At 72.1% G+C, this 57,671-nt stretch carries 47 protein-coding genes (1 of these 47 running past the window's edge); 22 read left to right on the plus strand and 25 right to left on the minus strand.

What is annotated here, in order from left to right; genetic code table 11:
* Positions 1-287: 287 nt before the first annotated feature.
* The 4 genes from ACH41F_RS22150 to ACH41F_RS22165 all read right to left on the minus strand — a co-directional run bounded on the left by ACH41F_RS22150 (position 288) and on the right by ACH41F_RS22165 (position 7,074).
* Entirely contained in the window at positions 288-1,817 is a 1,530-nt protein-coding gene (locus ACH41F_RS22150; protein WP_398837055.1) for a VWA domain-containing protein, read from the minus strand.
* Between the two features lie 147 nt (positions 1,818-1,964).
* On the minus strand, positions 1,965-2,819 hold the full coding sequence (locus ACH41F_RS22155) for an ABC transporter permease (RefSeq protein WP_398837057.1): 855 nt from the start codon (positions 2,817-2,819) through the stop codon (positions 1,965-1,967).
* Positions 2,816-5,461 (minus strand): CocE/NonD family hydrolase, encoded by a 2,646-nt coding sequence (locus ACH41F_RS22160; protein ID WP_398837059.1) that lies wholly within the window; start codon positions 5,459-5,461, stop codon positions 2,816-2,818. The genes ACH41F_RS22155 and ACH41F_RS22160 overlap by 4 nt, the downstream gene beginning before the upstream one ends.
* 221 nt (positions 5,462-5,682) lie before the next feature.
* Positions 5,683-7,074 (minus strand): APC family permease, encoded by a 1,392-nt coding sequence (locus ACH41F_RS22165; RefSeq protein ID WP_398837061.1) that lies wholly within the window; start codon positions 7,072-7,074, stop codon positions 5,683-5,685.
* Positions 7,075-7,361: 287 nt separating this feature from the next.
* On the opposite strand from ACH41F_RS22165, the gene ACH41F_RS22170 reads away from it, so the two are divergent.
* A complete protein-coding gene (locus tag ACH41F_RS22170; protein ID WP_391235682.1) occupies positions 7,362-8,195 on the plus strand; it encodes a hypothetical protein in 834 nt (277 codons plus the stop codon).
* A 55-nt stretch (positions 8,196-8,250) separates the two neighbouring features.
* On the opposite strand, the gene mmsA is transcribed toward ACH41F_RS22170, so the two are convergent.
* From mmsA to iolC, 5 genes are read right to left on the minus strand one after another with little or no spacing between them, the layout of a single operon-like run.
* A complete protein-coding gene (gene mmsA / locus ACH41F_RS22175) occupies positions 8,251-9,753 on the minus strand; it encodes a CoA-acylating methylmalonate-semialdehyde dehydrogenase (protein WP_391235685.1) in 1,503 nt (500 codons plus the stop codon).
* A gap of 14 nt (positions 9,754-9,767) precedes the next feature.
* Positions 9,768-11,645: a 3D-(3,5/4)-trihydroxycyclohexane-1,2-dione acylhydrolase (decyclizing) gene (iolD, locus tag ACH41F_RS22180; RefSeq protein ID WP_391235688.1), complete on the minus strand. Its 1,878-nt coding sequence runs from the start codon at positions 11,643-11,645 to the stop codon at positions 9,768-9,770.
* Complete coding sequence (gene iolB, locus ACH41F_RS22185; RefSeq protein ID WP_398837063.1) at positions 11,642-12,457, minus strand: 5-deoxy-glucuronate isomerase; 816 nt, start codon at positions 12,455-12,457, stop codon at positions 11,642-11,644. Before iolB ends, iolD begins: the two co-directional genes overlap by 4 nt.
* Before the next feature lie 7 nt (positions 12,458-12,464).
* A complete protein-coding gene (locus ACH41F_RS22190; RefSeq protein ID WP_391235694.1) occupies positions 12,465-13,346 on the minus strand; it encodes a deoxyribose-phosphate aldolase in 882 nt (293 codons plus the stop codon).
* A complete protein-coding gene (gene iolC, locus ACH41F_RS22195; protein WP_391235697.1) occupies positions 13,343-14,293 on the minus strand; it encodes a 5-dehydro-2-deoxygluconokinase in 951 nt (316 codons plus the stop codon). The genes ACH41F_RS22190 and iolC overlap by 4 nt, the downstream gene beginning before the upstream one ends.
* Positions 14,294-14,419: 126 nt before the next feature.
* Between iolC and ACH41F_RS22200 the strand changes: the two genes are divergently transcribed.
* The 3 genes from ACH41F_RS22200 to ACH41F_RS22210 all read left to right on the plus strand — a co-directional run bounded on the left by ACH41F_RS22200 (position 14,420) and on the right by ACH41F_RS22210 (position 16,597).
* Positions 14,420-15,337, plus strand: coding sequence for a TIM barrel protein (locus ACH41F_RS22200; RefSeq protein ID WP_391236413.1), 918 nt, complete (start codon positions 14,420-14,422; stop codon positions 15,335-15,337).
* A gap of 369 nt (positions 15,338-15,706) precedes the next feature.
* Positions 15,707-15,907 carry an AlpA family transcriptional regulator gene (locus ACH41F_RS22205; protein WP_020116516.1) on the plus strand — a complete coding sequence of 67 codons (201 nt, stop codon included), beginning with the start codon at positions 15,707-15,709 and terminating at the stop codon, positions 15,905-15,907.
* A gap of 123 nt (positions 15,908-16,030) precedes the next feature.
* The gene (locus ACH41F_RS22210; protein ID WP_391235701.1) at positions 16,031-16,597 is read left to right on the plus strand and encodes a GNAT family N-acetyltransferase; all 567 of its coding nucleotides are present in this window, start codon (positions 16,031-16,033) and stop codon (positions 16,595-16,597) included.
* On the opposite strand, the gene ACH41F_RS22215 is transcribed toward ACH41F_RS22210, so the two are convergent.
* The gene (locus ACH41F_RS22215; RefSeq protein WP_391235704.1) at positions 16,578-17,621 is read right to left on the minus strand and encodes a zinc-binding dehydrogenase; all 1,044 of its coding nucleotides are present in this window, start codon (positions 17,619-17,621) and stop codon (positions 16,578-16,580) included. The genes ACH41F_RS22210 and ACH41F_RS22215 overlap by 20 nt on opposite strands.
* Before the next feature lie 179 nt (positions 17,622-17,800).
* Here ACH41F_RS22215 and ACH41F_RS22220 point away from each other — a divergent pair, with 179 nt between their 5' ends.
* On the plus strand, positions 17,801-18,040 hold the full coding sequence (locus ACH41F_RS22220; protein ID WP_391235707.1) for a cation transporter: 240 nt from the start codon (positions 17,801-17,803) through the stop codon (positions 18,038-18,040).
* Positions 18,041-18,168: 128 nt separating this feature from the next.
* Positions 18,169-20,445, plus strand: coding sequence for a heavy metal translocating P-type ATPase (locus tag ACH41F_RS22225; RefSeq protein WP_391235710.1), 2,277 nt, complete (start codon positions 18,169-18,171; stop codon positions 20,443-20,445).
* A 652-nt stretch (positions 20,446-21,097) separates the two neighbouring features.
* On the opposite strand, the gene ACH41F_RS22230 is transcribed toward ACH41F_RS22225, so the two are convergent.
* The 3 genes from ACH41F_RS22230 to ACH41F_RS22240 all read right to left on the minus strand — a co-directional run bounded on the left by ACH41F_RS22230 (position 21,098) and on the right by ACH41F_RS22240 (position 25,304).
* The gene (locus ACH41F_RS22230) at positions 21,098-22,387 is read right to left on the minus strand and encodes a citrate synthase (protein WP_391235713.1); all 1,290 of its coding nucleotides are present in this window, start codon (positions 22,385-22,387) and stop codon (positions 21,098-21,100) included.
* Between the two features lie 233 nt (positions 22,388-22,620).
* Positions 22,621-24,885: an ATP-dependent RecD-like DNA helicase gene (locus ACH41F_RS22235; RefSeq protein ID WP_391235716.1), complete on the minus strand. Its 2,265-nt coding sequence runs from the start codon at positions 24,883-24,885 to the stop codon at positions 22,621-22,623.
* 53 nt (positions 24,886-24,938) lie between these two features.
* Positions 24,939-25,304 (minus strand): hypothetical protein, encoded by a 366-nt coding sequence (locus ACH41F_RS22240; protein ID WP_391235719.1) that lies wholly within the window; start codon positions 25,302-25,304, stop codon positions 24,939-24,941.
* A 201-nt stretch (positions 25,305-25,505) separates the two neighbouring features.
* Between ACH41F_RS22240 and ACH41F_RS22245 the strand changes: the two genes are divergently transcribed.
* From ACH41F_RS22245 to rbsD, 5 genes are all read left to right on the plus strand, one after another.
* Positions 25,506-26,543, plus strand: coding sequence for a LacI family DNA-binding transcriptional regulator (locus ACH41F_RS22245; RefSeq protein WP_398837066.1), 1,038 nt, complete (start codon positions 25,506-25,508; stop codon positions 26,541-26,543).
* Entirely contained in the window at positions 26,540-28,063 is a 1,524-nt protein-coding gene (locus ACH41F_RS22250) for a sugar ABC transporter ATP-binding protein (RefSeq protein ID WP_398837068.1), read from the plus strand. Before ACH41F_RS22245 ends, ACH41F_RS22250 begins: the two co-directional genes overlap by 4 nt.
* On the plus strand, positions 28,053-29,993 hold the full coding sequence (locus ACH41F_RS22255; protein WP_398837069.1) for a substrate-binding domain-containing protein: 1,941 nt from the start codon (positions 28,053-28,055) through the stop codon (positions 29,991-29,993). Before ACH41F_RS22250 ends, ACH41F_RS22255 begins: the two co-directional genes overlap by 11 nt.
* 67 nt (positions 29,994-30,060) lie before the next feature.
* Positions 30,061-30,963, plus strand: a complete 903-nt coding sequence (locus ACH41F_RS22260; protein ID WP_391235732.1) for a PfkB family carbohydrate kinase — start codon at positions 30,061-30,063, stop codon at positions 30,961-30,963.
* Positions 30,960-31,352: a D-ribose pyranase gene (rbsD, locus tag ACH41F_RS22265; protein ID WP_391235735.1), complete on the plus strand. Its 393-nt coding sequence runs from the start codon at positions 30,960-30,962 to the stop codon at positions 31,350-31,352. The genes ACH41F_RS22260 and rbsD overlap by 4 nt, the downstream gene beginning before the upstream one ends.
* A 174-nt stretch (positions 31,353-31,526) precedes the next feature.
* Here the strand turns inward: rbsD and ACH41F_RS22270 are convergent, their stop codons facing one another.
* Genes ACH41F_RS22270 through ACH41F_RS22280 form a run of 3 tightly spaced genes read right to left on the minus strand, consistent with a single transcriptional unit; the run spans position 31,527 to position 34,656 of the window.
* A complete protein-coding gene (locus ACH41F_RS22270; RefSeq protein WP_398837072.1) occupies positions 31,527-32,357 on the minus strand; it encodes a sugar phosphate isomerase/epimerase family protein in 831 nt (276 codons plus the stop codon).
* On the minus strand, positions 32,354-33,508 hold the full coding sequence (locus ACH41F_RS22275; protein ID WP_398837073.1) for a dihydrodipicolinate synthase family protein: 1,155 nt from the start codon (positions 33,506-33,508) through the stop codon (positions 32,354-32,356). Before ACH41F_RS22275 ends, ACH41F_RS22270 begins: the two co-directional genes overlap by 4 nt.
* Positions 33,505-34,656 carry a Gfo/Idh/MocA family oxidoreductase gene (locus ACH41F_RS22280; protein ID WP_391235741.1) on the minus strand — a complete coding sequence of 384 codons (1,152 nt, stop codon included), beginning with the start codon at positions 34,654-34,656 and terminating at the stop codon, positions 33,505-33,507. Before ACH41F_RS22280 ends, ACH41F_RS22275 begins: the two co-directional genes overlap by 4 nt.
* 293 nt (positions 34,657-34,949) lie before the next feature.
* Between ACH41F_RS22280 and ACH41F_RS22285 the strand changes: the two genes are divergently transcribed.
* From ACH41F_RS22285 to ACH41F_RS22305, 5 genes are all read left to right on the plus strand, one after another.
* A complete protein-coding gene (locus ACH41F_RS22285) occupies positions 34,950-35,996 on the plus strand; it encodes a substrate-binding domain-containing protein (RefSeq protein ID WP_391235744.1) in 1,047 nt (348 codons plus the stop codon).
* Between the two features lie 316 nt (positions 35,997-36,312).
* Positions 36,313-36,912, plus strand: a complete 600-nt coding sequence (locus ACH41F_RS22290; RefSeq protein ID WP_398837074.1) for a dihydrofolate reductase family protein — start codon at positions 36,313-36,315, stop codon at positions 36,910-36,912.
* Between the two features lie 309 nt (positions 36,913-37,221).
* Positions 37,222-37,575 carry a GNAT family N-acetyltransferase gene (locus tag ACH41F_RS22295; protein WP_398837076.1) on the plus strand — a complete coding sequence of 118 codons (354 nt, stop codon included), beginning with the start codon at positions 37,222-37,224 and terminating at the stop codon, positions 37,573-37,575.
* A 40-nt stretch (positions 37,576-37,615) separates the two neighbouring features.
* A complete protein-coding gene (locus ACH41F_RS22300) occupies positions 37,616-38,416 on the plus strand; it encodes a sugar phosphate isomerase/epimerase family protein (RefSeq protein ID WP_398837078.1) in 801 nt (266 codons plus the stop codon).
* A gap of 119 nt (positions 38,417-38,535) precedes the next feature.
* Complete coding sequence (locus ACH41F_RS22305; RefSeq protein ID WP_398837080.1) at positions 38,536-39,867, plus strand: MFS transporter; 1,332 nt, start codon at positions 38,536-38,538, stop codon at positions 39,865-39,867.
* Here ACH41F_RS22305 and ACH41F_RS22310 read toward each other — a convergent pair.
* On the minus strand, positions 39,851-40,420 hold the full coding sequence (locus ACH41F_RS22310) for an RBBP9/YdeN family alpha/beta hydrolase (RefSeq protein ID WP_398837081.1): 570 nt from the start codon (positions 40,418-40,420) through the stop codon (positions 39,851-39,853). The genes ACH41F_RS22305 and ACH41F_RS22310 overlap by 17 nt on opposite strands.
* A gap of 50 nt (positions 40,421-40,470) precedes the next feature.
* Here ACH41F_RS22310 and ACH41F_RS22315 point away from each other — a divergent pair, with 50 nt between their 5' ends.
* On the plus strand, positions 40,471-41,415 hold the full coding sequence (locus tag ACH41F_RS22315) for a LysR substrate-binding domain-containing protein (RefSeq protein WP_391235762.1): 945 nt from the start codon (positions 40,471-40,473) through the stop codon (positions 41,413-41,415).
* A gap of 254 nt (positions 41,416-41,669) precedes the next feature.
* On the opposite strand, the gene ACH41F_RS22320 is transcribed toward ACH41F_RS22315, so the two are convergent.
* Positions 41,670-42,296: a GNAT family N-acetyltransferase gene (locus ACH41F_RS22320; RefSeq protein WP_398837083.1), complete on the minus strand. Its 627-nt coding sequence runs from the start codon at positions 42,294-42,296 to the stop codon at positions 41,670-41,672.
* Between the two features lie 458 nt (positions 42,297-42,754).
* Between ACH41F_RS22320 and ACH41F_RS22325 the strand changes: the two genes are divergently transcribed.
* Together ACH41F_RS22325 and ACH41F_RS22330 are read left to right on the plus strand one after the other, a co-directional pair.
* A complete protein-coding gene (locus ACH41F_RS22325) occupies positions 42,755-44,554 on the plus strand; it encodes a glycoside hydrolase family 3 N-terminal domain-containing protein (protein ID WP_398837084.1) in 1,800 nt (599 codons plus the stop codon).
* 116 nt (positions 44,555-44,670) lie between these two features.
* Positions 44,671-45,306 carry a hypothetical protein gene (locus ACH41F_RS22330; protein WP_398837085.1) on the plus strand — a complete coding sequence of 212 codons (636 nt, stop codon included), beginning with the start codon at positions 44,671-44,673 and terminating at the stop codon, positions 45,304-45,306.
* 25 nt (positions 45,307-45,331) lie between these two features.
* Here the strand turns inward: ACH41F_RS22330 and ACH41F_RS22335 are convergent, their stop codons facing one another.
* From ACH41F_RS22335 to ACH41F_RS22345, 3 genes are all read right to left on the minus strand, one after another.
* Positions 45,332-46,762, minus strand: a complete 1,431-nt coding sequence (locus ACH41F_RS22335) for a S28 family serine protease (RefSeq protein WP_398837086.1) — start codon at positions 46,760-46,762, stop codon at positions 45,332-45,334.
* 121 nt (positions 46,763-46,883) lie between these two features.
* Entirely contained in the window at positions 46,884-47,270 is a 387-nt protein-coding gene (locus ACH41F_RS22340; protein WP_391235777.1) for a hypothetical protein, read from the minus strand.
* Positions 47,271-47,388: 118 nt separating this feature from the next.
* On the minus strand, positions 47,389-51,117 hold the full coding sequence (locus ACH41F_RS22345) for an ABC transporter ATP-binding protein (protein ID WP_398837087.1): 3,729 nt from the start codon (positions 51,115-51,117) through the stop codon (positions 47,389-47,391).
* 168 nt (positions 51,118-51,285) lie between these two features.
* Between ACH41F_RS22345 and ACH41F_RS22350 the strand changes: the two genes are divergently transcribed.
* Positions 51,286-51,855, plus strand: a complete 570-nt coding sequence (locus ACH41F_RS22350) for a hypothetical protein (protein WP_398837088.1) — start codon at positions 51,286-51,288, stop codon at positions 51,853-51,855.
* Positions 51,856-51,874: 19 nt separating this feature from the next.
* Here ACH41F_RS22350 and ACH41F_RS22355 read toward each other — a convergent pair whose 3' ends face one another.
* Together ACH41F_RS22355 and ACH41F_RS22360 are read right to left on the minus strand one after the other, a co-directional pair.
* Entirely contained in the window at positions 51,875-52,018 is a 144-nt protein-coding gene (locus ACH41F_RS22355) for a hypothetical protein (RefSeq protein WP_398837089.1), read from the minus strand.
* A gap of 39 nt (positions 52,019-52,057) precedes the next feature.
* Positions 52,058-52,900, minus strand: a complete 843-nt coding sequence (locus tag ACH41F_RS22360) for a serine hydrolase (RefSeq protein ID WP_391235788.1) — start codon at positions 52,898-52,900, stop codon at positions 52,058-52,060.
* Positions 52,901-53,231: 331 nt separating this feature from the next.
* Here ACH41F_RS22360 and ACH41F_RS22365 point away from each other — a divergent pair, with 331 nt between their 5' ends.
* Positions 53,232-54,041, plus strand: a complete 810-nt coding sequence (locus ACH41F_RS22365; protein ID WP_391235791.1) for an endonuclease — start codon at positions 53,232-53,234, stop codon at positions 54,039-54,041.
* 60 nt (positions 54,042-54,101) lie between these two features.
* Here the strand turns inward: ACH41F_RS22365 and ACH41F_RS22370 are convergent, their stop codons facing one another.
* Positions 54,102-55,790, minus strand: a complete 1,689-nt coding sequence (locus ACH41F_RS22370) for a thiamine pyrophosphate-binding protein (RefSeq protein WP_398837091.1) — start codon at positions 55,788-55,790, stop codon at positions 54,102-54,104.
* Positions 55,787-56,755, minus strand: coding sequence for an agmatinase (gene speB / locus ACH41F_RS22375; RefSeq protein ID WP_391235797.1), 969 nt, complete (start codon positions 56,753-56,755; stop codon positions 55,787-55,789). Before speB ends, ACH41F_RS22370 begins: the two co-directional genes overlap by 4 nt.
* A gap of 135 nt (positions 56,756-56,890) precedes the next feature.
* Here speB and ACH41F_RS22380 point away from each other — a divergent pair, with 135 nt between their 5' ends.
* Positions 56,891-57,671, plus strand: partial view of a PucR family transcriptional regulator ligand-binding domain-containing protein gene (locus ACH41F_RS22380; RefSeq protein ID WP_398837092.1) — the 5' portion only. It continues 683 nt past the right edge of the window; only the first 781 of its 1,464 coding nucleotides appear in the window; it begins with the start codon at positions 56,891-56,893; its stop codon lies off the right edge, out of view.

Raw genomic sequence — 57,671 nt, forward strand, 5'->3', positions numbered from 1 at the left:
TGGGGGCGCTGCACCCCGGGGGGGGGGGCCTCGGCCGGGTTGGTGCCCGGGGGGGGGGGGGGGGGGGGGGGCGGGGGGGGGGGGGGGGGGGGGGGGGGGGGGGCCCCCCCCCCCGCGCCCGCCTCGTCCCTGGTGATCTCGACCTTGGCGCGGCCGGCCAGGTCGCTGCGCCGTTTCGCCCTCTTCAGGTCCCTGCGTACGCCCATGGCGGCTCCCAGTCAGTGCTTACCCGGGAGTCAACTTACTCATGCGTAATAAAAGGTCAATGGGTGCGGCAGGACCCGGGGTCAGTCGCCGTGGCGGTCCGCCTGGTCGATCGCCTCGGCCAGGGCGGAGACGTCCTTGTCCTCAGTGGTCCGCGCCAAGTCGTGGGCGCGCTGGCTCAGTTCGCCGAGGGAGGGGGTGCCGGGCAGGGGGCGGGCCTCGGCGCCGTAGGAGCGCAGGGCGTCGGCGAAGTAGGCGGCGACAACGGTGACTTGGAGGCGGGGGGCGGCGTCCCAGAGGTCGTCCTCGAGGTCCTCGCTCTCCAGTTGGCCGGTCTCCTCGTGCGGGGTGCGGGACTCCGGGTCCAGCCAGCGGACGGCGGCGGTGGCGAGGTGTCCGTCGGCGTGGGGCTTGTGGCGGACGGCGTAGAGGGCGGTGACGGTGTGGCCGGGGCCGATCTCGCCGCCGTCGACGCCGTCGTCGCGGAAGTCCTCGTCGGCGACGCGGCGGTTGTCGTAGCCGATGAGGCGGAACTCCTCGACCGTCTCGGGGTCGAAGGCGACCTGGGCCTTGGCGTCGCGGGCGGTGAGGTCGACGTTCTGCGGGAGTTGCTCGACGAAGACCTTGCGGGCGTCGTCCTCGCTGGAGACGTAGGCGGTGTGGCCGTCGCCCTTGTCGGCGAGTTCCTCCATCAGTTGGTCGCCGTAGTCGCTGCCGACGCCGACGCCGAAGAGGGTGATGCCGTGCTCGCGGCGTTCGCTCGCGATGCGTTCGAGGATGGTCTCGGAGTCGGTGTCGCCGGTGTTGGCGAGGGCGTCGGAGATGAGGACGACCCGGTTGGTGGCGCCCTCGCGCAGGCCGTCCTCGGCGGTCTCGTAGCCGGTGTCGACGCCGGCGCCGAGGTTGGTGGAGTCGGTGGGTTCCAGGCCGTCGATGGCGTCGTGGACCTCGTCGCGGTTGCCGTCGAGGCGGGTCATCGGCAGGACCCGCTCGGCCTCGTCGCTGAAGGTGACGAGGGCGACCGAGTCGTCGTCGCGGAGCTGGTCCGTCATCGTGGCGAGGGAGTCCTTGGCGAGGTCCAGGCGGCCCGGCTCGGCCATGGAGCCGGAGATGTCGATGACGAAGGTCAGGGCGGCCGGCGGGCGGGCCTCGCCGTCCTCGGCGGTGCGGGTGGCCAGGCCCACGCGGACCAGGGACCAGTCGTCCTCGTCGGTGCGGGCGCCGTCGACGGTGACCGTGAAGCCGTTGCCCTCGGGACGCTCGTAGTCCTGGCGGAAGCTGTTGACGAATTCCTCCGGGCGGACCGTGGCGGGGTCCGGCAGCCGGCCCTCGGCGAGGGTGCGGCGGGCGTAGCCGTAGGAGGCGGTGTCCACGTCGAGGGCGAAGGTGGAGAGGTGGTCGGGCTCGGGGGCGATCTCGCGGGAGTCGCTGTCGGGGCTGCCCTGTTGCTCCCCCTCGGGGGCGGGTGCGTAGCCGCCGCCCTTGCGGCCGCCGTCGTACGAGGAGCCGTCCGCGCTGCCGCCGTTCGCACTGCACCCCGTCAGCAGCAGGCCGCCCGCCGCGGTGAGCGCGAGCAGGGCGGTGCGCACGCGCCGTGTTCGGTACTGCTCCATCTTCGGTGCCCCCTTGGTCCGTTGACGTCGACCTTTGTGACTGTGACGGGCCGGGGGGCCGGAACGTGCGCTACGAAGCGTTGCGGAAGCGTCTCGAAGAGGCCACGGAGCACGCCTGTCGAGACCGGTAGGTGATCCTCCGTTGACCTAGGAGACCACGTCCTTGCGGGCGAAACCGCGGAAGGCCAGCGCGAACAGCACGAGGGCGTACGTTATCGAGACCGCGGTGCCCTGGATCATGCCGGACCACTCGGGAGTGGGCTGGACGGCGTCCGCCCAGGCGAACTGCCAGTGCGCGGGCAGGAAGTGGCGCCAGTCTCCGAGGGCGGTCACCGCGTCCAGGACGTTGCCGACGATGGTCAGGCCGACCGCGCCGCCGACCGCGCCGAGCGGGGCGTCGGTCTTGGTGGAGAGCCAGAACGCGAGCCCGGCGGTGACCAGTTGGGACACGAAGATGAACGCGACGACGATCACGAGCCGTCCCGCGGCGGTGCCCGGGTCGAGCGAACCGCCGGTGGGCAGTTCCAGCGGTCCCCAGCCGTAGGCGGCCGTGCCGACGGCGAGGGCGACGACCGGGAGCAGGATCATCGCGGCCAGGCTGAGGGCGAGGCCGACGACGAGCTTGGACCACAGCAGGCGGGCCCGGGGCACGGGGGCCGCGAGCAGGTAGCGCAGGGAGGACCAGCCGGCCTCCGAGGCGACCGTGTCCCCGCAGAACAGGGCGACCGGGATGACCAGCAGGAAGCCCGCCGACACGAACAGGTTGACCGCGGCGAAGTTGGCGCCGGACGCGGTCGCGGTGTCCATCAGGGAGACCGTGTCGTTGCGGCCGCCGGGCTCGCCGCCGATGGCGAAGGCGACGAGCAGGACGAAGGGCAGGGCGGCGAGGATGCCGCCCATCACCAGCGTGCGGCGGCGCTTGAGCTGGCGGGCCAGTTCGACGCGGAGGGGCAGCGTGCGGCCTGCCCGGTAGCCGGAGGCCGTCTCGGTCAGGGTGCTCACGCGGCACCTCCGATCAGGGTGAGGAAGGCGTCCTCCAGGCGGCGGTGCGGGCCGACGGACCGGACGGGCACTTCGAGGCGGACCAGTTCGGTGATCAGGCGCTGGGCGCTGCCGTCGGCGGCCAGGCGGACCAGGATCCCGTCGTCGGTGCGGACCGCCGAGGCGATGCCCGCCAGCGCCGCCACCTTCTCGACGACCGGTTCCTCGACGGGCGTGGCCGTGCCCACCAGCAGGGTGTCGCCGGAGCCGACGATCTCGGCGACCGGGCCGGCCTGGACGAGCCGGCCGCGGTCCATGACCACGAGGTGGGTGCAGGTCTGCTCGACCTCCGACAGCAGGTGGCTGGAGACGATCACCGTGCGCCCGGCGGCCGCGTAGCGGATCATCACCTCGCGCATCTCGCGGATCTGCGGCGGGTCCAGGCCGTTGGTGGGTTCGTCGAGGATGAGCAGGTCCGGCAGGCCGAGCATGGCCTGGGCGATGGCCAGGCGCTGGCGCATGCCCTGGGAGTAGGTGCGGACCGCGCGGGCGAGCGCGTCGCCGAGACCGGCGATCTCCAGCGCCTCCGCCAGGTGGGCGTCCTCGGCCGGGCGGCCGGTGGCCCGCCAGTACAGCTCCAGGTTCTCGCGGCCCGACAGGTGCGGCAGGAAGCCCGCGCCCTCGACGAAGGAGCCGACCCGGGACAGGACCGGGGCGCCGGGGCGGATGGCGTGGCCGAAGACCCGGATCTCGCCGCCGTCCGGCTTGATCAGGCCCATCAGCATGCGCAGGGTGGTGGTCTTGCCGGCGCCGTTCGGGCCGAGGAGGCCCAGCACCTGGCCCTTCTCGACGCGGAAGGAGAGGTCGCGGACGCTGTACCGGTCGCCGCCCGCGTACTTCTTGCTCAGGTCCGTGATCTGGAGCGGGACGTCGGCGAGCGCCGGGTCCGGGGCGGGGCCGGCCGTGCGGCGGCGGCCCGTCAGGAGCAGGGCCAGCGCGATCAGGGCGCCCGCGAGGGGCAGCCACCAGACCCAGGAGGGCAGCGGGGCGGCCGCGGTGGAGACGCCGGGGGCCGTAGGGACCTCCAGGGCGCCCTTCAGGGAGACGGTGTACGTCGCCGGGGCGACCGGGGAGGCGTAGCCGAGGTCCGTGGAGGCGAGGACCAGGCGCAGGCGGTGGCCCTTGTCGATCTCGTGGTCGATCGCCGGGAGGGTGAGCGTCACGTCCTTGCCGGCCTTGGCGCCCTCGACCCGCAGCGGCGCCACCAGTTGGGACGGGAGCACCTGACGGGTGCCGCCGGGGCCGACGTCGTAGACCTTGGCGAACAGGACGGCGTCCTCGGTCGTGGACCTCACGTGGACGGTGGCCGTCGGGGTGCCGGTGACGCGGAGGTCGTCGCGGACCGGGGCGGAGTCGAAGTGGGCGTACTGGCCGGGGAAGTCGAGGGAGACGCCGACGCCGAGCGAGGAGAGCCGGGCGAGGCCGCCCGCGCCGCCGAGTCCGGGGAGGGCGGAGACGGCCGGGGGGCTGGCGCCGGCCGGGTTGGCGAAGCTCTGCTCGCGGCCGGTCAGGGCGATGGCCTTGCGGCCGCTTCTCAGGCCGGGGTAGGTGTCGTCGCTCGCGCTGCGCAGTTGGGCGGCGCCGTCGGTGGAGTCGACGCCTCCGGTGCGGGTGACGCGGAAGGCCGGGCCGGTGTCGGTGCCGGGCTCCTTCTTGAGCCAGCGGTCGAACCAGGACGTGACGCGGGCTCGGACACGGCTCGTCTCCATGTCGCCGCCGTCGTGGCCGCCGGCGATCCAGTCGACGTCCACGGGGGCGCCGTTCGCCTTGATCGCCCGGGCGGCGGCGTCGGCCTGGTCGAGGGGGAAGAGGGAGTCGTTCTGGCCCTGGATCAGCAGGGTCGGGACCTTGATCCGGTCGCCGACGGCGGAGGGTGAGCGGTCCTGGAGCATCTTCTCGGCGGCGGTGTCCGGGGTGCCGGACTCGGCGACGCGCTGGTACATCGCGCAGAGCTGCGGTTCGAACTCGTCGCAGCCGCCCCCGGTGTTGACGAAGACGCCGGCCCAGAGCTTCTTGAAGACGCCGTTCGGGAACAGGGCGTCGGAGAGGTTCCAGTAGGTGATCGCCGGGGCGATGGCGTCGACGCGGGCGTCGTGACCGGCGGCGAGCAGGGCGATCGCGCCGCCGTAGGAGGCACCCGCCATGCCGACGCGGGGGTCGCCTTTCTTGTCGAGCTGGACCGTGGGCTGCTCGGCGAGCCAGTCGATCATTTTCTCGACATCGGCCACCTCGGCCTTCGGGCCGTTGAGGCCGACCTTGCCGGTTGACTTGCCGAAGCCGCGGGCGGACCAGGTGAGGACCGCGTAGCCGTCCCGGGCGAGGGACTCGGCCTGCTCGCGTACGTCGTCCTTGCTGCCGCCGAAACCGTGGCCGAGGAGCACGGCGGGGTGCCTGCCGGCGGCTTCGGGGGTGAAGTACGAGGTGTCCAGGTGTACCCCGTTCACCGCCATGACCCGGTCGGCGCGGTGCACCGGGGGCGCGTCGTCGGCTGCGACGGCCGTCCATGTACCGGCGCCGGCGAGGACGACGACGGCGGCCGCGGCGGCAATCGTCCGTCGCGGCCTCCGCAGGCGCCCTCGCAGTCCGGGGGGTCGAAGATCCATGGTTCAACGGTACGGGGTGGAACTGTCGGGGAGTTGTCGACCGGAGGCTGAACCGGGCACCTCCCGTGGGGGTATGCCGAGGGGTTCGTGTACCGCGTTCGCTGTACGGCCCGGAGCTCGGTCCGGTGCGTCAGGTGCCGGGTGCGGAACCGTTTCCGCTGGTCGCGCCCACGCGGCGGAGCCGCACCTCGACACAACCCCGCGCCCCTGAAGGGGCGGCGCTACTCCCCCGTCGGGATCGAGACCAGCCAGCGCGTGTCCTTGCGCGGGCGGAGGTACAGGGCCCAGTACAGGGTCGCCGCCGCCGTGATGCCGCCCGTCCAGAGCAGGTAGGAGGTCTCCTGCTGGGTCAGGATGTACGTCAGGACCGCGATCAGGAGGACCGGCGCCGCCGGCCACAGGGGCATGCGCCAGGCGGGGGTGTGCCGGTGGCGGCCCTTGCGGGAGAGCAGGGCGGCCACCGCGACCAGGAGGTACATGCCGGTCACCGAGACGCCCGTGATGCCGTACAGGGTGTCCAGGTCGACGAAGCAGAGGGCGGCGCCGGGGATGCCGACGGCGAGGGTGGCGACCCAGGGGGAGCCGAAGCGGCCGAGCCGGGCGAAGAGGGTGTTGACCGGGGTGGGCCAGGCCTGGTCGCGGGCCGAGGCGAACAGGACGCGGGAGTTCTGGATGACCATGACGATGCCGGCGTTGATGATCGCGAGGGCCACGCAGAGGCTGACGAAGGTGCCGACGGCGGAGTTGGACCAGGCGGTGACCATCGTGCCGATGTCGCCGCCGGTCAGCTCCGTGAGGTCCTTGGCGCCCAGGGTGATCGCGATCACCGGGACCAGGATGATCACGGAGGAGATGGCCAGGGTGGCGAGGACCGTGCGGGCGACGGTGCGGCGCGGGTTCTCCAGCTCCTCCGAGAGGTAGACGGCCGTGGAGAAGCCCTGGGTGACGAAGAGCGCGATCGCCAGGCCCGAGACGATCAGCATCGCGGTGACCGTGTCGGTGTGGGCGTCCGCGCCGGCCACCTCCAGGGAGAGCAGGCTGCCCGCGCCCCGCTCGCTGTGGGCGAAGCCCAGGACCGCGACGACGGCCGCCGACACCACCTCCAGGACCAGGAAGACGCCGGTGATCCAGGCGTTGGCGCGCAGGTCGAGCAGGCCGGCGAGGGTGGCGAGGAGCATGACGCCGGCGCCCGCCAGGGACGGATCGAGGTGGACGACCGGGGCGAGGTAGTCCGCGGTGCCCATCGCGATCACCGGCGGGACGATCATCACGACCAGGAGGGAGAGCACGAAGACCAGCCAGCCCGCCAGGCGTCCGGCCAGCGTCGAGACCATCGCGTACTCGCCGCCCGCGCTGGGGACGAGGGTGCCCAGCTCGCAGTAGCAGAACGCGACGGCGACACAGAGCAGGGAGCCGATGGCGATCGTGAGGGCGGTGGCGGTGCCGAGCGAGCCGAACAGGTCCGGGACGACGACGAAGAGGGTGGAGGCGGGGGTCACGCAGGAGAGGGTGAGGAGGGTGCCGCCGACGACTCCGATGGAGCGCCTGAGCTGATGGGGACTGTCGGGCGCCTCGGGGAGGGCGGCCTCGGCAGGGCGGAGCGTGTCGGTCATGCGGCGGTTCCGATCGACTCGTGCGACAGCGAACGTCGTGCAGCGGTTGCGGCATGGAACCCCGACGAAAACTATTGCGTCAATGGGTACTTACCTACGGAATCAGTAGATCGGCGGCCTCTTGGCGGTCGGATACGACACTCAAACCCTTTCGCCTGCCTGCCCTTGGGGGCTGCGGGAACCGCACCAAGGGTGGCGAAAAAATCTCGTCGCGGGACTGTCGGTGGTGCCCGCTACAGTCATCACGCACAGCACTCACATACGAATCACAGCTATGGGTGGGGATCATGCAGCTGAAGCACACCGCTGCCTGGGTGGGGCTCACGGCGGCGGCGCTGGTGGCGACGACCGCGTGCGGGGCGGAGTCCGTGAAGCAGGCGGCCGAGACGGTCGACAAGACCGACGCGATCATGGCGGCGCTCACCCGGGCGACCGACCGCACCGAACAGCTCGGCTCGGCCGAGATCAAGATGACGACCGACCTGGGCACCGGCACACCGGTCGTCATGAACGGCACGTACTCGTGGGGCGACGGCATGGCCTACGACGTCCAGATGGACACCGTGGCCGCGCAGATGCAGACCGTGCAGGACGACCCGACGATCCACTGTCTGCTCGTCGACGGCGTGTACTACTACGACGTCGACCCGCAGGCCTCGGGCCCGCTCCAGGGCAAGGAGTGGATGAAGGTCGACGCCTCCGCCGTGCTCGGCGAGGACGGCGCCGCGGCGATGAACGGGGGCGGCGCCGGCAACCCGACGGCCTCGATGAAGGGCCTGAAGTACGCCAACGACGTCGACGACCTCGGCTCGCAGACCATCGACGGGCAGAAGACGACCCACTACCGGGCCGTGATCGACCAGTCGCAGATGGGCAAGTTCAAGGACGCCTACTCCGGCGAGGACAGCCTGCTGAGCTCGATGACCGGCGGCGTCGACTCCATCACCATGGACGTCTGGCTGAACGACAAGGACCTGCCCGTCCGGCTGAAGCAGGTCATGGGCAAGATCACGGCCACCATGGACTTCTCCGAGTTCGGCGCCACCGCCGAGGTCAAGGCCCCGCCGGCCGCGCAGACCGCCGACATGACCCAGGCCCTGAAGGACTCCCAGGGGCAGTGAGACGGCACGACCGAGCCCGGGCACCTCCAGCGGGGTGCCCGGGCTCGTCGGTCGCTCAGTGGTTGCGCGGGAAGCCCAGGTCCACGCCCGCCGGGGCGTCGGCGGGGTCCGGCCAGCGGGTCGTGACGACCTTGCCGCGGGTGTAGAAGTGGGTGCCGTCGTTGCCGTAGATGTGGTGGTCGCCGAAGAGCGAGTCCTTCCAGCCACCGAAGCTGTGGTAGCCGACGGGGACCGGGATCGGGACGTTCACGCCGACCATGCCGGCCTCGACCTCCAGCTGGAAGCGGCGGGCGGCGCCGCCGTCCCGGGTGAAGATCGCGGTGCCGTTGCCGAAGGGGGAGGCGTTGATCAGCGCCAGGCCCTCCTCGTAGGTGTCCACGCGCAGGACGCTCAGCACCGGGCCGAAGATCTCGTCCTGGTAGGCCTTCGCCGTGGTCGGCACCTTGTCGAGGAGCGAGATGCCGATCCAGTGGCCGTCCTCGAAGCCCTCCACGGTGTAGCCGGTGCCGTCCAGGACGACCTCGGCGCCCTCCGCGGCCGCGCCCTCGACGTAGGACGCCACCTTGTCGCGGTGGACCTTGGTGATGAGCGGGCCCATCTCGGAGGCCGGGTCGTTGCCGGGGCCGATCTTGATCTTCTCGGCGCGCTCGCGGATCTTGTCCACCAGCTCGTCGCCGATGGAGCCGACCGCGACCACGGCGGAGATGGCCATGCAGCGCTCGCCGGCCGAGCCGTAGGCCGCCGACACGGCCGCGTCCGCCGCCGCGTCGAGGTCGGCGTCCGGGAGGACCAGCATGTGGTTCTTGGCGCCGCCGAGCGCCTGGACGCGCTTGCCGTTGGCGGAGGCCGTGGTGTGGATGTAGCGGGCGATCGGGGTCGATCCGACGAAGGAGACGGCCTTGACGTCCGGGTGCTCCAGGAGGCGGTCCACGGCCACCTTGTCGCCGTGCACGACGTTGAAGACGCCGTCGGGCAGACCGGCCTCGGCCAGCAGCTCGGCGATCTTGATCGAGGCCGACGGGTCCTTCTCGGACGGCTTCAGCACGAAGGTGTTGCCGGTCGCGATGGCGATGGGGAACATCCACATCGGCACCATGGCCGGGAAGTTGAACGGCGTGATGCCCGCGACGACACCGAGCGGCTGGCGGATGGAGGCCACGTCCACCCGGCTGGCGACCTCGGTGGACAGCTCGCCCTTCAGCTGCACGGTGATCCCGCACGCCAGGTCCACGATCTCCAGGCCGCGCGCGACCTCGCCGAGGGCGTCGGAGTGCACCTTGCCGTGCTCGGCGGTGATCAGCTCCGCGATCGCGTCCCGGTTCGCCTCCAGCAGCGCCCGGAACCTGAACAGGATCGTGGTCCGCTTGGCCAGCGAGGACGTGCCCCAGGTCGCGAAGGCGTCCTTGGCGGCGGCGACCGCGGCGTCCACCTCCTCGACCGAGGCGAACGCGACCTTCGTGGTGACCGCGCCGGTCGCCGGGTCGGTGACCGGCCCGTAGGTGCCCGACGCGCCGTCGACGGTCTTGCCGCCGATCCAGTGGTTGACGATCTTCGTCATGCCCAGTTGCTCCTTCACAGATGGCGGCGTCGGGTTGAGACGTGCCGGTCGTACTCCTCGCGGGCCTTCACCGCGGACTGTCGGGTCGCGGTCTCGGCCACAGGTACATCCCACCAGGCTTGCGCCGGAGGCGCGCCCGACACTGTGTCTGCCGTTTCGGTCTCGACGTAGACACATGTGGGAGTGTCCGCCGCGCGTGCCTGCGCGAGGGCCTCGCGCAGGTCACCGACGGTCTTCGCACGCAGAACGCGCATGCCCAGACTGGCCGCGTTGGCGGCCAGGTCCACCGGGAGCGGGGCCCCGGTGTAGGTGCCGTCGTCCGACTGGTAGCGGTAGGCGGTGCCGAACCGCTCGCCGCCCACCGACTCCGACAGCCCGCCGATCGAGGCGTACCCGTGGTTCTGGATGAGCAGCATCTTGATCGCGACGCCCTCCTGGACGGCGGTCACGATCTCGGTCGGCATCATCAGATAGGTGCCGTCGCCGACCAGCGCCCAGACGTTGCGCTCGGGGGCGGCCATCTTCACGCCGATCGCCGCCGGGATCTCGTAGCCCATGCAGGAGTAGCCGTACTCCAGGTGGTACTGGTCCCGGGAGCGGGCCCGCCACAGCTTGTGCAGGTCGCCCGGGAGCGAGCCGGCCGCGTTGATGATCACGTCGGACTCGTCGACGAGAGCGTCCAGCGCGCCGAGGACCTGCGGCTGCGTCGGGCGCAGGTCGGGCTCCTCGGCCTCGTAGCAGGCGTCGACCCGGTGCTCCCAGCGGTCCTTGTCCTCGCGGTACTCGCGGACGTACGCGTCGCCGACCCGGTACCCGTGCGTCCGCAGGGCCGCGGTCAGCTCGGCCAGGCCGCTGCGCGCGTCCGCGACGAGGGGCTGCCCGGCGAGCTTGTGGCCGTCGAAGGACGCGATGTTGAGGTTGAGGAAGCGGACGCCGTCGCCCGCGAAGAGGGTGTGGGAGGCGGTGGTGAAGTCGGTGTAGCGGGTGCCGACGCCGATCACCAGGTCGGCCTGGCGGGCGAGTTCGTTGGCGGTGGCGGTGCCGGTGTGGCCGACGCCGCCGACGTCCTGGGGGTGGTCGAAGCGCAGGGAGCCCTTGCCGGCCTGGGTGGAGGCGACGGGGATGCCGGTGACCTCCGCGAACTCGGCGAGCGCCTCCTCGGCGCGGCTGTGGTGGACCCCGCCGCCGGCGATGACGAGCGGGCGGCGGGCCGCCCTGATCGCCCGTACCGCCTCGGCGAGTTCGGCGGGGTCGGCGCCCGGGCGGCGGACGGCCCAGGTGCGCTCGGCGAAGAACTCCTCGGGCCAGTCGTGGGCCTCGGCCTGCACGTCCTGCGGGAGGGCGAGGGTGACCGCGCCCGTCTCCACCGGGTCGGTGAGCACGCGCATCGCCTGGAGGGCGGCGGGGATCAGGGCCTCGGGGCGCGTCACCCGGTCGAAGTACCTGGACACCGGGCGCAGACAGTCGTTGACGCTGAGGTCGCCGGCGTAGGGGACCTCCAGTTGCTGGAGGACCGGGTCGGGGGCCCGGGTGGCGAAGGTGTCGCCGGGCAGGAGCAGGACCGGGAGGCGGTTGATGGTGGCGAGGGCGGCGCCGGTGACCAGGTTGGTGGCGCCGGGGCCGATGGACGTCGTCACGGCGTGGGTGGACAGGCGGTTGGACTGCCGCGCGTACCCCACCGCCGCGTGCACCATCGACTGCTCGTTGCGGCCCTGGTGGTAGGGCATGTCGGCGCCGTACTCGACGAGCGCCTGGCCGAGGCCCGCGACATTGCCGTGGCCGAAGATGCCCCAGGTCGCGGGGATCAGCCGCTGCCGTACGCCGTCGCGCTCGGTGTACTGGGCGGCCAGGAAGCGGACCAGCGCTTGCGCGACGGTCAGGCGGGTGGTCATCGGTAGCCCTCCGTGTGGTCCGGGTGGAAGCAGATCCGCCACTCCCGGGTCTTCCCCGGTCCCGCCATGACGTTCAGGTAGTACATGTCGTGGTCGGGCTGGGCGATGGACGGCCCGTGCCAGCCGTCGGGGACGAGGACGGCGTCGCCGGAGCGGACCTCCGCGAGGACGTCCGCTCCGCCCTCGCGGGAGGGGGACACGCGCTGGTAGCCGAAACCGTTCGGGCCGTCGATCTCGAAGTAGTAGATCTCCTCCAGCTCCGCCTCTTCGCCGGGCCGGTGCTCGTCGTGCTTGTGGGGCGGGTAGGAGGACCAGTTGCCGCCGGGGGTGATGACCTCGACGGCGATGAGCTTGTCGCAGTCGAAGGCGTCCGCGGAGGCGAAGTTGCGGACGTGGCGCAGCCGGTTGCCGCTGCCACGCTCCTCGGTGGGGACCTCCGGCGCGGGGCCGTAGCGGGCGGGGAGTCGTCGCTCGCACTTCGCTCCTGCCAGGGCGAAGCGGCCTCCCGCGCCGGAGGCGATCGTTGCCCGGGCGTCGCGGGGCACGTACGCGAAGTCGGAGACCGACGCGAACACGCTTTCCCTGCCCAGGAGTTGGAACTCGATCTCGTCTGTTTGTACGGTACATCCGCCTTCCAGCGGAAGGATGATCCACTCGCTGTCGCCGGTGGTGAAGGCGTGGGTGCCACCCGGCTCCAGCGTGACGACCCGCAGAGCGCAGTAGGTCCAGCCGGCCCGCTCGGGATCGATGTCCACGGTGTACCGGGCGCTGCTCGAGGCGCCCTGGGGAATGTACAGATCCTTGGTCGTCATCCGGCCCTCACAGCAGTCCTACGGCGGTGTCCACGGCGGCGGCCACGTCCCCGTCCGCCGGGTAGAGCAGCGAACGGCCGACCACCAGGCCCTGGACGGTGGGCAGTTGGAGTGCCCCGCGCCACTTCTCGTACGCCCCGTCCTGGTCGTCGCCGACCTCGCCGCCGAGCAGCACCGCGGGGAGCGTGGAGGTGGCCATGACCTCGGCCATGTCGTCGGGGTTCTCGGTGACGGGGACCTTCAGCCAGGTGTAGGCCGAACTGCCGCCGAGACCCGAGGCGATGGCGATGGACCGGGTGACGGCCTCGGCGGAGAGGTCGTTGCGCACCTTGCCGGCCTCGGTGCGGCTGCTGATGAACGGCTCGACGAAGACGGGGAGCCGGCGCGCGGCCATGTCGTCGATGGCGCGGGCGGTGGACTCCAGGGTGGTCAGGGAGCCCGGGTCGTCGTAGTCGATGCGCAGCAGCAGCTTGCCGGCGTCGAAGCCGAGGCGCTCGATGTCCTCGGCGCGGTGGCCGGTGAAGCGGTCGTCCAGCTCGAAACGGGCGCCCTGGAGGCCGCCGCGGTTCATCGAGCCCATGACGACCTTGCCGTCGAGGGCGCCGAGCAGCAGCAGGTCGTCGAGGATGTCGGCGGTGGCGAGCACGCCGTCGACGCCGGGGCGGCTGAGCGCAAGGACGAGGCGCTCCAGCAGGTCGGCGCGGTTGGCCATGGCGAGCTTGCGGTCGCCCACGCCGAGGGCGCCCCGGGCCGGGTGGTCGGCGGCGACGATCATCAGGCGGCCGTTGTCGCCGAGCAGCGGCCTGCGGGTCCGGCGGGCGGCGGCCTCCGCGACGGCCTCGGGGTGCCGGGTGCGCAGGCGGACGAGTTCGGAGACGTCGACGCTCACTTGACGGCCCCCGCGGTGATCGCGGCGTCGATCTCCTGTGCCGTCGGCATGGCCGAGCTGCACTCCAGCCGGGAGGCGACGATGGCGCCGGCCGCGTTGGCGTGCCGCATGATCTTCTCCAGGTCCCAGCCTTCGAGGAGGCCGTGGCAGAGGGAGCCGCCGAAGGCGTCGCCGGCGCCGAGCCCGTTGAGGACGTCCACCGGCAGCGGCGGGACCTCGGCCTCCTCGCCCTTGCTGTCGACGGCCAGGACACCCTTGGGGCCCTGCTTGACGACGGCGAGCTCGACACCCGCGTCCAGCAGCGCCTGGGCCGCGGCACGGGGTTCGCGCACGCCGGTCGCGACCTCCACCTCGTCGAGGTTGCCGACCGCGACGGTGGTGTGGCGCAGGGCCTCCTCGTAGAAGGGGCGGGCGGCGGCCGGGTCACGCCAGAACATGGGGCGCCAGTCGAGGTCGAAGACGGTGGTGCCCGCCCTGGCCCGGTGGGCGAGGGCCGCGAGCGTCGCCGTACGGCTGGGCTCCTCGCTCAGGCCGGTGCCGGTGACCCAGAAGATCCGCGTGTCGCGGATGGCGTCGAGGTCGAGCTCGTGCGCGTCGATCTCCAGGTCCGGGGCCTTGGGCTCGCGGTAGAAGTAGAGCGGGAAGTCGTCCGGGGGGAAGATCTCGCAGAAGACGACCGGGGTGGGCAGTCCGGGGACCGGGGTGACCCAGCGGTCGTCGACGCCGAAGTCCTTCAGTGCCTGGTGGAGGTAGGTCCCGAAGGGGTCGTCACCGGTCCGGGTGATCACCGCGGTACGGCGTCCCAGCCGGGCGGCGGCGACCGCGACGTTGGTGGCCGAGCCGCCGAGGAACTTGCCGAAGGTCTCCACCTGCGGCAGCGGGACGCCCGTCTGCAGCGGATAGATGTCTACTCCGATCCGCCCCATGGTGATCAGGTCGTACGCCATCGAGTTCCCTTCGCATCGACTCTCCCCCGGCTTTCTAGCCTCCGACGCGGCGCCCTGTCAATGTTTTGTCCAGACATTCGGACCAGACCTTGACAGCGCTTGCTGCCCACCCGGAAGCTGACCGGCATGACGTCGTTGTCACCTCAGCCCTCACTGTCGCGCATCCGGATCGGGTCGGCTCCCGACTCCTGGGGTGTGTGGTTCCCCGACGACCCCCGACAGGTCCCCTGGCAGCGCTTCCTCGACGAGGTCGCCGACTCCGGCTACGAGTGGATCGAGCTGGGGCCGTACGGGTATCTGCCGACCGATCCCGCGGTCCTCACCGAGGAGGTGCGCCGCCGGGGTCTGAAGGTCTCCGCCGGCACGGTCTTCACCGGACTGCACCACGGCGAGTCGGTCTGGGAGAAGACCTGGGCGCACGTCGCGGACAACGCGGTGCTGGCCCAGGCCATGGGAGCCTCCCATCTCGTGGTGATCCCGTCCTTCTGGCGGGACGACAAGACCGGCGAGGTGCTGGAGCCCGACACGTTGACGCCCGAGCAGTGGCGCAACCTCACCTCGCTGACCGAACGGCTCGGACAGCGGGTCCGGGAGGAGTACGGGCTGCGGATCGTCGTCCACCCGCACGCCGACACCCACATCGACAGCGAGGAGAACGTGGTCCGCTTCCTCGACGGGACGGACTCCTCGCTGGTCTCCCTGTGCCTGGACACCGGGCACTACGCGTACTGCGGCGGCGACAGCGTCAAGCTGATCGAGACCTACGGCTCACGGATCGGGTATCTGCACCTCAAGCAGGTGGATCCGGAGATCCTCGCCGACGTACGGGCCAAGGGGACGCCGTTCGGGCCGGCCGTGGCGCAGGGCGTGATGTGCGAGCCGCCGTCGGGCGTGCCGGCACTGGGGCCGGTGCTGGAGGCCGCGCAGAAGCTGGACGTGGACCTGTTCGCCATCGTCGAGCAGGACATGTATCCCTGCGAGCCGGACAAGCCGCTGCCGATCGCCCGGCGGACCCGGGCGTTCCTGAGGTCCTGCGGGGCGTAGAGAGCGCCGGGCGGGGGTCGCGCCTCATGGGGTGCTGTGCGCGGGCGCGTGCCGGTGGTACGTGGCTTGTCGCGCGGTTCCCCGCGCCCCCGTCGGCAAGGGGTCCTGGGAGCCCTACCAGTCGCCTGTCAACGCGACTCGCCCGTGCGCCCGCGTGCGCCTTTGCTGCACTCGCGTCACAAACGCCCCCTTCGTGTCACACATGTCGCGTATACGCGGGTCTTGCGTCACACGCGGTGCACAGGCCCTGACCTGCGGTCACGCTGCGTCGTTCACCGGGCACAGGCTTTGTGATCGCCAGCGCAGCGCCCGGTACCCCCGACGGCCGTTCCCGGCCGCCGCCGCGGTGCGCGCGGGGAGGTGCCACTCATGACCGACCGAAGGCTCTGGTCGTACAAGGAGATCGCGGCGCACATCCGGGTGCAGCCGGACACCGTGCGCTCGTACCGCAAACACGGGCTGTTGCCGCCACCCGACCATGTCGAGGGCGGCAAGCCGTTCTGGTACGCGGACACCGTGCGGGCCTGGGTCGCCTCGCGGCCGGGCAACCGCGGGCGCAGAGAGGACTGACCCGGCCTCCCCGCCGTCCCGGGTCGTGGCGAGCGGGTGCCCGCGGGTTCGTGGCTCGCGGGCAGCCGGCGCCCCGCGGAAAACGCCGGGCCGGAAGGAGGCCGGCTCTGGCACAGTCCCGCCATGAGCGACTTCTCCGTCAAACCCGTGCTGGCCGGTGAGAAGACCGTGCTGCGTCCGTTCGTCCAGGCCGACGCCGAGGCCATGGGGGAGATCCTCGGTGACGCCGAGGTCCGCCGCTTCACCGGCGACCCGGCCGACGAACTCACCCCGGAACGCCTCCGGGCCTGGTACGGCTCCCGCGCCGACCAGCCCGACCGGCTCGACCTCGCCGTGTGCGACCCCGTCAGCGGTGAGGTCCTCGGCGAGGTCGTGCTGTACGAGTGGGACCCGGCCGCCCGCAGCTGCACCTTCCGCACGCTGATCGGGCCGCGGGGGCGCGACCGGGGGATCGGGACGGAGGCGGTCCGGCTCCTCGTCGGCTACGCCTTCGAGCACCTCGCGCTGCACCGCGTCCAGTTGGAGGCGTACGCCTTCAACCACAGGGCGCTGCGCGTGTACGAGAAGGTCGGCTTCGTGCGGGAGGGGCTCCGGCGGGAGACCGAGTTCAAGAACGGCGCCTGGGTCGACGAGGTCGTCATGGGCCTCCTCGACCACGAGTGGGCCGCCCTCACCGCCACGGCTCGATGACCGTCACCCCCGCCCCCGGCGCCGTCCCCGTCGCGGCCAGCGCCGCGGGCGCCGCGTCCAGGCCGATCGCGGACGTCACCAGCAGATCGGGCCGCAGGAGACCCGCCCGGACCAGCTCCAGCATCGGCGGGTAGGTGTGGGCGGCCATGCCGTGGCTGCCGAGGAGTTCCAGCTCCAGGGCGATCGCGCGGGCCATCGGGACGGGGGTCGTGCCCGAGGGTGACGGGAGCAGGCCCACCTGGAGGTGACGGCCGCGCCGGCGCAGCGAGTTGACCGAGGCGGCGCAGGTGACGGGTGAGCCGAGGGCGTCCAGCGAGAGGTGGGCGCCGCCGCCGGTCAGATCACGGACCGCCGCCGCCGTGTCCTCGGTCCGGGACGCGTCCACGCACTCCACGGCGCCGAAGGTCCGCGCCAGGTCGAGCGCCCGGGGCGACACGTCCACCGCCACCACCCGCGCCCCCGACGCCGCCGCGATCATCACCGCCGACAGCCCGACCCCACCGCAGCCGTGCACCGCGACCCACTCCCCCGCGGCGACCCTGCCCTGCTGCACGACCGCCCGGAACGCCGTGGCGAACCGGCAGCCCAGCGCTGCCGCGGTGGCGCAGGACAGGTCGTCGGGGATCGCCACCAGGTTCACGTCCGCGTGGTCCAGGGCCACGTACTGGGCGAAGGAGCCCCAGTGCGTGAAGCCGGGCTGGGTCTGGTGCGGGCAGATCTGGTGATCCCCCGCGGCGCAGGTGGGGCAGGTGCCGCAGGCGCACACGAAGGGGACGGTGACGCGGGCGCCGGGGCGCCAGTGGTTCACCTGGGCGCCGACCGCCTCGATCACACCGGCGAGCTCGTGGCCGGGGACGTGCGGGAGCGTGATGTCCGGGTCGTGGCCCTGCCAGCCGTGCCAGTCGCTTCTGCACAGACCGGTGGCCTCGACCCGTACGACGACACCGTGCGGTGCCGGCCGGGGATCGGGGAACTCGCGCACCTGAAGCGGCCCGCCGTACTGCTCGAACACCACTGCCCGCATGAATGGGCTCTCCCGTCGCCGTTTCCTCCGCGGGTACATCGTGGCCGGTCGCGCGCGTTCCCGCGCCCCCCTCGAAGGGGAGCGGACGCCGGCACGGCGCGAGCCCTCTTGGAGAAATACCCCCTAGGGGTATAGGCTGGGGGACACAGAACGTCACACACCTCATCGAGGAGAACGACATGAGCGCCCAGACCGACACCCAGGGTTCCGTCACCGCGGTCTACAAGGTGAGCGGAATGAGCTGCGGACACTGCGAGGGCTCCGTGTCCGCCGAGATCTCCGAGATCGCGGGCGTCAGCTCGGTGAAGGCCGTCGCGTCGACCGGCGAGGTCACCGTGGTCTCCGAGGCGGCGCTGGACGAGGCGGCGGTCCGGGCGGCCGTGGACGAGGCCGGGTTCGAGCTCGTCGGCAAGGCCTGACCCGGAACGGACCGCGCCGATCGCGAAGGCGTCGAGCCACGACGGGCCGTGCAGCGTCCACGGCACCCTCGTGGCTCGACGCGCAGTTCCCGCGCCCTGAAGGGCGCTCCCCCACCCGGAGTACGAAGATGGCCGGCACCCCCCACCCTCCGACGACCCCCGCCTCCGAGGTCGAGCTGCTCATCGGCGGGATGACCTGCGCCTCCTGCGCCGCCCGCGTGGAGAAGAAGCTCAACCGGATGGACGGGGTCACCGCCACGGTGAACTACGCCACCGAGAAGGCGAAGGTCACCTACGCCGAGGGGGTCGGGGTCGCCGACCTGATCGCGACGGTGGTGAAGACGGGGTACACCGCCCAGGAACCCGCGCCGCCGCGCGAGGAACCCCCGGCCGAGGGCCCGGAGTCGGCCTCGCTGCGACAGCGTCTCGTCGTCAGCGCGCTCCTCGCCGTCCCGGTCGTGCTGCTGTCGATGATCCCCGCCCTCCAGTTCGACAACTGGCAGTGGCTCGCGCTCACCCTCGCCTCCCCCGTCGTCGTCTGGGGCGGCCTGCCCTTCCACAGGGCCGCCTGGACCAACGCGCGGCACGCCGCGGCCACCATGGACACCCTGGTCTCGCTGGGCACACTGGCCGCCTTCGGCTGGTCGCTGTGGGCGCTGTTCCTCGGGGACGCGGGGATGGCGGGCATGAAGGACGAGTTCGCGTTCACCGTCTCCCGCGCGCAGGGCACCTCGACCATCTACCTCGAAGTGGCCGCCGGGGTCACCGCCTTCATCCTCCTCGGCCGCTACCTGGAGGCCCGTTCCAAGCGCCGCGCGGGGGCGGCGCTGCGGGCGCTGATGGAGCTGGGCGCGCGGGACGTGGCCGTGCTGCGACCCGAGGAGGGCGAGCGCGGCGCGCTCCCGGTCGAGAGCGGCGGCGGGAGACGGGCGGGCGAGCGCGAGGTGCGGATCCCGGTGGACCGGCTGGTGGTCGGGGACCGGTTCGTCGTACGGCCCGGGGAGAAGATCGCCACCGACGGCACCGTCGTCGAGGGCGCCTCCGCCGTGGACGCGTCCATGCTGACGGGCGAGTCGGTGCCGGTGGACGTGGGCGCGGGGTCCGCCGTCGCGGGCGGGACCGTGAACGTCGGCGGGCGGCTCGTCGTGGCGGCCACGCGCGTGGGCGCCGACACACGGCTCGCGCGGATGGCGAGGCTGGTGGAGGAGGCGCAGAACGGCAAGGCGGAGGTGCAGCGGCTCGCCGACCGGATCTCCGCCGTGTTCGTACCGGCGGTCGTCCTGATCGCCGTCGCCACCTTCGGGGCCTGGCTCGGCGTCACCGGGGACACGGGCGCCGCGTTCACCGCCGCCGTCGCCGTTCTGATCATCGCCTGCCCGTGCGCCCTCGGGCTGGCCACGCCGACCGCGCTGATGGTGGGCACCGGTCGGGGCGCGCAGCTCGGCATCCTCATCCGGGGTCCCGAGGTGCTGGAGTCCACCCGCCGCGTCGACACCGTCGTCCTCGACAAGACCGGCACCGTGACCACCGGACGGATGACCCTGCGGGAGGTCCACGCCGCCGAGGGCACCGACGAGAAGCAGCTGCTGCGGCTCGCGGGCGCCCTGGAGCACGCCTCCGAACACCCCGTGGCCCGGGCGGTCGCGGCCGGCGCCGAGGAGCGCGTGGGGCCGCTGCCGGAGGTCGAGGGGTTCGAGAACGTGCCGGGGCGTGGCGTACGCGGCCGCGTGGAGGGCCATGACGTGGCCGTGGGGCGCCTCTACGACGTCCTGCCGCCGGAGTTGGCCCGCGCCAGGGAAGAGGCCGAGAGCGGCGGCTGTACGGCCGTGGTGGTCGGCTGGGACGGCGTGCCGCGCGGTGTGGTGGCCGTCGCCGACGCGGTGAAGGAGACCAGCGCCGAGGCGGTGCGGCAGCTGCGGGCGCTGGGGCTGACGCCGGTGCTGCTGACCGGGGACAACCAGGCGGTCGCGGCGGCGGTGGCCCGGCAGGTCGGGATCGAGCGGGTCGTGGCCGAGGTGCTGCCCGAGGACAAGGTCGACGTCGTACGGCGGTTGCGGGACGAGGGCCGGGTCGTCGCGATGGTCGGGGACGGCGTCAACGACGCGGCGGCGCTCGCCACGGCGGACCTGGGTCTGGCCATGGGGACGGGGACGGACGCGGCGATCGAGGCGAGCGACCTGACGCTGGTGCGCGGGGACCTGCGGGTGGCCGCCGACGCGATCCGGCTGTCACGGCGGACGCTGGGCACGATCAAGGGCAACCTCGTGTGGGCGTTCGGCTACAACGTGGCCGCGCTGCCGCTGGCCGCCGCGGGACTGCTGAACCCGATGATCGCGGGCGCCGCGATGGCGTTCTCCTCGGTCTTCGTGGTGACGAACAGCCTGCGGCTGCGCGCATTCCGTTGAGGGGCCCCTCTGGAGTCCGGCGCGCCACTCACATAAGCTCTTCACAAGGCTCGCGCATCATCCTTACGCTGAGGCCTCGATCGACGTATCGGGCCCCTTGCGTATTTTTCGGACATATGCAAGAGACGCAGATCACAGTGACGTGAACGTAACCATCGAAGGGCTTCGAAGGTCTAAGTTTGCGATGTCAGGCCGCGTCTTGGGGGGCGCATCCTGGCATCTGGGGATGTCTTGGGGGACTTCCTCAGAGATGCGTTGCCGGGACACGTACGCCGGGAAGCTTTGAGCGGCCCTCCCGACCGTGCGCTGTCCCGGCAGATCGCACACAGAGCAGTACGGCGACTTTTGCTCGTTCTGCTCAACGGCAGTACCTGGCAGTACCGGAAGACAGCGAATTCAGGCGCTGGTCTCTCAGACGCCCGGCCGGATCCCGTGGGGGGAATCCGCACCGGGACATGGGAAGGCGCCCTGGTCGTCGGCCCGTGGGGGGACTGGCGCCGGGGCGCCTTCTTCTTTGTACGCCCGGACACGCGCCTCTGCCCGCTCGGGTACGCGCCTTTGTGCGCCCGGCTGCGCGCCGCTCGCATGCGCCCGGACACACGAAGGCCCCGCACACTCCTGGTGTGCGGGGCCCGGTCGTCTCAGAGGCGGGTCAGCGCTCTTCGACGGGGACGAAGTCGCGCTCGACCACGCCCGTGTAGATCTGGCGGGGGCGCCCGATGCGGGAGCCGGGCTCCTTGATCATCTCGTGCCACTGGGCGATCCAGCCCGGGAGGCGGCCGAGGGCGAACAGGACCGTGAACATCTCGGTCGGGAAGCCCATGGCCCGGTAGATCAGGCCGGTGTAGAAGTCGACGTTCGGGTAGAGGCTGCGCGAGACGAAGTAGTCGTCGGAGAGCGCGTGCTCCTCCAGCTTGAGGGCGATGTCCAGCAGCTCGTCGGACTTGCCCAGCGCCGAGAGGACGTCGTGCGCGGCGGCCTTGATGATCTTCGCGCGCGGGTCGAAGTTCTTGTAGACCCGGTGGCCGAAGCCCATCAGCCGGACGCCGTCCTCCTTGTTCTTCACCTTGCGGATGAAGGAGTCGACGTCGCCGCCGGAGGCCTGGATGCCCTCCAGCATCTCCAGCACCGACTGGTTGGCGCCGCCGTGCAGCGGGCCCCACAGGGCGGAGATGCCGGCGGAGATCGACGCGAACATGTTCGCCTGGGAGGAGCCCACCAGGCGGACGGTCGACGTCGAACAGTTCTGCTCGTGGTCGGCGTGCAGGATGAGGAGCTTGTCGAGCGCCGAGACGACGACCGGGTCGAGCTCGTACTCCTGCGCCGGGACCGAGAACGTCATCCGCAGGAAGTTCTCGACGTAACCGAGGTCGTTGCGCGGGTAGACGAACGGGTGACCGATCGACTTCTTGTACGCGTACGCCGCGATGGTCGGAAGCTTGGCGAGCAGCCGGATCGTCGAGAGGTTGCGCTGGTTCTCGTCGAAGGGGTTGTGGCTGTCCTGGTAGAACGTCGACAGGGCGCTGACCACCGACGACAGCATGGCCATCGGGTGCGCGTCGCGCGGGAAGCCGCGGTAGAAGTTCTTGACGTCCTCGTGCAGCAGGGTGTGCTGCGTGATCTCGTTCTTGAACGAGGTGAGCTCGTCGACGGTCGGGAGCTCGCCGTTGATCAGCAGGTAGGCGACCTCCAGGAAGGTGGAGCGCTCGGCCAGCTGCTCGATCGGGTAGCCGCGGTAGCGGAGGATGCCCGCCTCGCCGTCGAGGTAGGTGATGGCGGATTTATAGGCCGCGGTGTTGCCGTAGCCGCTGTCCAGCGTCACCAGACCGGTCTGGGCGCGGAGCTTGCCGATGTCGAAGCCCTTGTCGCCGACGGTGCTGTCGATCACCGGGTAGGTGTACTCGCCATCGCCGTACCGCAGTACTACTGAGTTGTCGCTCACGTCTTCCCTCACCCGACGTTGTGCCTCATCTTCGAGGTTGCCCTGACTGTCTCTACCATCCCCCATTCGGCGCAGGAGAGTGCACTGGGGGTCGACCATTGGGCCTATCGGCGGCACTCAGTGCCGCCAACTTGCCCATCCTGCCCCTCCCGACCCGGTTCCGGAAGGGCTCTGTGACCTTCATGACTCATTTGATCGATCATTTTTCGTGATGCGTGGCACCGCGTCCCGTCTCACCCCCGCAGGGGGCCGGGTGAGAGGCGGAAATCCAGGGCGGTGCAGCGCCGCCCCGCCGACACCGTGCGCACCGCCTGACCGATCGCCTTGCGTGAACCGACGAGCACGACCAGCTTCCTGGCCCGGGTGACCGCCGTGTAGAGCAGATTCCGTTGAAGCATCATCCATGCTCCGGTGGTGACGGGGATGACCACGGCGGGATATTCACTGCCCTGGGAGCGGTGGATGGTCACCGCGTACGCGTGGGCCAGTTCGTCCAGTTCGTCGAATTCGTACGGCACCTCCTCGTCCTCGTCCGTCAGCACCGTCAGGCGCTGGTCGACCGGGTCGAGCGAGGTGACGACGCCGACGGTGCCGTTGAAGACGCCGTTCTCGCCCTTCTCGTAATTGTTGCGAATCTGGGTGACCTTGTCGCCGACCCGGAACACCCTTCCGCCGAACCGCTTCTCGGGCAGCTCGGGCCGCCCCGGCGTGATGGCCTGCTGCAACAGGCCGTTGAGGGTGCCGGCGCCGGCGGGGCCGCGGTGCATGGGGGCGAGCACCTGGACGTCCCGGCGCGGGTCGAGCCCGAACTTGGCCGGAATTCGCCGGGCGGCGACGTCCACGGTGAGCCGGCCGGCCTCCTCGGTGTCGTCCTCGACGAAGAGGAAGAAGTCCCGCATGCCGTCGGTGACGGGGTGCTGCCCGGCGTTGATCCGGTGGGCGTTGGTGACGACACCGGACTGCTGGGCCTGCCGGAACACGCGGGTGAGGCGCACCGCGGGGATCGGGCCGCCGTCGGCGAGCAGGTCGCGCAGGACCTCCCCGGCGCCGACGCTCGGCAACTGGTCCACGTCACCGACGAAGAGCAGATGCGCCCCCGGCGGGACCGCCTTCGCCAGCTTGTTGGCGAGCAGCAGGTCCAGCATGGACGCCTCGTCGACCACGACCAGGTCCGCGTCGAGGGGACGGTCCTTGTCGTACGCCGCGTCGCCGCCGGGCTTGAGCTCCAGCAGGCGGTGGACGGTGGAGGCCTCGGCGCCGGTGAGCTCGGCCAGGCGCTTGGCGGCGCGTCCGGTGGGCGCGGCGAGGACGACCCGGGCCTTCTTGGCGCGGGCCAGCTCCACGATCGAGCGGACCGTGAAGGACTTGCCGCAGCCGGGGCCGCCGGTGAGGACGGCGACCTTCTCGGTGAGCGCCAGTCTGACCGCGGCCTCCTGCTCGGGGGCGAGGTCGGCGCCGGTGCGGCCCTTCAGCCAGGTCAGCGCCTTGTCCCAGGCCACGTCCCGGAAGCCCGGCATGCGGTCCTCGTCGGTGCGCAGGAGGCGCAGCAGCTGGGCGGAGAGGGAGAGTTCGGCGCGGTGGAAGGGGACGAGGTAGATCGCGGTGACGGCCTCGCCGTGCTCGCCGGGGACCTTCTCGCGGACGACGCCGGGCTCCTCCCCCTCCTCGGAGGGCGCCGCGAGTTCGGCGAGGCACTCGATGACCAGGCCGGTGTCGACCTGGAGGAGCTTGACCGCGTCGGCGATCAGCCTCTCCTCGGGGAGATAGCAGTGCCCCTGGTCGGTGGACTGCGACAGGGCGTACTGAAGGCCCGCCTTGACGCGCTCCGGGCTGTCGTGCGGGATGCCGACGGACTGGGCGATCCGGTCGGCGGTCAGGAAGCCGATGCCCCAGACGTCGGAGGCGAGCCGGTAGGGCTGGTTCCTGACGACGGAGATCGAGGCGTCGCCGTACTTCTTGTAGATGCGCACGGCGATGGAGGTGGAGACCTCCACGCTCTGGAGGAAGAGCATGACCTCCTTGATCGCCTTCTGCTCCTCCCAGGCGTCGGCGATCTTCTTGGTGCGCTTGGGCCCCAGGCCGGGCACCTCGATCAGCCGCTTCGGCTCCTCCTCGATGATCCGGAGGGTGTCCAGGCCGAAGTGCTGGGTGATGCGGTCGGCGAAGACCGGGCCGATGCCCTTGACCAGGCCCGAGCCGAGATAGCGGCGGATGCCCTGGACGGTGGCGGGCAGGACGGTGGTGTAGTTCTCGACGGTGAACTGCTTGCCGTACTGCGGGTGGGAGCCCCAACGGCCCTCCATGCGCAGGGACTCGCCGACCTGGGCGCCGAGCAGCGCGCCGACGACCGTGAGCAGGTCGCCGCCGCCCCGGCCGGTGTCGACACGGGCGACCGTGTAGCCGTTGTCCTCGTTGGCGTACGTGATGCGCTCCAGCACGCCTTCGAGCACGGCGAGCCGGCGTTCGCCGTCGCCCCCGCCCACCGTCCGATTGGCCATGATCCGACGGTACCGCCCGCCACCGACAGTCCCGCCGGGGCCGCGGCCCGCCCCTATCCGGCGTGCTCCTTCACGTAGTTGATGACCGTCTCGAACTCCTCCGTCGGGGAGAACTCCACGAGATCGCAGTCCTCCAGCGCCTCCGGCACATGGCCGGGACCCCAGTAGTAGGCCTGGCCCGCCTCGTAGTCCTCCGAGCCCGAGGCGGTGCGGATGCGCACCTTGCCCTTGAGCAGGTAACCCCAGTGCGGGCACTGGCAGGCGTCGTCGGGCATGCCCTTGAGGGCCGGTCCCAGGTCGGTGCCCTGGGGCAGGTGGAAGTAACCGATCGACATGCCGCCGCCGATGGGCGCCATGCGCAGTTCGATCCCGTCGCCCTCCACGGCGACAGGGACGTCGTTCCGGGCCATGGACGTCATGTCTCCTCCGTCTCCGGCCCCGCGGGGCCTGGACGCGACTCTCCGCTCCTTCCAGCCTGATCCGCCCGGCCGCCGACCGCGACGTCACGATCCGGTCTCGGGGTCTTGCCATCATCCGTGTAATCGATTCCAATCCTCTGGACACATCGATGTAATCGATTCCATGCGTTTCCCGAAGTTCCACGAGGAGGTGGAGCGGCGATGGCGAGCATCAAGGACGTCGCTGCCGAGGCCGGGGTGTCCGTCGCCACGGTGTCGCGCGTCCTGAACGACCATCCGTCGGTCAGCGAGGACGCACGCGCACGCGTGCTGGCCGCTGTCGAGACCCTGGGCTACCGCCCCAACGCCGTCGCCCGGTCGCTGCGCACCGACCAGACCCGCACCCTCGGTCTGGTCATCAGCGACGTGATGAACCCCTACTTCACCGAACTGGCCCGCTCCGTCGAGGAGGAGGCCCGCGCGCTGGGGTACAGCGTCATCATCGGCAACGCCGACGAGCGGCCGGACCTCCAGGACCACCATGTGAGGACCCTGCTGGACCGCCGTATCGACGGTCTGCTGGTCTCCCCCACCGACGGCGGCTCCCCGCTGATGCTGGACGCCGCGCGCGGGGGGACGCCGATGGTCTTCGTGGACCGGTGGATCCCGGGCGTGGACGTGCCGGTGGTACGGGCCGACGGGCGCGCGGCCGTACGGGACCTGGTCGCGCATCTGCACGCGCTCGGGCACCGGCGGCTCGCCATCATCGCGGGACCGGCGGCCACCACCACCGGTCGCGAGCGCGTGGAGGCCTTCCGGGACGCCCTGCACGCGCACGGGCTCGACCTCCCCGACGCCTACACGGGACAGGGCGACTTCCAGGCCGAGAGTGGCCGCCGGGTCACCGAGGGCTTCCTCGACCTGCCCGAGCCGCCCGAGGTCGTGTTCGCGGCCGACAACCTGATGGCGCTCGGCGCCCTCGACGCCGTACGCGCGCGTGGGCTGCGGGTGCCCGAGGACCTCGCGCTCGCCGCGTTCGACGACATCCCGTGGTTCGTGCACACCGACCCTCCGATCACCGCGGTCGCCCAGCCCACGGGCGAGCTGGGCCGGGCCGCCGTGCGCGCGCTCGTCGACCGCATCGAGGGGCGGCCCCCGCGGTCCGTCACCCTCCCCGCCCGTCTCGTCGTACGCCGCTCGTGCGGCGAGCAGCCGGCCTCCCCCGGGCCGGCACCCGCACAGAACAGGAGCCAGTCGTGAGCAACCCGGACGAGTTGCTGCGCATCGAAGGCATCAGGAAGACCTTCCCCGGCGTGGTCGCGCTCGACGGCGTCGACTTCGATCTGCGGCGCGGCGAGGTGCACGTCCTCCTCGGGGAGAACGGCGCGGGCAAGAGCACCCTCATCAAGATGCTCTCCGGCGCCTACACCCCGGACGGCGGGCGGATCCTGGCCGCCGGCAAGGAGGTGCGCATCCAGGGCGCGCAGGACTCCGAGCGCCTCGGGATCGCCACCATCTACCAGGAGTTCAACCTCGTGCCCGACCTCACGGTCGCCGAGAACATCTTCCTGGGCCGCCAGCCGCGCCGCCTCGGCATGATCGACCGGGGGCGCATGGAGGCCGACGCGGAGGTGCTCCTCGCGCGCGTGGGCGTCGACGTCTCGCCCCGCGCGCGGGTGCGGGAACTCGGCATCGCCCGCCTCCAGATGGTCGAGATCGCCAAGGCGCTCAGCCTGGACGCGCGCGTGCTGATCATGGACGAGCCGACCGCCGTGCTCACCTCCGAGGAGGTCGACACGCTCTTCACCATCGTGCGCACGCTGCGCGAGGACGGGGTGGGCATCGTCTTCATCACCCACCACCTGGAGGAGATCGCCGCCCTCGGGGACCGGGTCACCGTCATCCGCGACGGCAGGTCCGTCGGGCAGGTCCCGGCGACGACCCCCGAGGACGAGCTCGTACGCCTCATGGTGGGCCGCTCGATCGAGCAGCAGTACCCGCGTGAAGTGCCCGAGAAGGGCGCCGCGTTGCTCACCGTCGAGGGGCTGACACGGGACGGCGTCTTCCACGACGTCTCCTTCGAGGTGCACGCCGGTGAGGTCGTCGGCATCGCCGGGCTGGTCGGCGCCGGCCGTACCGAGGTCGTGCGGGCCGTGTTCGGTGCGGACCCCTACGACCGGGGCGCCGTGAAGGTCTCCGGGACGCCGCTGAAGGGGCACGACGTCAACTCCGCCATGGCGGCCGGCATCGGGCTCGTCCCCGAGGACCGCAAGGGCCAGGGGCTGCTCCTGGACGCCTCCGTCGAGGAGAACCTCGGTCTGGTGACGCTGCGCTCGGCCACGCGCGCGGGGCTCGTCGATCTCAAGGGGCAGCGGGAGAACGCGGCCCGGATCGCCGAGCAGCTCGGGGTGCGGATGGCCGGGCTCGGGCAGCAGGTGCGCACGCTGTCCGGCGGCAACCAGCAGAAGGTCGTCATCGGCAAGTGGCTGCTCGCCGACACCAAGGTGCTCATCCTCGACGAGCCGACGCGCGGTATCGACGTCGGCGCCAAGGTCGAGATCTACCACCTCGTCAACGAACTGACGGCCGCCGGTGCCGCCGTCCTCATGATCTCCAGCGACCTGCCCGAGGTGCTCGGCATGAGCGACCGGGTCCTGGTCATGGCCCAGGGCCGGATCGCGGGTGAACTCCCCGCGGACCGGGCCACCCAGGACGCCGTCATGGCCCTCGCGGTCAGCAACCCCACCACGATCGACAAGGAGGCCCCCCGTGGCCACTGACACGCTCAAAGGCACGACGGGCGCCTCGGGGCTGCGCCGGCTGCTCCTCGACAACGGCGCGCTCACCGCGCTGATCGTCCTCGTCATCGCCATGTCGGCGCTGTCCGGCGACTTCATGACGACGGACAACCTGCTCAACGTCGGCGTCCAGGCGGCCGTGACCGCCATCCTCGCCTTCGGTGTGACCTTCGTGATCGTCTCGGCGGGCATCGACCTGTCGGTCGGCTCGGTCGCCGCGCTCTCCGCCACCGTCCTCGCCTGGAGCGCCACGTCCGAGGGCGTGCCGGTGGTCCTCGCCGTCCTCCTCGCCGTCGCGACCGGCATCGCCTGCGGCCTGGTCAACGGTTTCCTGATCTCGTACGGGAAACTGCCGCCGTTCATCGCGACGCTCGCCATGCTGTCCGTGGCCCGCGGTCTGTCCCTGGTGATCTCGCAGGGCTCCCCCATCGCCTTCCCCGAGTCCGTCTCGCACCTCGGTGACACGCTCGGCGGCTGGCTGCCGGTGCCGGTGCTCGTGATGCTGGTGATGGGTCTGCTCACGGCGTTCGTGCTGGGCCGGACGTACATCGGGCGTGCGATGTACGCGATCGGCGGCAACGAGGAGGCGGCCCGGCTGTCCGGGCTGCGGGTGAAGAAGCAGAAGCTCGCGATCTACGCCTTCTCCGGTCTGTTCGCCGCCGCCGCGGGCATCGTGCTCGCCTCCCGGCTCTCCTCCGCGCAGCCGCAGGCCGCGCAGGGCTACGAGCTCGACGCGATCGCCGCGGTCGTCATCGGCGGCGCCTCGCTGGCCGGTGGTACCGGCAAGGCGTCCGGCACGCTGATCGGCGCGCTGATCCTCGCGGTGCTCAGGAACGGGCTCAACCTGCTGTCGGTGTCCGCGTTCTGGCAGCAGGTCGTCATCGGTGTCGTCATCGCGCTGGCCGTGCTCCTGGACACCGTGCGGCGCAAGGCCGGGGCGACCCCGGTCACGGCGAGCGGGACCGGCGGCAAGGGCAGGCAGGCGGCGACCTACCTCCTCGCGGCCGTGGTCGCGGCGGCGGTCGTCGGGGCCACCTCCTTCCTGCACAGCGGTTCCTCGGACGCGGGGAAGTCGCAGCGGATCGGGCTGTCCCTGTCGACGCTGAACAACCCGTTCTTCGTGTCCATCCGCTCCGGCGCGCAGGCCGAGGCGAAGCGGCTGGGCGTGGACCTGACCGTGACCGACGCGCAGAACGACGCCTCCCAGCAGGCCAACCAGCTGGAGAACTTCACCAGTTCGAGGCTCGGCACGATCATCGTCAACCCGGTCGACTCCGACGCGGTCACCCCGGCGGCGAAGGCCGTGAACAAGGCGGACATCCCGCTGGTCGCCGTGGACCGCGCGGTCAACAACGCCGCCACCGCCGCCCTCGTCGCCTCCGACAACACCACCGGCGGCAAGCTCGCCGCCAAGTCGCTCGCCGAGAAGCTGGGCGGCAAGGGCAGGATCGTGATCCTCCAGGGCCAGGCCGGCACCTCCGCCAGCCGGGAGCGCGGCGCCGGCTTCGCGGAGGGCCTGAAGGCCTACCCGGGGATCGACGTCGTCGCCAAGCAGCCCGCCGACTGGGACCGCACCAAGGGCCTGGACGTCATGACCAACCTGCTCCAGGCCCACCCGGACATCTCCGGTGTCTTCGCGGAGAACGACGAGATGGCGCTCGGCGCGATCAAGGCGCTGGGCTCCAAGGCCGGAAAGTCCGTCCAGGTCATCGGCTTCGACGGAACCGGCGACGGTCTCAAGGCCGTCACGGCAGGCACGTTGTACGCGTCCGTGGCGCAACAACCGTCCGAACTGGGCAGGATCGCCGTACGGAACGCGGTGAAGGCCGCCGAGGGCGAGAAGGTCGAGAAGTCGGTGATGGTGCCGGTGAAGGTGGTCACGAAGCAGAACGTGGCCGGCTTCACGGGCTGAGGACAGCGGGCGGACGGTTCCCTTGAGGAGCCGTCCGCCCGAAATCACTTACCAGGGGAGCATTCTCATGTACGACTACGACCTCCTGGTCGTAGGGTCGGCCAACGCCGACCTGGTGATCGGCGTCGAGCGCCGGCCGGCGGCCGGGGAGACCGTGCTCGGCTCCGACCTGGTCGTCCACCCGGGCGGCAAGGGCGCGAACCAGGCGGTCGCGGCCGCCCGGCTGGGTGCCCGTACGGCACTCCTCGCCCGGGTCGGCGACGACGGGCACGGCAGGCTGCTGCTGGACTCGCAGCGCTCGGCCGGGGTCGACACGGTGGGCGTGCTGGTGGGCGGGGCGCCGACCGGGGTCGCGCTGATCACGGTGGACCCCTCGGGGGACAACAGCATCGTGGTGTCGCCGGGCGCCAACGGACGGCTGACGCCCGAGGACGTCCGGACCGCGAGCAGCCTCTTCCACGCCTCGCGGGTGGTCTCGACGCAACTGGAGATCCCGCTGGAGACGGTCGTGGAGGTCGTGCGGAACCTGGCGCCGGGCAGCCGTTTCGTGCTGAACCCGTCGCCGCCGCGGCCGCTGCCCACGGAGGTGCTGGCCGCGTGCGACCCGCTGATCGTCAACGAGCACGAGGCGAAGGTGATCCTCGGCGCGTCCGCGGTCGGGGACGCGCCCGAGGACTGGGCGCGGATCCTGCTCGCGAAGGGGCCGCGGTCGGTGGTCGTGACGCTGGGCGCCGAAGGTGCGCTGGTCGCGTCCTCGGCGGGGGTGGCCCGTATCGCGCCCGTGACGGTGGACGCGGTGGACACCACCGGCGCGGGCGACGCGTTCACCGCGGCGCTGGCCTACCGGCTGGGCGCGGGCTCCTCCCTCAGCGAGGCGGCGGCGTACGCGGCCCGGGTGGGCGCGGTGGCCGTCACCAGGCAGGGTGCGCAGGCGTCCTTCCCGACGGCGGCGGAGGTCGACGCGCTGTGAGGAGGGCGGGAATCCTGAACCGTCATCTCTCCGGCGCCCTCGCCGAGTTGGGCCATGGCGACGGGGTGCTGGTGTGTGACGCCGGGATGCCGATACCCCAGGGCCCCCGGGTCGTGGACCTCGCCTTCCGGGCCGGGGTGCCGTCGTTCGCGGAGGTGCTGGAGGGGCTGCTGGAGGAGCTGGTCGTGGAGGGCGCCACGGCGGCGACGGAGGTACGGGACGCCAATCCGGCGGCGGCGCGGCTGCTGGACGGGCACTTCCCGCAGGGCCTGGAGCTGGTCGCGCACGAGCGGCTGAAGGAGCTGTCGGCGGGCGCCCGGCTGGTCGTGCGCACGGGCGAGGCGCGGCCGTACGCGAATGTGCTGCTGAGGTGCGGGGTCTTCTTCTGAGCCGCCCGGAAACCTTCGAGGGGGCCTGGTCCGTCGACCAGGCCCCCTCGGGTCTCCCCTCCGTATCAGAACCCCCGCGATCCCCCCAGATCCCCTCCCCAGAAGTCCTGATGCCACGTACGACCCGCGAGGTGGAGGGAGGGTTGCACGGATTCCCAAGAAATTTTTACGCGATCACGAGACGTGCTCCACGAACCGCGCCGCCGTCTCCGCCAGCACCTCGCGCCCGTCCCGTGCCCACAGGACGTCGTTGAAGAGCTCGACCTCGATGGCGCCGGTGTAGCCCGCCGCGGTCACGTGTCCGAGCCACTCGCGCATGTCGATCGCGCCGTCGCCGATCTGCCCGCGGCCGGTGAGGACGCCCTCCGGCAGGGGGGTCGTCCAGTCCGCGAGCTGGAAGGTGTGGATACGGCCGCCCGCGCCCGCGCGCGCGATCTGTGCGGGCGCGTGGTCGTCCCACCAGATGTGGTACGTGTCCACGGTGACGCCGACCTGGTGGGCGGGGAAGCGCTCCGCCAGGTCGAGGGCCTGGGCGAGGGTCGAGACCACACAGCGGTCCGAGGCGTACATGGGGTGCAGCGGCTCGATGGCCAGCCTCACCCCGCGCTCCTCGGCGTACGGGCCCAGCACCGACAGGGCGTCCGCGATGCGCTCGCGGGCGCCGTGCAGGTCCTTGGAGCCGGCCGGGAGGCCACCGGAGACCAGCACCAGGGTGTCCGTGCCGAGCGTCGCCGCCTCGTCGACCGCACGGCGGTTGTCCTCCAGGGCCGCCGCGCGCTCCTCGGGGTCGATCGCCGTGAAGAAACCGCCGCGGCACAGGGTGGTGACGGTCAGCCCCGCGTCGCGGACCAGCTTGGCCGTCTCCTCGACGCCGTACGTCTGGACGGGCTCGCGCCACAGGCCGACGTTGACGACGCCCAACCGGCCGCAGACGTCGGCCAGTTCCGGCAGGGACAGCTGCTTGACCGTCATCTGGTTGATGGAGAAGCGGGACAGGTCGGTCACTGGGTCACCCCGTACAGGGACAGCAGGTTCTTCATGCGCTCCTCGGCCAGCTTCGGGTCCCGGAACAGGCCCAGGCCGTCGGCGAGTTCGTAGGCGCGCGCGAAGTGCGGCAGGGAGCGGGCCGACTGGAGGCCGCCGACCATCGTGAAGTGGCTCTGGTGGCCGGCCAGCCAGGCGAGGAAGACCACGCCCGTCTTGTAGAAGCGGGTGGGCGCCTGGAAGAGGTGCCGGGACAACTCGACCGTGGGGTCGAGGAGTTCGCGGAACCCCTTGGCGTCACCGGTGTCCAGCACGCGGACCGCCTCGGCGGCGAGCGGGCCCAGCGGGTCGAAGATGCCGAGCAGGGCGTGGGAGAAGCCCTGCTCGTCGCCCGCGATCAGCTCGGGGTAGTTGAAGTCGTCCCCGGTGTAGCAGCGCACGCCCTGCGGAAGGCGGCGGCGGATGTCGATCTCGCGCTGCGCCTCCAGCAGGGAGACCTTGATGCCGTCGACCTTGTCGGGGTGGGCGGCGATGACCTGGAGGAAGGTGTCGGTCGCCGCGTCCAGGTCGGACGAGCCCCAGTAGCCCTCCAGGGCCGGGTCGAACATCGGGCCCAGCCAGTGCAGGATGACCGGCTCGGTGGCCTGGCGCAGCAGGTGGCCGTAGACCTCCAGGTAGTCCTCGGGACCCTTGGCCGTGGCGGCGAGGGCGCGGGAGGCCATCAGGATGGCCTGGGCGCCGGACTCCTCGACGAGGGCGAGCTGCTCCTCGTAGGCGGCGCGGACCTCGTCCAGGGTCGCCGGGCCGGTGAGCTGGTCGGTGCCGACACCGCAGGCGATCAGACCGCCGACCGACCTGGCCTCGGCGGCGCTGCGGCGGATCAGCTCGGCCGCGCCCGCCCAGTCCAGGCCCATCCCGCGCTGGGCGGTGTCCATCGCCTCGGCGACGCCGAGTCCGTGGGACCACAGGTGGCGGCGGAAGGCGAGGGTGGCGTCCCAGTCGACGGCGGCGGCGGAGTCGGGGGTGGTGTCGGCGAGCGGGTCGGCGACGACGTGCGCCGCCGAGAAGACCGTACGGGAGGTGAAGGGGGTGCCGGAGGTGGCGGCGAAGGGCTCCTGGCGGGGCTCGTAGGCCCTGAATCCCCCCTTGAAGTCAGGGAGTTGGATCGTCACAGCGAGACCTCCGGGACGTCGAGGCGGCGGCCCTCGGCCGAGGACTTCAGGCCCAGTTCGGCCAGTTGGACGCCGCGGGCGCCGGCGAGGAGGTCCCACTGGTAGGGGGCGTCGGCGTAGACGTGCTTGAGGAAGAGCTCCCACTGGGCCTTGAAGCCGTTGTCGAACTCGGCGTTGTCCGGGACCTCCTGCCACTGGTCCCGGAAGACCTCGGTGGCGGGGATGTCCGGGTTCCAGACCGGCTTGGGGGTGGCGCTGCGGTGCTGGACGCGACAGGTGCGCAGGCCCGCGACCGCCGACCCCTCGGTGCCGTCGACCTGGAACTCCACGAGCTCGTCGCGGTGGACGCGCACGGCCCAGGAGGAGTTGATCTGGGCGATGGCGCCGCCCTCCAGCTCGAAGATGCCGTAGGCGGCGTCGTCGGCGGTGGCGTCGTAGGGCTTGTCGTTCTCGTCCCAGCGCTGCGGGATGTGGGTGGCGGTCAGGGCCTGGACGGACTTCACGCGGCCGAACAGCTCGTGGAGCACGTACTCCCAGTGCGGGAACATGTCGACGACGATGCCCCCGCCGTCCTCGGCGCGGTAGTTCCAGCTCGGGCGCTGGGCCTGCTGCCAGTCGCCCTCGAAGACCCAGTAGCCGAACTCGCCGCGGATCGAGAGGATCCGGCCGAAGAAGCCGCCGTCGATGAGCCGCTTCAGCTTGAGCAGGCCGGGCAGGAACAGCTTGTCCTGGACGACGCCGTGCTTGATGCCGGCCGCGTTCGCCAGGCGGGCCAGCTCCAGGGCGCCCTCCAGGCCGGTGGCGGTGGGCTTCTCGGTGTAGACGTGCTTGCCCGCCGCGATCGCCTTCTTGATCGCCTCCTCGCGCGCGGAGGTGACCTGGGCGTCGAAGTAGATGTCGACGGTCGGGTCGGCGAGGACGGTGTCGACGTCGGTCGCCCAGTGCTCCAGGCCGTGCTGTTCGGCGAGTGCCTTGAGCGCGTGCTCGCGGCGGCCCACCAGGATCGGCTCGGGCCACAGCACGGTGCCGTCCCCGAGGTCGAGGCCGCCCTGTTCGCGCAGGGCCAGGATGGAGCGGACCAGGTGCTGGCGGTAACCCATCCGCCCGGTCACACCATTCATGGCGATACGCACCGTCTTGCGTGTCACGGCAGTCCCTTCGTAGGAGTCGTACGCAGCTTTCGTACGCGGTCGTGGGCGCCGCGTACGCCTCTACTGGTGAGCGATACAGCAAGCGCTTTCTATCATGGTAGAAGCTAGCCTCTGGGCAGCGGTCCGGACAAGACCGTGACGGGGTTGAGTTGTTCGAGGGGGCGAACAACCGGGGGTGGGGGCCTTAAGGTCTGGGTGGCCTGGTCCGCACGGCCCGCACGAAACCAATGCCGTGCGCCTGTGCGTGTACAACGAGGTACGACTGAGATGCGCGACCGGAGGACGACTAGATGACGGTGACCCTGGCGGACGTGGCGGCGCGCGCCCAGGTCTCGCCCGCGACGGTGTCGCGCGTGCTGAACGGGAACTACCCCGTCGCCGCGACCACCCGGGAACGCGTGCTGCGGGCCGTGGACGAACTGGACTACGTACTGAACGGGCCGGCCAGCTCACTGGCCGCGGCCACCTCCGACCTGGTCGGGATCCTCGTCAACGACATCGCCGACCCCTTCTTCGGGATCATGGCCGGCGCGATCCAGTCCGAGATCGGCGGGCCCGGCGGGCGCGCGGGCGGTGAGCGGCTGGCGGTGACCTGCAACACCGGGGGCTCCCCGGAACGCGAGCTGACCTATCTGACCCTGCTCCAGCGCCAGCGCGCGGCGGCGGTCGTGCTGACCGGCGGCGCCGTCGAGGACGTCCCGCACGCGGCGGCGGTCGCGGCGAAACTGCGCAAGCTGGAGGACGCCGGGACGCGGGTGGTGCTGTGCGGGCGGCCGCCGGCGCCGGACACCCCGGCGATCGCGCTGACCTTCGACAACCGCGGGGGCGGGCGGGAGCTGACCGAACACCTCATCGGCCTCGGCCACCGCCGGCTCGGCTACATCGCGGGGCCGGAGGAGCGCACCACCACCCGGCACCGGCTGGAGGGACACCGGGCCGCGCTCGCCGACGCGGGGATCTCGGAGGATCCGCGCTGGACCGTGCACGGGCGGTACGACCGGCGGTCCGGGTACGAGGCCACGCTGGAGCTGCTGCGGCGGGACCCGTCCCTCACGGCGGTCGTGGCCGCGAACGACTCCGTGGCGCTGGGGGCGTGTGCGGCGCTGCGGGACTCGGGGCTGCGGATTCCGGACGACGTGTCCGTCGCCGGGTTCGACGACCTGCCGTTCAGCATCGACGCGGTGCCGGCGCTGACGACGGTGCGGTTGCCGTTGGCGGAGGCGGGGGCTCGGGCGGGGCGGATCGCGATGGGGCGGGAGGAGGCGCCGCCCGGGGGGATCGCGGTGATCCGGGGGGAGTTGATGGTTCGGGGGTCTTCGGGGGCGCCTCGGGGGTGAGGGGTGGGGGTTGGGGGGTGCGGGGGCTCTGGGCCCTGGTTGTTTTCGCCCCCGCCGCCCCTACCCGTCCCGTCCCCAGGGGCTGCCGCCCCTTCGGCCCCGCCTCCTGGGGGCTTCGCCCCCAGACCCCGTCGGCCCTGGACGGGCCTCGTGCTCAAACGCCGGACAGGCTGAAGGCGTGCGAGCGGTACAAAGTTCCTCAGCAGGCTGCGATGAGTTCCGCGGCGTCCCCCGGTCTCATTGCCGTAACCGATCAACACAGCAGCGCCGATCGACGCGGTACCGATCCGCGGCCGGCCCCACCGGAGGGAATCCCATGCGCATCGTGGTCAGCGAGTTCATCAGTCTTGACGGTGTGGTCCAGGCGCCCGGCGGTCCGCAGGAGGACACCGACGGCGGGTTCACGCACGGCGGCTGGTCGCACCCGTACTTCGACGAGGAGGTGCTCGGCCCGGCGTTCACCGAGGGGATGGAGCGGGCGGAGGCCCTGCTGTACGGGCGTCGGACGTATCTGACGATGGCGGGGGCCTGGCCCGAGCGGGCCGGGGACCCCTTCGCGGACCGGCTGAACTCGCTGAAGAAGTACGTGGTGACCGACACCCTCGGCGACGACGAGCTGACGTGGAACAACACCGAGCGGATCCCCGGCTCCCAGGCCGTCGAGCGGATCCGCGCGCTGCGCGAGACCGAGGGCGGCGAGCTGGCGATGATGGGCAGCCCCACCCTGGTGCGCACCCTCCTCGCCGAGGGCCTGGTGGACGAGCTCCAGCTCATCGTGATGCCGGTGATCCTCGGCGGCGGCAAGTCGATCTTCCCGGAGGACGGCGGCAAGCGCCCCTTCGAGCTGGTGTCCACGGTGGCCGGCAAGACGGGCGTGCAGCTGTGCGTGTACCGGCCCGCGGGGAACGAGGGCTAGAGCTGGAGCCAGAGCTAGCGCTGGAGCTGGAGCTGGTGTCGCGGGACTGGGTGGGCAGGCGCGGGCGGGCGTGGGCTCGTCGAGCGTGCCCCCGCGCGCCGAGACCCCCGGCGGCGGCGCGTCACGCTCGCCACTCGCGGCCGGGAGGCCGTCGCGCTGCCCGTCGAGCGGGCGGACGAGGCCGTGGGGCGCTGTCGGCCACGGTGCCGTCCGCCGGTCGGCCGCGGCGAGGGACACCGTCCGCGGGCCGCTCTCCGACGGCCGCCCTCCCCGCCGCAGAGGACGTCCTGCCGCGCGAGCCCGGCCCGGGTGACCGCCGAGTACGGCTGGCACGTCGGCTACGAGGGGCTGGTGGCCCGGATCGTCGCCGCGCTCGACGGCCGGGCTGTGGGGTGCGTGATGTGCGTACGGGACGCGCCGCCGGTCACGCGTCCGGCTGCGGCTGCTGCATCGCTGGTCGAACCTCAGGCGCGCGGCCTCGGCATCGGCATCGGAGGCCGACTGGTGGCCGCCGGCGTCGACCTCGCGCGCGGCGTCCGCTGTCGCCGCCTGGTCCCGGGGACCAGCGACATGCCCAGCCCGGCCCCTCGCCTCTCCCGGCGCCGCGGTTCCTCCTCGTCGCGAGACACCGCACCGCTCCTTCGGCCTGGGCCGGTGCCTTGAGCTGAGCGGGGTCCGGGGCTGACGCGTAGAGTCCGGGGGCATGAAGCTGGCGTTCTCCACTCTCGGCGTCCCCGGTCTCCCCGTCCCCGAGGTGCTCCGTCTCGCGACCGCGCACGGCTATCACGGCGTGGAGCTGCGCGCGCATCCGGAGGAGGCCGTCCACCCGGGTATCGACGCTGCCGCGCGCGCGGACGTGGCCGCCGAATTCCGGGCGGCCGGGGTGGAGGTCCTGGGCCTGGCCGGGTACGCGCGCGTGGCCGCGCCCGGCGACGACGAGCCGGTGCTCGACGAGATCCGCGCCCTCCTCGACCTCGCCCACGACCTGGGCGCCCCGTACATCCGCGTCTTCCCCGGCGCGAGCCCCGGGCAGCCCGCCGCGGAGGCCGACGCGATCGCGGCCCGGCGCCTGGGCACGGCGGCGCGGTACGCGGCCGACGTCGACGTACGCGTCCTGCTGGAGACCCACGACTCGCACCGCACCGGTGCCGACGCCATCCGTGTCCTCGGCCGGGTCGGCCACCGTCAGGTCGGCTCCCTCTGGGACGTCATGCACACCTGGCTGGGCGGCGAGCAGCCCTCGCAGACCTATGCGGCGCTCTCCCCGTACCTCGGTTACGTCCAGGTCAAGGACATCTCGTCGAGCGAGGACACCACCCCGCTCGCCCTCGGCGCCGGCGTCCTGCCGCTCGCCGAGTGCGTCGAGGTGCTCTCCCGGCACGGCTGGGACGGCTGGCTGTGCTGGGAGTACGAGAAGCGGTGGTACGAGAAGGCGGCGCCGCTGCCCGGGCTGCTGCGCGGCGGCCGTGAGCACCTGGCGCGGCTGCTGAACGACAGCGCGTGACCGGCCGCGCGCTCAGGTGACCGCCGCCGCGGGCGCGTGACTAATTCGGTGGCCCGGAGGCGGGCGGACGGTTAACGTCCCCGGGTGCCTCAGCCCACCCCGCTCCCGGTCCCGCTCTCATGAGCCTGTCCGACGTCCTGCTCGACGTACGGCCCCTGCGCACCTCCCCCGTCTTCCGGCGGCTGCTGTTCGGGCGCACGGCCTCCACGCTCGGCTCCTTCATGACCATGGTCACCGTCATGTACCAGGTCTGGGACATGACGCACAGCGCGGTCTGGAGCGGCGCGGTCGGCATCGCGCAGGCGGTGCCGATGGTCGCGGTCAGTCTGTTCGCGGGGGCCTGGGCGGACCGGGTGGACCGGCGCCGGCTGTTCCTCACCGGCACCGTCGGCTCGATGGCCTGCTCCCTGCTGCTGACCGTGCAGGGCTTCGCCGGGCACGCGCCGGTGGCCGTGATCCTGGTGCTGGTCGCGGTCCAGACGTCGTTCGCCGCGCTCGGCGCCCCGGCCGCGGGGGTGTTCGTCCCCAGGCTGCTGCCCAAGGAGCAGGTGGCCGCCGGTCTCGCCCTCCAGCAGGTCTCCGGCCAGGCGATGATGCTGGTCGGCCCGGCGGTCGCCGGGGTCGTGCTCGGCTGGTGGGGCATCGGCGTCTGCTACCTCGTGGACACCCTGAGCTTCGCGCTGTCGTTCTACGGCGTTTACGGACTCCCCGCGCTGCCGCCCGAGGGCGACAAGTCCCGCCCCGGGGTGCACGGCGTCCTGGACGGCCTGCGCTTCCTGACCGGCCACCGCGTGGTGCGCGGCGCGCTGCTGACCGACCTGGCGGCCACCGTGCTGTCCATGCCGACCAGCCTCTTCCCGCTCGTCAACGAGGAGCGCTTCGGCGGCGATCCGCGCACGCTGGGGCTGTTCCTGTCCGCGCTGGCGGTGGGCGGGGTCGCCGCGACGGCCCTGTCGGGCCCGGTGACCCGGCTGGCCCGCCCCGGTCCGGTGATGCTGTGCGCGTCCGCGACCTGGGGTGCGGGGCTGTGTCTGTTCGGCCTGACGACCAGCGCCTGGCTGGGGCTCGGCCTGCTCGCGGTGGCGGGCGCGGCGGACGCCCTCGCCGTCCTGTCCCGTACGACCATCGTGCAGACCCGCACCCCCGACGCCCTCCTCGGCCGGGTCACCGCCGCCGAGACCATCGTCGGCCAGGCGGGCCCGCACCTCGGCAACCTGCGCGGCGGCCTGGTCGCGGGGTGGACCTCGGGCGCCACGTCCCTGGTCACGGGCGGGCTGCTGTGCGTGCTCGCGGTGGCCTACGTCGGCACGAGCACTCCGCAACTGCGAGCGGCTCCCCAGGAGGACGGGTCCGACCCCGGCAAGGACGACTCCATCGAGGGCGCGACCCTCACGGACGACCCTCTCACGGACGGCCCCCTCAAGGACAGCCCCCTCACGGACGGCCCGTGATCCTCGTCCCCGGGTCCAGGCACCAGTCCAGCACGGCGGGCCAGGGGCCGTACCCGGCGTCCAGGTCCAGGTGACCGGCGCCGGGGAGCAGTTCGGTGCGCAGGCCGAGCGGGTCGCCGTAGACCGCGCGGGCGCCCCCGGGGCAGTACGGGTCGTCGTCGCCGGCCACCAGGAGGGTCGGGCCCGGGAGGGCGAACTCCAGCGGGGGCGGGGCGAATCCGGCGACCTCGGGATGCTGTGCGAGGACGGCGGGCGCGGGCGGGCCGACCAGCAGGACGCGCTCCACGTCACCGGTCCCGGCCGTCCCCCGGGCCACGGCGTGCAGCCACAGCAGCGCGGAGGCGCTGTGGGCGAGGACGACGTCCGGCGCGTCCTCGGCGAGGTGCCGGGCGAGTGCGCCGAGCCAGGTCTCCAGGTCCGGGTCGTCGGGGTCGGGCAGCTGGGGGTAGGCGACCCGGTGGCCGAGTGCGCCGAGACGGTCGGCGAGCCAGTGCTGCCAGTGGGCCTCGGGACGGTGGTTCTGCCAGCCGTGGAGGATCAGGTAGGCGGTCATGGCGTCGATGGTTTCCGATCCCCGGCCCTCGGTCCAGTTAACCTTTTTCGATGGAACACTTAAGCCAAGCCTTCACCGTCGATCTGCGGCGCCTGACCGTCCTGCGTGAACTCCAGCGCCGGGGCAGTCTGGCGCGCACGGCCCAGGCCCTGCATCTGACGCCGTCGGCGGTGTCGCAGCAGATCGCGGCCCTGTCCCGGGAGATCGGCGCTCCGCTGACGGAACGGGACGGCCGGGGCGTACGCCTCACCGGCCAGGCCCGGGTCCTGCTGGCCCACGCCGACGCGATCGCCGCCCAACTGGAGCGGGCGCGGGCCGACTTGGCGGCGTACGGGAGCGGCGGCCGGGGTTCGGTGACGATCGGCTGCTTCTCCAGCGCGATCCTGGGGCTGCTGCCGGGGGTGCTGCGAGCGCTGGCCGAGCGGCTGCCCGAGGTCCGGGTGGACGTGGTGGAGTCGGAACCGCCGGACCTCTTCACGGCCCTGGACGCCGGGCAGGTGGACGTGGCGGTCGCCGTGGACTTCGCGGCAACGCCGCCGCACACGGACCGCCGCTACAGCCGGACCGACCTGCTCCGGGACGTGCTGGACCTCGTCGTCCCGGCGGACCATCCGCTGGCGGACCGTGAGGCCGTCGCCCTGCGGGAGCTGGCCGCCGAGACCTGGATCGCGGGCGACGCGCGCAGCTGTGTGGGCGCCATCGCCCGCGCGGTCTGCGCGACGTCCGGCTTCACCCCGGACATCCGGCACGCCGTCGACGACTGGGGCGCCGTGGCCGCGCTGGTCGAGGCGGGGGCGGGCGTGGCCCTGATCCCGCGCCTGGTCCGGCCGCTCTACGCGCACCGGCGGCTGGCGGCGCCGGCCACCCGGGGCGAGCAGCCCTCGCGGAACGTCTTCGCGGCCGTGCGCACGGGGTCGGAGACCGATCCGGTCCTGGCCGCGGTACGGGACCAACTGCGACTGTCGGCAGCCGCGTTGACCGACCCGGAAGCGTGACGCGTGCACGCGGCGGCGAGAGGGTGCCGCTCAGCCTCGCGGACTCCCGCGCCTGGTCCGGCCGCTCTACGCGCACCGGCGGCTGGCGGTGCCCGCCACCCGGGGCGAGCAGCCGTCACGGAACGTCTTCGCGGCCGTGCGCACGGGGTCGGAGACCGATCCGGTCCTGGCCGCGGTACGGAACCAACTGCGGTTGTCGGCAGCCGCGTTGACCGACCCGGGAGTGTGACGCGCTTGCGGCGAGGGGGTGCCGCTCAGCCTCGTGGATACCCCGCCACCCGCTTCTCCAGTCGTTCCCGGCACCGCGGCCACTCCGCCGCCGTGATGGAGAAGATCGCGGAGTCGCGGAGCCGGCCGTCCTCGCCGGGGGCCCAGGAGCGCGACCAGTTGCGCAGGACACCCTCGAAGCGGGCGCCGACGCGCTCGATCGCCGCGCGGGAGCGGGCGTTGCGGGCGTCCGTCTTCAGGTCGACCCGGGAGACGCCCCACACCTCGAACGCGTGCCGGAACAGCAGCAGCTTGGCCTCGGCGTTCACGCCCGTGCCCTGGGCCGAGCCGGACAGCCAGGTGAAGCCGACCTCGACGGCGTCGAGCCGGTCCTCCGACAGCCAACTGCGCGGCTCCCAGAAGGAGGTGGCGCCCACCACCCGTCCGGTGGCCACCGCGATCTGCGCGTACGGCGCGAGCCGTCCCGTGGCCGCGCGGGCGAGTTGGGCGTCGAGGTAGGCGGGCACCTCGTCCGCGCGCGGCACCCAGGTGAACCCGTAGGTCCCCCGCTCCTCCTCCGCCGCCTCGGCCAGCCCGGCGGCGTGCCGGTGCGCCAGCGGCTCCAGGCGCACCAACGCGCCTTCCAGGACCGGCCCTTCCAGGGTGAAACCCACCGCTCGATGCTCCCTCACACCTCGGCCAACGCCTCGTGGAAACCGGGGAAAGTCTCGCGTACCCGCCCCGGGTCGTCGAACGAGATTCCCGGCACCGTCATCTCCGCACCCGGGGTCAGCGCAGCCGCGGCTCATCCGTCCCGTTGGCCCCGGGCTCACCGACTTCCGGGATTCCGGGCCCAGCCGGGAACCCCGCCCGACCCCCGCTCGTCCAACCGGCAGGCTGTCGGAGAGTCACCGTGGTGCGGTGTCGGCCTCGCTGCTGGCTGCGAACGCTGACCCACCCTCTCCGCCGTACCGCGGCCGACAGCACGCCGCCATCGGCGCGCCCCCCTCCAACAGCGCCGATGGCGGCCCCTTCCCCAGTACTGTGCGCTCCCTTGACTGGCAGAAACTTCCCGGATATTGGTGATTCCTCGGAAGTTTCCTTCAACGGATCACCTCCGGAAGGAGCGCACGTGCCCTCCAGACGTACCGTCCTCGCCGCCTCCGCGGGCGCCGCCGCCACGCTCGCCCTGGGCGGGACCGCCCACGCGGACCAGAACACGCACGACGACACCAGACTCCGCTCCCTCATCTCCCGCATGACGCTGCCCGAGAAGGTCGGCCAGCTGTTCGTGATGCGGGTCTACGGCCACTCCGCCACCGCCCCCGACCAGGCCGACATCGACGCCAACCTCAAGGAGATCGGCGTCCGCACGGCCGCCGAGCTGATCGACCGGTACCGCGTCGGCGGCATCATCTACTTCACCTGGGCGCACAACACCCGGGACCCGCACCAGATCGCCGACCTCTCCAACGGCATCCAGAAGGCGTCCCTCTCCCTGCCGCGCGGGCTGCCGGTCCTCATCTCCACCGACCAGGAGCACGGCATCGTCTGCCGGGTGGGCGAGCCCGCCACGCTCTTCCCGGGCGCCATGGCCCTCGGCGCGGGCCGTTCGCACCGGGACGCCCGCACCCTCGGCCGGATCGCCGGGCGGGAGCTGAGGGCGATGGGCATCCGGCAGAACTACTCCCCGGTCGCCGACGTCAACGTCAACCCGGCGAACCCGGTCATCGGCGTCCGGTCCTTCGGCGCCGACCCGGACGCGGTCGCCGGGATGGTCGCCGCCGAGGTCGCCGGGTACCAGCGCGCCCGGCAGGTCGCGGCCACCGCCAAGCACTTCCCCGGGCACGGCGACACCGCCGTCGACAGCCATTACGGTTTCCCGGTCATCACCCACACCCGCGCCGAGTGGGAGAAGCTCGACGCGCCGCCGTTCCGTGCCGCGATCGCCGCGGGCATCGACTCGATCATGACCGCGCACCTCATGGTCCCGGCCCTCGACGACTCCGGCGACCCGGCCACCCTGTCCCGCCCGATCCTCCAGGGCATCCTGCGCGAGGAACTCGGCTACGACGGGGTGATCGTCACCGACTCCCTCGGCATGGAGGGCGTCCGCACCAAGTACGGCGACGACCGGGTGCCGGTGCTCGCGCTCAAGGCGGGCGTGGACCAGTTGCTCAACCCGCCCAACCTCGCCGTCGCCTGGAACGCGGTGCTGAAGGCCGTCCAGGACGGGGAGCTGACCGAGCGGCGGCTCGACGAGTCGATCCTGCGGGTGCTGCGGCTGAAGGCGAGGCTGGGACTGTTCAGGGAGCCGTACGTCGCGCAGGCGGACGTGACCCGCACGGTCGGCATCCCCGCCCATCTCGCGCAGGCCGACCGGATCGCCGAGCGGACCACGACCCTGCTGGTGAACGAGGGGCACCTGCTGCCCCTGTCCCCGCGCAGGCTCCTGGTGACGGGCGCCGACCCGGCCTCCCCCTCGGGGACGACGGGCCCCCCGACCGGCGTGCTCACGGCCGCGTTCAACGAGCTCGGCTTCACGGCCACGGCCCTGTCCACCGGTACGGCACCCTCGGCGGCCACGGTCGCCAAGGCGGTCGCGGCGGCGCGGGACGTGGACGCGGTGGTGGTGGCGACGTACAACGTCTCGGCGACCAGCGGCCAGAAGACCCTGGTCGAGCAGCTGCTCGCGACCGGCAGGCCGGTCATCGCCCTCGCCGTCCGCAACCCCTACGACGTGGCCCACCTGCCCGGCGTGCCCGCGTACCTGGCCTCGTACGCGTGGACCGACGTCGAACTGCGGGCCGCCGCACGGGTGATCGCGGGGAGGGTGGCGCCGCGCGGAAAGCTGCCGGTGCCGGTGCAGCGGGCCGACGATCCGGCCGCGGTGCTCTATCCGATCGGGCACGGACTGTCGTACCCGACGTAGCGCGCGTACGCCGCGCACCCGGCGTACGCCCCCCGAAGGGCGCAAAGCACCCCACATGTCTGGCGTGGGCCCGCCGCGGCGGGTCACGCTGGACGCGGGTATCCGGGGGGACGGCGATGCGTGAGAGATGTTCCGTGGGGGTGGTGTGCGCGCTGCTGGCGCTGCTCGCCGGTCTGCTGGCGGGGTGCCGGACCGCGGCGGACGGGAACGCCACGGACGCGGACAGCCGGCTCGGCGAGGTGGTGGCGCCCACCCGCACCCCGGGCCACGGGAGCGAGTTCCTCGGGGTCGACGAGTGCAGTTCCTTCGGCACGACCAGCTTCACCGAGGTGGCGTGCACCAGTGAGCGGGCGGCGGCACGGGTCGTGGCGCGGTTCGACGGGACGGTGGGCGACGGTCCGCTGTGCCCGGGGACCACGGACTTCGTGCTGCACATCAGCGCCCAGAGCCCGGCCGGCGACGAGGACGGCGACGGGGCGGTCCCGCGGGGCTACGCCTGCATGCGCAACCTGGCCCCGCCGCACCCGGGCGACCCGGGTGGCGGGGGCGGGCCGCGCACCATCGTCGGCGACTGCGTCTACGGCTCCGGTGACGGGCAGGTCCGCGAGACGTCGTGCGACGGCACGGGCGAGCGGAAACCGCAGTACGAGGTGACCAAGGCGGTCGCGAGCCGCGCCGGGTGCCCGGTCTCGACGGCCCTGTACGTGCAGCTGCGGGGCGAGCGGCCGGTGGGCTGCGCCCGGCCGGTCTGAGCGACGGCCGGGCGCGGCACCGGGGTTACGGACGCAGCGTGGGCTCGCGCTCCACGTCCCTGACGTCCAGCCTGCTGTCGAACTTCGCCAGCGGCTTGGCCGCGGCGACGGCCGTGTCGGAGACACCGGCCCAGTCCAGGATGCGGGCGGTGGCGAAGGCCTTCTGGTCGGCGACCAGACCGGCCACGTTCGCGCCGTGGTTCATGCCGGGGGCGGTGAAGACGTAGGAGTCCTTCGCGCCCTTGCCGAGGTGGAACGGCTCGGCGCCCCACGGGTCGTTCTGGCCGTAGACGTAGAGCATGTGACGGGCGTTGTGGCGCACCCAGGTGTCCACGTCGCGCATCGCGTACGGCTGGAACTTGGTGGCGATGTCCCGCGGCACGAAGTTGCGCGGCGGCTGGTAGCCGTAGCGGATGTACTTCTTCTCGATGTGCGGGAACTTGATCGTCGGCGCGCCCAGCTGGGTGGCCGCCTGGTAGTAGTACGGCGTGTAGGGCGTCAGGCCCTGGTCGGTGTAGAACGAGAACCCGGAGACCGTGTCGATCGAGTTCCAGATCTGGTCGTCGGTCGCGGTCTTGGCGTCCGGCGGGATCAGCTCGTCGTCACCGCAGTTCTCCAGCAGGTTGTACTGCCAGAAGCCCCACACGTAGTCCAGGACGACCGCCTCGTAGGCCCGGTCGAGGCTGCCGACGGTGGAGAAGGTGTAGCCCTCGGCCGCCGCGAGCGCCGCGTACTTCTTCTCCAGCGGCTCCCGGCGCACCAGCGCCTCGCGCTGCACCGCGTTCAGGCGGTCGCGGCACTCCTTCGTGCCGACCTTCGCGAAGAAGCGGTCGTAGGCGGAGTCCTCCTTGTTCACCACGTCGTTGGGGGCGACGTAGGCGACGACGCCGTCCATGTCCTTGGGGTAGAAGCGCTCGTAGTAGGTGGCGGTCATGCCGCCCTTCGAGCCGCCCGTGGTGATCCAGTTCTTGCTGTAGACCTTCTTCAGCGCCTTGAAGACGCGGTGCTGGTCGCTGGCGGCCTGCCAGATGTCCAGCTTGCTCCAGTCGGCCGGTTCGGGCCGGGAGGGGGTGAAGTAGCGGTACTCCAGGGAGACCTGGTTGCCGTCCACGATCTGGGTCGGCTCGCGGCGACTGGGGTTCGTGGAGACGTTGTAGCCGCTGGTGTAGAAGACCGTCGGGCGGGAGACGTCCTTGTGCAGCACGGTGATCCGCTGCTGGAACGTGCCCTTGGACGGGTGGCGGTGGTCGACCGGCTGGGTGAAGCCCAGGACGAAGAAGCGGTACCCGGTGTACGGCTTCTCCTCGATCAGGCTCACCCCCGGTATGGAGAGCAGCCTCTCCTTGATGTCGGTGGTACCGGTGGCCTCCGGCTGGGCGGCGGTGGCCGCCCCTGCCGTGCTCAACGTGCCGATGAACACGGTGAACGCCAGCAGCCATCTGAGCGCCTTGCGCATGCACCCTCCCCTGTGAGACAGATGTGCGAGCGGAACGTATCGGAGCAACTCCCGTACGCACCAGGGGAAGCAGGGAAAACCCTCGGTTATTGGCGGGATCGCCCGCCCGGGCGGAGGGGTGTCACAGCCGTACCCAGCCCCCGGTCGAGTACGAGCCGCCGCCGACCCGCCCCTTGATCCACACCTTGCGGCTGCCGACGTAGGACCACACCGGACCGGCGCGCTTGGTGTAGACGCCCTGGTCGACGACCGCCTCGAAGCCCCGGGCCCGCAGGCTGACCATCATGGTGCGCGGCGTGCCGACCCGCTTGGGGACGGTCACGGCACACAGCGACTGGCCGCGCCGGTAGACCTTCACCGAGCCGGTGGAGAAGGTGTACGTCCGGATCTTGCGCCCCTCGCACTGCGTGTCGGCGGCCTGCGCCTGACCCGGTGCCGCGATCCCCAGCACCCCGGATGCGGTCACCACGGCAAGACCGACGGCCAGCCGCCGCCGTATCGCCCCCATGGCCACTGTCGTCCTCCCGTACCCCGGCGATGAGCGTACTGGTGTACGGACGCAGGACATGTGTCGGATGGTTGCACGCCCGTCACCGAAGCAGGCCGGGGCCCTCCGCGGCCGGCCCTCACGCCGCCGCGGTCGCGTCCTCCCCCACGAAGGTGCGCCACAGGGCCGCGTACCGGCCGCCCAGGGCCAGCAGCTCCTCGTGGGTGCCGTCCTCCACGACGCGGCCGTGGTCCATGACCACGACCCGGTCGGCGCGGGCGGCGGTGGTGAGGCGGTGGGCGACCACGAGGGTGGTGCGGCGGCCCGCCAGGCGGTCCGTGGCCTGGTTGACCTGGGCCTCCGTGGCGAGGTCGAGGGCGGCCGTGGCCTCGTCGAGGAGGAGGATGTCGGGGTCGACGAGTTCGGCGCGGGCCAGCGCGATCAGCTGGCGCTGGCCGGCGGAGAGGTTGCGGCCGCGTTCGGCGACCTCGTGGAGGTAGCCGCCGTCCAGGGTCGCGATCATCTCGTGGGCGCCGACCGCGCGGGCCGCCGCCTCCACCTCGGCGTCCGTGGCGTCGGGACGGCCGTAGGCGATGGCGTCGCGGACCGTGCCCTGGAAGAGGTACGCCTCCTGCGGGACGACACCGAGGTGGTGCCGGTACGACGTGAGGTCCAGTGCCCGCAGGTCCGTGCCGTCGACCGTCACCCGGCCCGCCGTCGGGTCGTAGAACCGCGCCACCAGCTTCACCAGGGTCGACTTGCCGGCGCCGGTCTCGCCGACGAAGGCGACGGTCTGCCCGGCGGGGATCCGCAACTCGACGTCGCTGAGCGCCTCTTCTTCCTCGCCGTAGGCGAAGTGCACGCCCTCGAAGGCCACGTCGCCCCGCAGCGAGAGCACCTCCATCGGCTCCTCGGCCGCCTTCGTCGACGTCGGCTCCCGCAGCAGCTCCTGGATCCGGCCCAGCGAGACGGTCGCCTGCTGGTAGCCGTCGAAGACCTGGGAGAGCTGCTGCACCGGCGCGAAGAACAGGTCGATGTAGAGCAGGTACGCCACCAGAGCTCCGGTGGTCAGCGTCCCGTCGTCGATCCGCCCCGCGCCCGCGACCAGCACGGCCGCCGCGGCGGCCGAGGACAGCAGCTGCACGAAGGGGAAGTAGACGGAGATCAGCCACTGCCCCCGGATCCGCGCCTGCCGGTAGCCGTCGCTGCGCTCCGCGAACCGCACCCCGCCGTCCCGCTCGCGCCGGAAGGCCTGCACGATCCGCAGCCCGGCGACGGACTCCTGGAGGTCGGCGTTGACCCCCGACACCCGCTCACGGGCCAGTTCGTACGCCTTCACGCTCGCCCTGCGGAAGAAGTACGTGGCGACGATCAGCGGCGGCAGCGTCGCGAACACCAGCAGCGCGAGCTCCACGTCGAGCACCAGCAGGGCGACCATGATGCCGAAGAAGGTGACGACCGAGACGAACGCGGTGACCAGGCCGGTCTGGAGGAAGGTCGACAGCGCGTCGACGTCGGTGGTCATGCGGGTCATGATCCGGCCGGTCAACTCCCGCTCGTAGTAGTCGAGTCCGAGCCGCTGGAGCTGCGCGAAGATCTTCAGGCGGAGCGAGTAGAGGACGCGCTCGCCCGTCCGTCCCGTCATCCGGGTCTCACCGACCTGTGCCGCCCACTGCACGCCCACGGTGACCAGTCCGAGCAGCGAGGCCGCCCACACCGCGCCGAGGGCGAGTTCACCGACACCGGAGTCGATGCCGTGCCGGATCAGGATCGGCAGCAGCAGCCCCATGCCGGCGTCCACGGCGACGAGCCCGAGGCTGATCAGCAGGACGGGGCCGAAGCCGTGCAGCAGCCTGCGCAGGCCGTAGGACTCCTCCGGGGTGACCGCGCGGGCCTCGTCGATGTCGGGGGTGTCGGTCGCCGGAGGCAGCGCCTCGACCTGGGCGAGCAGCTCCGGGGTGGCCGGCGTGCCGGCCGGCGCCGTGTCCCGGGAGTCGCGCTCCCCGGCCCACAGCCGGGGCGTGATGCCGCGCTCGGCGTCGAACTCGGCGTCCAGCTCCTCCCGTACGGAGGTGTCCTCGCGGGGCGCGGGGGGCGGGGCGTGGCCGGGCGAGACGCCGCCGAGCTCGTCGGGGTCGGTGAGCAGGCGCCGGTAGAGCGCGGACCGCCGCTGGAGCTCCTCGTGGGTGCCGAGGTCGGCGAGGCGGCCCTGGTCGAGGACGGCGATGCGGTCGGCGAGGTTCAGGGTGGAGCGGCGGTGCGCGATGAGGAGGGTCGTGCGGCCCTGCATGACCTGCTTCAGCGCCTCGTGGATCTCGTGCTCGACCTGGGCGTCCACCGCGGAGGTCGCATCGTCGAGGACGAGGAGCCGCGGGTCGGTGAGGATCGCCCGGGCGAGGGCGACGCGCTGGCGCTGGCCGCCGGAGAGGGTGAGGCCGTGCTCGCCGACCATGGTGTCGTAGCCCTCGGGCAGCTCGGCGATGAAACGGTCCGCCTGGGCGGCGCGGGCGGCCTTCTCGATCTCCTCCTGGGTGGCCTCGGGACGGCCGTACGCGATGTTGGCGCGGACCGTGTCCGAGAACAGGAAGGAGTCCTCGGGGACCAGGCCGATCGCCGCCCTGAGGGAGTCCTGGGTGAGTTCGCGGACGTCGTGGCCGCCGACGAGGACGGCGCCGTGGGTGACGTCGTAGAAGCGCGGCAGCAGCAGGGAGACGGTGGACTTGCCGGAGCCGGAGGAGCCGACGACGGCGAGGGTCTCGCCGGGCCGGATCTCGAAGCTGAGGCCGTCGAGGACGGGTGGCCCGTCCGCGTACCCGAAGGAGACGTCGTCGAACTCGACGGTCGCGGGCGCGTCGGCGGGCAGTTCCTTGGTGCCGTCCTTCATCGACGGCTCGGTGTCGATGAGCTCCAGCACCCGCTCGGTGCCCGCGCGGGCCTGCTGGGCGACCGTGAGGACCATGGCGAGCATCCGGACCGGGCCGACCAGCTGGGCGAGGTAGGTGGAGAACGCGACGAAGGTGCCGAGGGTGATGTGGCCGCGGACCGCGAGCCAGCCGCCGAGGGCGAGCATCGCGACCTGCCCCAGGGCGGGGACGGCCTGGAGCGCGGGGGTGTACCGGGAGTTGAGGCGGATGGTGCGCAGCCGCCCCGCGAAGAGCCGCCGGCTGACCTCCCGCAGCTTGCCGGTCTCCTGCTCCTCCTGGCCGAAGCCCTTGACCACCCGGACCCCGCCCACGGCCCCGTCGACCACGCCCGCGACGGCGGCGGCCTGGGCCTGGGCGTACCAGGTGGCGGGGTGCAGCTTGCTGCGGCTGCGCCTGGCGATCCACCACACGGCGGGCGCGACCGCCAGCGCGACGGCGGTGAGCGGCAGCGAGAGCCAGGCCATGACGACCAGAGAGACCACGAACAGGGCGAAGTTCCCGATGGTCATCGGGAGCATGAACAGCAGGCCCTGGATCAGCTGGAGGTCGCTGGTGGCCCGGCCGACGACCTGGCCCGTGGACAGCTCGTCCTGGCGGCGGCCGTCGAGGCGGGTGATCGTGCCGTACATGTCGGTGCGCAGGTCGTGCTGGACGTCGAGGGCGAGGCGGCCGCCGTAGTAGCGGCGGATGTAGGTCAGGACGTAGACGACGAGGGCGGCGCCCATGAGGAGGCCCGCCCAGGGGGCCATGTCCCGGCTGTGGTCGCCGATGACGTCGTCGATGATCACCTTGGTGATCAGCGGGACCAGCGCCATGACGGCCATGCCGACCAGCGAGGAGCCGAGAGCGAGGACGACGTCCTTCGGATACCGCCAGGCGTATCCGGCCAGTCGCCGTGCCCAGCCGGCTCGTTCCCGCCCGGGCCCTCCCTGGTGCGCGCTCACGCGGGTGTCCTCCGTCGGTCGGTGAGTGGTCCTGATCTTCCGGAAGGCACCAACGCGAAAAGAACCGGATTTCATCCCTCCGCAACAATCGGCCTGAGTGCCGCTGCTCAGACCGGCTGAGTAGCGGAGCGCTGCCGCACGCCGCCCCCGGCCGCTTTGATCGACGGCATGAAGTCGACGATCATGGTCCCCGTGCTCGGTGTCGCCCTCGTGGCGCTTCTCGGGCTGACGGCGAAGGGGTGCGAGGCGATGCAGGGCGGGCCCGTGCACAGCACCGAGGAGTTCCGGGCCCATGTCCGGGCCACCACCCGGGCCGGCGAGGACGTCTACCGGGCGCTGTCCCCGGCGCCGTCCGGTGAGCCGTACGCCTCCCAGGAGGGCAGCTCGTCGTGTGTGGACGACCTCGGCTTCGACGAGAGCGGTGTCACCCGGGACGAGCCCTCCTTCACCTGGGACCTGGACTTCGCGGGCGAGGAGGACTACCGCGCGGCGCTGGCGTCCCTGCGGGCCACGTGGCGCGCGGACGGCCGCACGGTCGAGGAGGTGGACGACGGCATCGCGACCACCCTCGACGACGGGATCCGGGTGACGCTCCACCTCGGCCACTACGACGGCGAGCCCGAGCTGCGCGCCGAGGGCACGTGCATGCGCTACCGGGACAGCTACGGCGACGCCTACGACTACCTGTTCGACGACAACGGCGATGGGACGGTCGACGCGTACGAGCGCCCGCGGTGAACGCGCCGGGTTCCCACCCTCACGAGAGCAGCTCAGGGTCGGTGGGGGTGGGGGCGTTGCCCGTCCGGGCGGCGTGGGCGGGGTCGGCGGCGGTCACGCAGGTGGCCGCCGCCGGGCCGGCGGTCAGGGTCGCGAGTGCGGTTCTGATGCGCGTGGCCGTCACCGTAGGGCGGGTGGGTGACGGGCGGGCGTCCGCCGGGCGTCAGGACGCGGCGAGGTCCCGGTGGATGACCTTGGCGACGCCCTGGATGGTCGTGATGCCGTAGTTCATGGTGCTGTTGCCGTGCGTGAGCACCGTCATCACGTAGTCGTGCCCGCCGCCCTTGAAGGTGCCGACGCTGTGCACCCGCCAGCCGTGCGTGGAGCGCTGGAGCCAGCCGTTCTTGACGTGCACGGAGACGTTCGAGCCGGCGCCGTACGGTGTGCCCCAGCGCTGGGACGACACGACCTGTCCCATCAACTTCGAGATGTAGGCGCGGGAGTTGTCGCTGAGGACCGTGTTGCTCGCGGTGATCAGCTTGAGCAGCTTCTGCTCGTCGGTGACCGTGATCTGGGTCAGGCCCCAGTAGCCGTTCGCGCCGGGCTTGGTCTGGGTCATGCCCGCCGCGGCGAGGAAGCCCTTGATCTTCGTCATGCCCAGCTGCTTCCACAGCTTGCTGGTCGCGTCGTTGTCCGACTTGGTGATCATCGCCTTGGCGAGGGTGTTCTCGCGGTCGGTGAGATACCGGTCGTTCCTCTTCGCGTCCCACAGCAGCGTGGCGAGCACGGTGACCTTGACCACGCTCGCGGAGTCGTAGGCCGTGCCGGCCCGCAGGGTGCAGGTCGTCTTGGTCGTACGGTCGTACAGGCCGACCGCGATGGTCCCCTTGCGGTTGGCGAGCGCCGACGTGATGTCCTTCTTCAGCTTGCCGGCGAGCCCGGCGGTGGCCGACGTGCAGCTGACGGTCGGCGCGGTGGCCGCCGTGGCGGGTGTGGCGGCGGCCACGCACGCGACGAGCGCGCCTCCGGCCACCCATCTCGCACGCCTCGATATCCCCTGTGTCATGCCCTGTTGACTCACGAGTTCGACCGAAAGGTTGCACGAGTCGGGGAATGAATGTGCGATCCGTTACCGGTCTCTGGGGCAATTCGCACGAAAACGCCCGGTACATGGACCCGTCCGACGCCGGGTGACACACCGGCCCCCACGACGGCCACCAACAGCCCTCCGCCCACGGGCCGGAGGGCCTTTCGGTATGCCAACTCGCGTAGAAGAGGGGCGATATGCCGTTTCCGGTCATCTGATCGACATGTACCGGCCATTTACAGGAGCGCATGTCCATGTCACGCTCCCGATTGCCCGCTCCATTCAACACGCGTAGAACGGACAGCCCCCGATGCCCGTGAGACCCATACGCACCCGCCGCGCGAAGTCCCTGGCGCTCGCCGTCTCGGCCGTACTCGTCGCCCTCGCCACCCCCACGCTGACCGCGACCCCGGCGGCGGCGACCACGACGGCCTACGACTCGACGTACTACAAGAACGCGATCGGGAAGACCGGCACGAGCCTGAAGTCCTCGCTGCACACGATCATCAGCAGCCAGACGAAGATCTCGTACTCCGCGGTCTGGGAGGCCCTGAAGGTCACCGACCAGGACCCGAACAACAGCAGCAACGTGCTCCTGCTCTACAGCGGTGTCTCCCGCAGCAAGTCCCTCAACGGCGGCGACCTCGGCGACTGGAACCGCGAGCACACCTGGGCCAAGTCCCACGGCGACTTCGGCGAGGTGACCGGCCCCGGCACCGACCTGCACCACCTGCGCGCCTGCGACGTCCAGCTCAACAGCATCCGCGGCAACCTCGACTTCGACAACGGCGGCAGCGCCGCCACCAACGGCGGCGGCAGCACCGTCGACTCCGACTCCTTCGCGCCGCGCGCCGCGGACCGGGGCGACGTGGCCCGCATGATCCTCTACATGGCCGTGCGCTACGAGGGCGACGACGGCTTCGCCGACCTGGAGCCCAACGAGAAGGTCGGCAACGGCTCCGCCCCCTACATGGGCAAGCTCGCCGTCCTCAAGGCCTGGAACGAGGCGGACCCGCCGAGCGCCTTCGAGGAGCGCCGCAACCAGGTCATCTACGACACCTACCAGAAGAACCGCAACCCGTTCATCGACCACCCGGAGTGGGTCGAGGCGATCTGGTAGCAGTGCCGCCGCTGGACCGCTGACCCGTACCGCCGGGGCCCCACACCCGCGCGGTGCGGGTCAGCTCCGCAGATGCGTCGGCGCGAACATCCGCAGCACCGCGGGGAGGACGACCACCGACGGTCCGGGCTCGCCCAGCGCCTTCGCCAGGTCCGCCTGAAGCGTCTGCGGCGTGGTCCGCACACCCGGGACCCCGAACGACCGCGCCAGCGCCACGAAGTCCGGGCGGCTCAGCTCGGTGCCCGTCGCCTCCCCGAACGCGTCGGTCATGTACTCACGCAGGATGCCGTAGCCGCCGTCGTCGACGATCAGCCACGTCACGTCGAGGTCGTACTGCCGTGCCGTGGCCAGTTCGGCGATCGAGTACAGCGCGCCCCCGTCGCCGGACACCGCCAGCACCGGCCGGGTCGGGTCCGCGACCGCCGCGCCCAGGGCCGCCGGGAAGGCGTAGCCGAGGCCGCCGGCGCCCTGCGCGGAGTGCAGGAGGTTGGGGCCCTGGGCGTCGAAGGCCGACCAGGCCCAGTAGGCGAGGATCGTCATGTCCCAGAAGGACGGGCAGCCGGCGGGCAGCGCCTTGCGGACGGACGCCAACACGTCCTGCTCCAGGGTGAGTTCCTGGGCGGCGATGCGGTCGGAGACCTTCGCGAGGACGGCACGGACCCGTTCGGCGGCCTCCTCGTCCTGTCGCGGCGACACCGTCTCCAGCAGCGCCTGCAACGCCAGTCGCGCGTCCGCGTGGATACCGAGCGCGGGGTGGTTGGACTCCAGCTTGCCGAGGTCGGCCTCTATCTGGATCACCCGGCCGCGCGGCCTGAACGTGTGGTAGTTCGAGGAGAGTTCACCGAGCCCCGAGCCGACCACCAGCAGGACGTCGGCGTCCTCCAGGAAGTCCGTGGTGTGCCGGTCCTCGATCCAGGACTGGAGCGACAGCGGGTGCTGCCAGGGGAACGCGCCCTTGCCGCCGGGGGTGGTGACCACCGCGGCCTTCAGGGCCTCCGCCAGCTGCCGCAGCTTGCCGGACGCGTCCGCCCGTACCACTCCCCCGCCCGCGATGATCGCCGGCCGGGCCGCGTTCGAGAGCAGGTCGGCCGCCACCGCGGTCAGTTCGGGGCGCGGCGGCAGCTCCTCCGGGAACGCGTCGCCGCCCGTGACGACCGGGATCACCGTCTCGGCGAGCAGCACGTCCTGCGGGATCTCCACCCACACCGGCCCGTGCGGGGCCGTCAGCGCCGACCTCCAGGCCGCCTCGATCGCGGAGGGGATCTGGGACTGGCTGCGGACGGTGTGCACCGACTTCACCACGCCCCGGAACGAGGCCGCCTGGTCCGGGAGTTCGTGCAGATAGCCGTGGCGGCCGCCGCCCAGCCCCGCGGTCGGGACCTGGCTGCTGATCGCCAGCACCGGGGCGGAGGCCGCCGCCGCCTCCTGGAGCGCGGCCAGGGAGGTCAGCGCCCCCGGCCCCGTCGACAGCAGCAGCGGCGCCGCCTCCCCGGTGATCCGGCCGTACGCGTCGGCCGCGAAGCCCGCGTTGTTCTCCATCCGCAGTCCGACGTAGCGCAGGCCGGACCGCCGCAGCGCGTCGAACATCCCCAGCGCGTGCTGGCCCGGCAGTCCGAAGACCGTGGTCGTGCCGAGCGCGGCGAGGGTCTCCACGACCAGGTCTCCGCCGGTGCGGCCGGCAGGGGGGTTCAGCGCGGCGGCGGTCTGCGCCTGCGTCGGACGGAGCACCAGGTCGTGGTCGTGGGTCACTGCGCGCGGGCCTCTGCAATCTGGCGGGACATGATCGTGGTCAGTTCGTACGCCGTGTGGGACGCGGCCACCGACGTGATCTCCGCGTGATCGTACGCGGGGGCCACCTCGACGACGTCCGCCGAGACCAGGTTGCACCCGGCCAGCCCGCGCAGGATCTCCAGCAGTTCCCTGGACGTCATGCCCCCGGCCTCCGGCGTGCCCGTGCCGGGCGCGTGCGCCGGGTCCAGGCAGTCGATGTCGATGGAGATGTAGAGCGGCCGGTCCCCGATGCGCTGGCGGAGCTGGTCGGCGACCTCGTCGGCGCCCCGGCGGTAGATGTCCGCGGACGTGACGATGCCGAAGCCCATCTTCTCGTCGTCGGTGAGGTCCTGCTTGCCGTAGAGCGGTCCGCGGGTGCCGACGTGGGAGAGCGCCTCGGTGTCGAGGATGCCCTCCTCCACGGCCCGCCGGAACGGGGTGCCGTGGGTGTACTCGGCGCCGAAGTAGGTGTCCCAGGTGTCGAGGTGGGCGTCGAAGTGGAGCAGGGCGACCGGGCCGTGCTTCCTGGCGACCGAGCGCAGCAGCGGCAGCGCGATGGTGTGGTCGCCGCCGAGGGTCATCAGCCGGGCGCCGGTGGCCAGCAGGTCGTCCGCCGCGGCCTCGACCGTCTCGACGGCCTCGTTGATGTTGAACGGGTTCACCGCGATGTCGCCGCCGTCCGCCACCTGCGCGAGGGCGAAGGGGGAGGCGTCCTGCGCCGGGTTGTAGGGCCGCAGCAGCCGGGACGCCTCGCGGATCGCGTTGCCGCCGAAGCGGGCGCCCGGCCGGTAGGAGACACCCGAGTCGAAGGGCACGCCGATCACGGCGACGTCGGCCCGGCCGACCTCGTCGAGGCGGGGCAGTCGCGCGAAGGTCGCGGGTCCGGCGTACCGCGGGATCCGGGAGGAGTCGACGGGGCCGCGGGGCGTCTCGTTGCTGGTCATGAGGTACTGCCTTCTTTCCTGCGCGCCGTCGCGCACGGAGCGATACACGTCATCGCCACACTAGGTGGCCGGACCGAGCCTGCGAAGTGTACGTTTCATCCATTCAGGCGGTACGGAGTGAAGGAAACGCACATCATGCCGGAGCCCGCGGTCCCGCCCACTCCCCCGGTGCCCCTCGCGGCGCTCCTGGCCCGTGAGGACCTCGGCCTGCGGCAGATCGCGGGCCCCCGCGACCCCGCCACGACGATCCACTGGGCGCACGCCTCGGAGATGGCGGACCCGTACCCGTACCTGCTGGGCGGCGAGCTGCTGCTGACCGCCGGCGTCCATGTCCCGCGGCAGCAGGCGGCGGGCCTGGGGAGCTACTTCGCCGACTACGTCTCCCGGATCGTGGCGGCGGGCGGCGCGGCCCTCGGCTTCGGCGTGGCGCCGGTGCACGACACGGTGCCGACGGCGCTGGTGGCGGCCTGCGACTCGGCCGGGCTCCCGCTCGTCGAGGTCCCGCCGCGGACCACCTTCTCCGGGGTGGCCCGCGCGGTCTGGCAGCTCATGGCCCAGGCCCGCCTCGCCGAGCTGCGCCGGGTCACCGAGGCCCAGCAGAGCCTGGCGGCGGCGGCCTCCCGCCCGGACCCGGTGCCGTCCGTGCTGCGCCGGCTGGCCCAGCGGGTCGGGGGGTGGGCCGTGCTGTACGGGCCGGAGGGGACGGAGGTCGCCTCGGCGGGCCGGGCCCCCGGCGACGCCGTGCGCGGCGCGCTCGCCCGGCTGCCGCAGATCGTCAGCGGCCGCGCCTCCTCGACCACCACCGCCACCGACACCGTCGCCGGCACCCACCTCGCCGCCTACGGGCTCGGCCCGGGCCGGGGGTTCGTGCTCGGGGTCGCCTCGCCCGAGGGGGTGCCCGGCGACCACACCATCG

Source organism: Streptomyces sp. NPDC020489, from assembly GCF_044386545.1.
GTDB lineage: Bacteria > Actinomycetota > Actinomycetes > Streptomycetales > Streptomycetaceae > Streptomyces.

Coding starts and splice junctions, on each gene's coding strand:
- ACH41F_RS22150 (WP_398837055.1), bottom strand. CDS start 1,817: ATGGAGCAGTACCGAACACGGCGCGTGCGCACCGCCCTGCTCGCGCTC.
- ACH41F_RS22160 (WP_398837059.1), bottom strand. CDS start 5,461: ATGGATCTTCGACCCCCCGGACTGCGAGGGCGCCTGCGGAGGCCGCGA.
- ACH41F_RS22165 (WP_398837061.1), bottom strand. CDS start 7,074: ATGACCGACACGCTCCGCCCTGCCGAGGCCGCCCTCCCCGAGGCGCCC.
- ACH41F_RS22170 (WP_391235682.1), top strand. CDS start 7,362: ATGCAGCTGAAGCACACCGCTGCCTGGGTGGGGCTCACGGCGGCGGCG.
- mmsA (WP_391235685.1), bottom strand. CDS start 9,753: ATGACGAAGATCGTCAACCACTGGATCGGCGGCAAGACCGTCGACGGC.
- iolD (WP_391235688.1), bottom strand. CDS start 11,645: ATGACCACCCGCCTGACCGTCGCGCAAGCGCTGGTCCGCTTCCTGGCC.
- iolB (WP_398837063.1), bottom strand. CDS start 12,457: ATGACGACCAAGGATCTGTACATTCCCCAGGGCGCCTCGAGCAGCGCC.
- iolC (WP_391235697.1), bottom strand. CDS start 14,293: ATGGCGTACGACCTGATCACCATGGGGCGGATCGGAGTAGACATCTAT.
- ACH41F_RS22200 (WP_391236413.1), top strand. CDS start 14,420: ATGACGTCGTTGTCACCTCAGCCCTCACTGTCGCGCATCCGGATCGGG.
- ACH41F_RS22205 (WP_020116516.1), top strand. CDS start 15,707: ATGACCGACCGAAGGCTCTGGTCGTACAAGGAGATCGCGGCGCACATC.
- ACH41F_RS22210 (WP_391235701.1), top strand. CDS start 16,031: ATGAGCGACTTCTCCGTCAAACCCGTGCTGGCCGGTGAGAAGACCGTG.
- ACH41F_RS22215 (WP_391235704.1), bottom strand. CDS start 17,621: ATGCGGGCAGTGGTGTTCGAGCAGTACGGCGGGCCGCTTCAGGTGCGC.
- ACH41F_RS22220 (WP_391235707.1), top strand. CDS start 17,801: ATGAGCGCCCAGACCGACACCCAGGGTTCCGTCACCGCGGTCTACAAG.
- ACH41F_RS22225 (WP_391235710.1), top strand. CDS start 18,169: ATGGCCGGCACCCCCCACCCTCCGACGACCCCCGCCTCCGAGGTCGAG.
- ACH41F_RS22235 (WP_391235716.1), bottom strand. CDS start 24,885: ATGGCCAATCGGACGGTGGGCGGGGGCGACGGCGAACGCCGGCTCGCC.
- ACH41F_RS22240 (WP_391235719.1), bottom strand. CDS start 25,304: ATGACGTCCATGGCCCGGAACGACGTCCCTGTCGCCGTGGAGGGCGAC.
- ACH41F_RS22245 (WP_398837066.1), top strand. CDS start 25,506: ATGGCGAGCATCAAGGACGTCGCTGCCGAGGCCGGGGTGTCCGTCGCC.
- ACH41F_RS22260 (WP_391235732.1), top strand. CDS start 30,061: ATGTACGACTACGACCTCCTGGTCGTAGGGTCGGCCAACGCCGACCTG.
- ACH41F_RS22285 (WP_391235744.1), top strand. CDS start 34,950: ATGACGGTGACCCTGGCGGACGTGGCGGCGCGCGCCCAGGTCTCGCCC.
- ACH41F_RS22290 (WP_398837074.1), top strand. CDS start 36,313: ATGCGCATCGTGGTCAGCGAGTTCATCAGTCTTGACGGTGTGGTCCAG.
- ACH41F_RS22300 (WP_398837078.1), top strand. CDS start 37,616: ATGAAGCTGGCGTTCTCCACTCTCGGCGTCCCCGGTCTCCCCGTCCCC.
- ACH41F_RS22305 (WP_398837080.1), top strand. CDS start 38,536: ATGAGCCTGTCCGACGTCCTGCTCGACGTACGGCCCCTGCGCACCTCC.
- ACH41F_RS22310 (WP_398837081.1), bottom strand. CDS start 40,420: ATGACCGCCTACCTGATCCTCCACGGCTGGCAGAACCACCGTCCCGAG.
- ACH41F_RS22315 (WP_391235762.1), top strand. CDS start 40,471: ATGGAACACTTAAGCCAAGCCTTCACCGTCGATCTGCGGCGCCTGACC.
- ACH41F_RS22330 (WP_398837085.1), top strand. CDS start 44,671: ATGCGTGAGAGATGTTCCGTGGGGGTGGTGTGCGCGCTGCTGGCGCTG.
- ACH41F_RS22335 (WP_398837086.1), bottom strand. CDS start 46,762: ATGCGCAAGGCGCTCAGATGGCTGCTGGCGTTCACCGTGTTCATCGGC.
- ACH41F_RS22340 (WP_391235777.1), bottom strand. CDS start 47,270: ATGGGGGCGATACGGCGGCGGCTGGCCGTCGGTCTTGCCGTGGTGACC.
- ACH41F_RS22350 (WP_398837088.1), top strand. CDS start 51,286: ATGAAGTCGACGATCATGGTCCCCGTGCTCGGTGTCGCCCTCGTGGCG.
- ACH41F_RS22360 (WP_391235788.1), bottom strand. CDS start 52,900: ATGACACAGGGGATATCGAGGCGTGCGAGATGGGTGGCCGGAGGCGCG.
- ACH41F_RS22365 (WP_391235791.1), top strand. CDS start 53,232: ATGCCCGTGAGACCCATACGCACCCGCCGCGCGAAGTCCCTGGCGCTC.
- speB (WP_391235797.1), bottom strand. CDS start 56,755: ATGACCAGCAACGAGACGCCCCGCGGCCCCGTCGACTCCTCCCGGATC.